Raw genomic sequence first — 48,295 nt, forward strand, 5'->3', positions numbered from 1 at the left:
TATTTGCGTAGGGCGTACTCACCGCGTTAGCGGTAGTACGCCAGTTTAAAGACTGCTAGCTGACTTCGCTGGCGTACTGATATCAAAATTTAGAGAATGGAGTTTCTACTTTCAGAGCGACCTGCGAGACCAAAAAATAGCCGAACACTGGGATATGTCAGAAACAAACCCAGAAATACCACGCCAACACCGAGCTCGCGGCAAAAACCTGTTGTTTTCACATAAGTTGCTAGCTGACTCAGATAATTGCGGGAACTTGGATCGGAAATCAGGTTGTCACAACTATTGGACATGACAGCATCGGCCCCCCAAGTTGCCATACCGATTCCCATACCAAGTATCATGATTGCGTGACCTATCACCTGACCGCTGGCTTTCGCCACGCCCGCACGAAAATATGCCGACCACCAGATGATCAGCAGCGAGATCACACACAGATTAAAAGCGATGCCAGCCATCACTTTGCGCCAGGACCACGGGTCAATGAAGATGGTCTTACCCACGACAGCAAGCAATATCATAAAAGCCAGAAAAAACCATTTCATAGAATGCACACACCTGGAATGTGGCTATAAGTTCGCAGCGATTTAAAGATCAATAGCAACGAGCTGTGGTTGATGGGATGATCGGTATTTTATAGATATGTATGTCTTTGTCACGTTCCTGTTTACCAAACCAAAGTACCGTCATGCACCTCAGCTACGCAAACAGCGGCAAGTCACAGTCTCGCTATTTAACCAGCTCGCCGGTGTCTGAAGTTTTTGCTGCAGTACCTGATCAAGCAGCGATTCGCCGATACTACAGGCCGGGCCGCTGGCGTAGGGGCCACTGTAAATAAGCTGCTTGTTCCGAAGCACAATCATCATCGGGGTTGCCGGAACTGCAATGCCGGCTTGTTGTAATTGCGTTGGGTTGAACGCGAGTTGCCGCAGCTTAGGTAGTTTGGTCAGCGTCGGTTGCAATTGTTGCAGATGATTTTCGGCCAAAGCGGCACAGCGACAATTCGGGTCCAGCACATTTAACAACAGGGTTTCACCGCTGCCGGCACCGCTCAGGCGCAGCAAAGCAGCCAGTTGTTGCGGATGCTGCTGCAGCTGTAATTGCGGGTCAAATTCGCCAACATCAGTCTGCCCCAATCGAAATAACAACACCGAACTTGCCAGCAACCAGAGCAATAACAGCGCCCAGCCAATGCGCAGTGAACTGAGCTTCACTGACTAAACCTGTTCGCTTCTTCTTGCAGCAATTGACTGATATTGCTGACCTGATCGGCACTTTTTAACACCTTTTGCCCTTGTGCGTACTGGCGTTCACTCATCTGGCTAAGCTGTTGTACGCTGCGGTCAATTTGTTGGCTGGACTGGTCTTGTTGCTGCAAAGTGGCGGTCATTTGTTGGGCTGTGCGTTCAACATGGCCCGCTTGCTGGCGGATGGTGTCGAGCACAGTATCACTTTGTCTGGCATAACCGATGGTAGTTTGAATTTGCGTTAGACATTGATCAACCGCCTCGACCGAATCCTGGCTGGCTTGCACCAACCTCGCAATCATCTGTTTGATTTCATTGGTAGAACCATGGGTTCTGGAGGCCAAAGTGCGCACTTCATCGGCGACCACGGCAAAACCCCGGCCTTGTTCACCAGCGCGGGCGGCTTCGATGGCAGCGTTGAGCGCCAGTAAATTGGTTTGTTCGGCGATGCTTTGAATTACTTCCAGCACCGATTTGATTTCGTTGGTGGACACGGCCATCTGATGCACTTTGTCCCTCGAACCTTGCAAAGTGCCGGTCAGGGTGTCAATTGAACCTATAGTGGCAGTGACCGCCGAGCGCCCGGCATCTGCTGAGTGACTGGCCTGACCGACCGTTTCCAGCATTAATTGTGACAACCGCACCGCTTCGGTGATCCCGGCCGACATCTGCTGCGTGGCATCGGCAATTCTATCCACCGCCTGTTGCTTATTCGCCAGATTGTCGGTCAGCTGATGGCCTTCTTCAAGCAGATTAGAACTTTCGAGGCTAAGTTCGCGGACCGAAGATTCAATGGTATTCACCGTTTGCGCCAGGGTACTGAGCACCCGGTTAAACTTGTTGACCAGCTTAGAATTAATATCCTGAGCGCGGCTGGAAATGGCAATTTTTTGGTCCGCGCTCACCAGTTGCTCGGTGACAGCAAACAATGCCTGACCTTCCATGCCCTCCCGCAAGCTACGTTTACAGATGACGATCAGCACCGCCGCTTCAATCACCACATACAAAGCGTGGATGACCACAATACCAAGATTGGCATCGCGCTGTGGTACCAGATACACCGGCGAGCCGTTGAACTGCAAATACATAAACAGCAGATGATGCACCGCAATCACCAGCGCCGCCGCCAGGATCACTTGCCAGTCGCGAAAGGCGATGAGCAGCGCCAGCAGCACAAAAATGCCAAAATGCAGTTCAGTTTTGCCCAGCGATAAATGGATATGCAAAGCGGCAAACAGCATAAAACTGATACCAAAAGCCAGCCGCGACAACAGCTGATCGCCAAAACTGCGATATAAAAACCATGGCAACACTAAAGACGGCAGTCCGACCAACAGCGCCGGTAACCAGCCTGTAAACAAGGCCGCTAACAGCAGGGTCAACAGGAATAACGCAAGATTCACCAGATTGGCGATCAGAAAGGCTTGTTGGCGAAAGGGCAGGATCATTGTGGTCATAAAGGCTCCGGGTGCAGGCATTTTCCATCAGCCATGACGCTCAAATGCGGTTTTTTCTTAAATAGAAATAAAGTGTCGGCTCTACGTTCTTAGTATGGCCTTGGATCGGCAACAGGCCTGGATATTTTGTCGGGGTGAAGGGTGAAGATTGCATGGCTGCCACCTGACTAAGTGACAGCCATGCAATGAGGAGTTATATCCGTTGCTCTATGCAGCTCGCAAATCGCCGCCGCCATCCGCTCACGGCAAGTAATAATAAGGCACTCCAGCCAACGCTGCCTCCACCGGAAGAACCTTGTTCAGCCGGTACCGGTTTGTTCACCAGATTTGAAACCGTGGGATCGGTATTACGGCTAAATTCCTGCAACGCAGTTGCGCCATCGTTATCACGGTCTGACGCCGCATCACCAATGTCCAGCGGGTTTAAGCTGTATTTGACTTCCCAGCCGTCCGGTAAAGTATCGCCGTCAGTGTCCGCTTTGGTTGGATCGGTTTTGGCGCTAAATTCCTGCAGATTGGTCAAACTGTCCTGATCCGGGTCTAATAACGCATCGGATTTGTCGAGTGGCTTGAGCCCGTATTGATGCTCAAAACCATCAGCGATCCCATCAGTGTCGGTATCCGCCTGATGCGGAAAGGTCATCAGTTCAAGCTCCAATATGTTGCTTAAACCGTCGTTATCCAGATCACCTTGCCGGTCATCTTTATACAGATCAAGCCGATAGCGCAATTCATCGATATCGCTGATACCATCGTTATCGTCGTCAGGGTCCTGAGAATCCGGGATACCGTCTTTGTCGTGGTCCAACAATAATGCTGTTTCCGGCTTTGGACCTACGATTGCCGCATTGTGGAATACCGATTCCAGACTGTTACCATTGTTGTTTTTGATGGTATAGCGGATCGAAGCAAGAGCAGCAGTGTCCGGCAAGGCAAATTCACCCCGGAATACCGGCAGCGTCTCCGCATTTGGTGTCGTGAGCTGCATGCTCAGAGGCAACCATTGACCTTGATAGTGAATTTCGGCGCTGACCGCATCAATCTTATAGCCACTTACTTCAAAAAAGCCGGTGCCTTGGCTGATCAGCTGACTTGGTTGGTTGTCATAGCCGAGCCGAACCTGACTTAACAACATGTCGTGATTGTAATTTTTTGCCAACATTATCATGCGACTGGATGATGTGGTCTGTTGATCCAATAATGCGGTTGTATACTGAATTTCAACTTCGTAACGATCGCAGACATTTTCAAAGGTAAACGAAAATTCTGTCGACTGCCGTTTGCTACCGGGCTGATGGTCGCAGCGCAGCAGAGAATAGTACTGTACTGGGTCTTCTGCTGATGTCCGGTGTTCGATAAAACTGCCATAGATATCTCTAAGCGGGTGAACGCGAACCGTAAAATTGGGGACACCACCATAAAGATAACCAAAAAAATTCGCCCAATGCGGCAGGGTCGTCAAATACTGTTGACCTTGTGGATTGACGTCGTAGGTGATTGGTTTATCAAGAGAAAGGCCAAACTGATTCCACTGCGAAAATTTTGAAATGCCGTGTTGACCGCTAAAACGCCAGTTGCTGCCCGACACACTTTTTTTATAATCATTGGCATCGACCCATACCTGAAACAATCCCACGCCATAATAGGGGATCGAAGATGCAGCGGTCCCATAGATACTCAGTGTCGCATTCTGATTTGCAGCAACTAAAGCAAGTCTGCTGCCATAACCGACAGTAGCGGATCTGTCTTCCCTGGCGAGGTTATAGCCGGTTAATTCACGAATAATGATGTAGCTAAAACTAAGACTCTGCGGAAATGGTGCTGCGCCCACCTGTGTCACCAAGCGGTTTTGGTTTTTGGCATCAAGTTGGATGATTTCGCCACTCTTCATACCGGTGTATCGCTGCGACCAGCTATACAGCTGAATATCGTCCGGTTTGGCACGGGTATCTTGCCAATAAGCGGCAACGGCTAACTGAAACTTGTCGGAAAATGGCGAGATCAGCAAAGACTGCCCCTGGGTCAGCTGCGGACCGGAAGTTGTGCCCCAGCTGTTGTCTCCGAGGAAACCATTCATTTGCAAGAAATAAACCGGCTTAGACTGATGCCTGATTTCCAGCGCATGGACACCGCCGATAAGAGATTCCAACGGTACCGGTGAACCGTCACGGTCGCTGATGGACTCTAAATAGATTTCATGAATTGCCGTAGCAGGGTCGATAGTTAGCTTTTGTTGCTGATTAATCTCTTGTTGTTCTTTCACCACAATCCGCTGTTTTGCACCCATCGCATAGCTGGCGATGAAGTCAAAAGTGCCGGTTGGCATCCGCAATCCCATCCCACCCCAGGCGCTGCCGTTAAAATACCTGTTGCCCGCTTCATCATAAATTTGCAGTTGATTGATGTAATCGGTGCTGTCAATTTCAAGCGAATGGTAGGCCAAAAAGGTCAGTGCAAGTCGGTAATTCGTTTGTTCATTGCGGATATTCAGCGACAAATCTTCGACCACATTGCCATTGGCTGGCATTTGATAAATTGCGGGGTCAACAGTCAATTGGATCTGGACTTCCTGACTACCACCGGCTGTCAGTGCGATAGTACTGGCTGGTATCATCGTTAATTTAACGCCTACAGGCAGCGTTGGTTGTTCGATTCGTACAGTGGTACTGGTTGCAGCTGTATTGTGGATGACCAACGCTTGTTGTTGTACCCACAAGGCTTTGCTGCTGTCCAGCTTACCAAATGAAATCGACTGCGGACTGAAGGTCAAAGTCGCATTGGCTGCGGCTAGTGCGTCCAAGCGGCCGCTGCCTTGCGCAGCCAACGGTTGTTGTAAATCTTTGGCGCTGTTGACCAACAACGATTTAATTTGTGCCGGTGTGCGGTTTTTTTGCTGTTGTTTTAATAATGCTGCAGCACCTGCCACATGAGGTGCCGCCATCGAAGTCCCACTTTTATAGGCATGCTGGTTGTTCGGTGTCGTTGAGTTAATGAAGTCACCAGGCGCAGCGACATCAGGTTTAAACACCAGATCACTGGCGCTGGGGCCGCGCGAACTGAAATCTGCCATCTGATCAGCCTGGTTACTGGCACCGACGGTAATTGCCAATTCGGCGTTACCCGGCGAGCCAACTGCATTGGGCTTTTTACCGTCATTACCTGCAGAAATAACCACGACGATACCGGCACGCGAGGCGTTATTCGCGGCAATCGTTGATAAATCATCAAGGTCACCTGGCCCACCCAGACTCAGATTCACCACATCCAGCGCGTCCTGGGTCAGCGGGTTTTGGTCAGGATCAGCGGCGCGTTCTAGTGCCTGAATGATATAGCTGGTAGGGCAATATTGTGCACAAACCCGATAGGCGTATAAAGTTGCTTCTGGTGCCACGCCTTTAACCTTGCCATTGGCCGCGATAATACCGGCGACATGGGTACCATGACTGTCAGTATCTATAGGATCAGCATCGTTATCATAAAAGTCATAACCACCGGCAACTTTACAGCCATCACCAAAACAACCGCCCAGATCCGGATGGGTGTAGTCAATACCGGTATCAAGGACCCCAATCCGGATCCCGGTGCCGAGTAATAATTGGCTTTGAAGATTGGTCTTTTTCCAAACCAGATCAGCGCCAATCAGTGGTACCGATTTATCCAGATGTAGCTGCAGTTCGCGATCCGGATGGACTTTCCTTACACCGGGCACAGCGGCAATTTTGGCGAGATCTTGAGGTTTGGCGGCAACAATCAGAGTGTTGACCAGGGTATGAGTGCTGGCAAACGTCTCGGTAATCAGGTCGTTGTGTTGGAGTTGTCCGACTAGTTGCTGTTGTTCAGCCTGTGCCTGACGATCCAGTTGTAACAACACCGGTGCAGCGATTGCTGCCATAACGGGTGTCGTAGCGACACGGCTGGTGTTATCTATTTGTAATTGTGTTAGCTGTTGCAGTTGTATCTGTTCGACTTGTTGCAGTAACGTCGGTCCTTCGAGTTCGATGATATATCTTTGTTGGCCGTCAGGTAGCACCCTCAGGGGTTCTTGCACCACTTCACCGGCTTTTGTCTTAATAAGTCGAAAATGCTCGGTCGGCTGCTTGGTTTGCTGAAAAATACGGCTATTCGATGGTTGCGCCTGGCATACGAAAACAATGGACAGTAGCGCCAAAATAAAACTACGTTGTAGCAAGTTGTACTCCATTACGGCCACAAGATAGCCTGTTTTGTTAATATGTTTGAGTAAAGTGATTGTAATCTTAACCGAGAGGCAATTTAAGGTAAAATTTTTTCAGGCTCAACAAGGAAATTGTCGCGGTAGTTCAGGGCAATTCAGCGCTTAAGTTCACAGTGTCAGAATTGCCTTAACGCTTTCCAAAGCAATAATTCTTCCTATAAACAATCAATTACAATTGTTTTGGCCCAGATCGCATGACGCAGAATTCTGGCTATGCTTTAATCAGCCATATACCCTATATGCTGGTTTCTGTTGATGTTGAGTCAATTCCCTGATCGCCAACAACATGCTGAAAAAAAGCCTCAGTCGTTGCTAAAAGCTTGTGGTGGGAAGCTGCTGTTAGGGGGCGCTGCATGTTTGTTGTGGCTATCAACTGTTCAGGCACAAGAGCCCATTCAAATCAAAAAACAAACCAGGCAAGTACAGCCTATGTTGTGGCTGACCGATGCTGTAAATAATCAACCGGTGTATAAAACCAGTCAGCCGGTGGATGTCAGTGGCGCGACTTTACAGCTGATGTTACCCAAGTTGGCGCAGTATCAAATACAAACCATGGTGGTAAATAACCAAAGGGCGATGGACTTGTTAAAAGCCCGGCCCAATGCTTGCGCGGGCAACAAAATTATCACTTCAGAGCGGCTGAATAACAGTTATGCCTCGAAGCTGCCGCAGGTGGTGTTTCCGGGGCTGCGGATTTTTAGCAGAGCTGATTCTGTGGCAGCCAAGATCATGGCCGAAATGCTGGATGCACAAGGCCGGATCAGCGTACGAAAGGTGTTGCTGGAGGCGCATAAATTAAGGTTTGTGGTGGTCAGTGGCCGCAATTATGGCGCTGAACTGGATGCGCTGATTGAGGCGCCACAATGGCAAAACCGCTTTTGGCAACGTGAGGCGGACGATATGGCCGCCGGGGTGGTGGATATGGTCAGAACTGGTCGTATTGATCTGATGCTGGAATATCCTAATGTGGCTGCGCATTATCAAGCACAGCAAACGGATGGTACCAAGCTGGTCAGTTATGCCATCGCTGAATCGCCGGCCTTTTTACTGGGGCATATCCTGTGCTCGCGCACTGCCCAAGGCAAGGAAATGCTGCAACAGTTTGATGCCGCGCTGGCCGATGTCACCAAAACCAAAGCTTATCTGGACGCCCATTTACGTTGGTTTGCCCCAGATTATCATGCGGAATTCCGCAAGATTTACAACCAGGTTTATCACACCAGCTTTTGAATACTACCTTGGCTCATACTGCTTCGCCTTCGTCGTTTTAAGGAGGAAGCCGCGTTGGATCCAGCTGGTTGCAATTAACCCACCGCTCGTCCCATCAGTTCCAAAGTTCCCAACATCGCTTCATATACTGCAGGCTGAAATTTCTTAGATGCAGGACAAGGTGATGGATTTAACCCGCGCCAGTTGTAAAAACCCGGCCGCTACCTTAGTGGTGGTGGTGTTGATTGTGTTGTTTGGCGCTTTGGCCTTGCTGAAACTGCCGATCCAGCTATTGCCGGATTTAGATCGGCCGCAAATTTTTATCAATAATGGCTGGCGCTCGGCAGCGCCGCAGGAAATGGAAGCCACCATTATTGAGCCGCAGGAAAATACTTTACGCGCCGTGCCTGGGGTGGTGGAAGTGCAAAGCGAAGTTGGTGCCGGTTTTGGCTTTATCAGTCTGACCTTTGAAGTCGGGCAGGACATGCAGCGGGCGATGTTGGACGTAATCAACGCGCTGAATCAGGCGCCACCCAGGCCACGTGAAGCAGCCGAGCCGGTGATCACGGTGGGCAGTGGTCGCGGCAGTGTGGCTTCGTTACTGATTAAACAAATGAACCCCAATGCGCCGGATGATTTTGGCCCTTATCTGAAGTTTATCCGCGACAACATTGGCCCGAAGTTTCGCGCTATTCCCGGGGTGTCCAATGTCGATTTAGCCTCAGATTTACCGAAAGAGCTACACATCACTTTTGACCCCTACAAAATGGCGGCGCTGGGTATTACCATCGACCAACTGCAATCGAATATCAATCGCAGCAGCAATGTTTCCGGTGGTTTCGCCGATGTTGGCCGCCGTCAGTACACAGTGCGCTTTGAAGGTCAGTTTAACGAGAGTGATTATGGCCGGATGATTGTGTCTTACAATCAGGGACGACCGGTGTATCTGTCGGAAGTTGCTACCATTGAAGTTGGGATGCCGGAGCAAGCCGGTTTTACCAAACGCAATGGTTTTCCGGCTTATTACCTGACGCTGGAGCGCGGTGACAACTCCAATACCGTGGCCATTCTGGATCAGGTGAATCTGGCGATCACCGAATTAAACCGCGATCTGCTGCACCCCAAAGGCCTCGAAATTGAACTCAGTTTTGATGCCTCTATTCACATTCGCCGCGCGCTGGCGCTGGTCAATTCCAATCTGTTAATGGGGGTGCTGCTGAGTCTGATCACGCTGTGGTATTTCCTGCGCGGCTGGAAAGCGACCTTGCTGATTGGCCTGACCATTCCGGTGTCGTTGTTGGTGGCGATTTTGGTGTTGCAAGCGATGGGACGCAGTCTGAATATTGTGTCGCTGGCCGGGTTGGCATTTGCGGTGGGGATGGTGCTGGATGCCGCGATTATTGTGCAGGAAAATATCGTGCGGTTGCAGCAAAGTGGCATGGCGCTGCGTCAGGCGGTGCTCAAAGGCTGCGCTCAGGTGAAAGGGGCTTTGTTCGCTTCCACCGTGACCACTGTGGCAATTTTCTTACCGGTGCTGTTTATGCAAGGGGTGGAAGGGCAGTTGTTTTACGATCTGGCGCTGACGCTGGCCGTGGCGGTGGCAGCGTCGATGTTGGTGGCGTTAACGGTGATCCCGGTTGCCAGTTTACGCTGGTTTCAGCAAGCGCCAGAGCAAGGTGATCCGCTGCAGCAGTTGTGGCGTCGATTAGCGACAGGCGTTAACCGGCTGACCGGAACTTTGCCCAAAGCGCTGGGCTGGGCCGCGCTTTTGGTGCCAGGCGCGGCCTTGTTGGTGATGTTACTGCTACCGAAAGCGGATTTCCTGCCGCAGGCCAACTCGGACGGTATTTTCACCGGCTTTCAGCTGCCGCCTGGTGGCAATATCAAAGTGATGGAGCAGGAAATTGGCCAGTTATTGGTGCAGCGGCTGAAACCTTATTATCAGGATAAAAAGTATCCGGCGATCAAAGGCTATAACCTGTCGATGTTCCCGGCCTTTAATGTGCTGTTTATCTACCCGGAAGATCCGCGGGCGGTTGAGGATATGCTGACCTTGCTGCGCACCGAGATTCTGAAAGATTTACCTGATACCACCTCTTTTAGTTTTCGCGCCTCTTTACTGAATTTTGGCTTTAATTCCGGCCGTGAGATGTTTCTGGATTTTCAGGGGCCAGACACTGATTTACTGATGCAACAAGCCGAACAGGCGATGACGTTGCTGCAACAAAAACTGCCGGAAGCCACCATTCAGGCGCAACCTGGACTTGCCCAAAACCAGCCGGAGCTTCGCATCGTGCCGGATGAGCTGAACATCGCCAAAGCCGGGGTTGATCGCTTTACCGTGGCCAATGCGGTGCGGGCGGTGACCGATGGCATTTATGTCGGTGAGCAGTTTGACGGCAATGAGCGGATGGATATTATTCTGCGTGCCGCGCCCTGGCTGACGCCGGAGCAATTGCAGGCGACACCTTTATATACCGGTCAGGCCGGTGTGCAAACCATTGGTCAACTGACCAGTATGCAACGTTCGGTTGGGCCGACCAATCTGCTGCGGGTGAATGGTTTGCGCACCGTCAGTCTGCAAATCACCCCGCCTGCCACCATGGCGTTGGCCGATGTGATGCAGCTGGTACAGACTGAAGTGGTGCAACCGCTGCGCTTAACTGCCGACGAAAATCTGACCATTGGCTTTCGTGGCAGTGCTGATCGGTTGCAAGCCGCCATCAGCACCATGGCTGCGAATTTTGTGATCGCGGTGTTGATCCTATTTTTACTGATGGCGGCGATGTTTAAGTCGGTGCCAGCCAGTGCGCTGGTGATCCTGACGATGCCGATGTCGTTGCTCGGCGGGGTGATTGCACTGCGCTTGTTAAATCTGGTGACGTTCCAGGCACTGGATTTACTGACGATGATTGGTTTTATCATTCTATTGGGGCTGGTGGTGAACAATGCCATTTTGCTGGTGGAGCAATATCGCAGCAATCTGCAGGATGGCCTGGATCTGAATGCTGCTATCGATGCCGCCATTCAAATCCGTGCCCGCCCCATTTACATGAGTACCCTGACCACCATTGTCGGCATGTTGCCATTGATGTTAGTGCCAGGCGTTGGCACCGAAATTTACCGTGGTCTGGCGACCGTGATTGTCGGTGGTATGACGTTCAGCGCCATCTTCACTTTAGTCCTGATGCCATCTTTGTTGCGGTTAAGCGCCTGGCGTTTAACTGCAGCCCCAACGAACACCGCCGCTACAAAAACCGCAGCTACAAAAAACGGAGTATTCAATTATGAAAACCTTTAATTTGCTGATGCTGGCCATCGCTATTGGCACCTTGTTGCAAAGCCCATTGCTGCTGGCGGCTGAAGACGCTGCTGAAGTGAAACCAGAAGTACCACCAAAAGTAGTCAGTGTGGCGCCGGTGCGTTCGGTCGAAGTCAGCCCGCAAATGATGGTGTCGGGTCAAGTTTACAGCCGTTTTCAGTCGAATTTAAGCGCCGGTGTCGACGGCCGGTTGGACTGGATCGCTGAACCTGGAAGCACAGTTGCTGCCGGTGATGTATTGGCGCGACTGGATGCCAAGCCCTTGCAACTGCGCGCCAACGAATTGCAGGCGCAGTTAAAACGCTCGCAAATTAATGTCACCCGTTTAGGCAAAGAGCTGGCGCGACTTACCACATTGGTCAGCAAACAGCTGATTTCGCAAACCCAGCTGGAACAAATGCAGGCCGATTTTGACTTGGCAAGCGCGGATGTCGAGCTGGCACGGGCATCGTTGGCGCAGTTGCAGGATCAACTGAGCCGTACTGAACTCAAAGCACCGTTTGCCGGGGTGGTCAGTAGCCGCGCGCATCAGGTCGGTGAAGAAGTCAGTCGCAGTGAAACCTTATTGCAGCTGGTGAATTTAACCGATCTGGAAGTGCGGGTATTTGCGCCTTTGGGTTACGCCTCTTTTCTGACGCCGGGCCAAAGTTTACCGGTGTATCGGCAGCAAGGTGAAACCAGTCTGAAATTAACCTCGGTGATCCCGGTGTCGGATGTACGTTCACAAACCTTTGAAGCCAGGCTGCTGATTGACGCCAAAGTAGCCCGTGAATTTCAGGTCGGGCAATTGGTCAGCGTGGCTTTACCCACCGCGGCTGCGGCGGTGAGTCATGTGGTGCATCGCGACGCGCTGGTGCTGGGGAAAAATCAACATGCGGTATTTTTGGTGCAGCAGGATGCGAACAACAATTCAGTTGTGAAGCGGGTTGCAGTGGTGCCGGGTCAGGGCCAGGGTGAATGGTTGCAGGTTGATGCGCCGTTACGCCAAGGCGCCTTATTGGTGGTGCGTGGCGCCGATACGCTCAAAGATGGCGATAAAGTGCGGCTGTTGTCGGATAAAGAGTTTACGCTTGCCGGTAGTCAATAACGGACATTGCGGCGGATGGAGATGGAGACAAATTGTCTTCATCGGCCGCTGCTTCAGCCGCTTCGCCAGGAAAGGCAAGCTGCAAAGCGGAGGTTGCCTGCACGCAGCAGCTCAGTACTTCATCGGCGCCCACACTAAATTCACTGTGCAGCACGTTGCTGCAGCTGCCTTCGATGACTCGCAGGGCACAAGCGCCACAAGAACCGCCGCGACAGTCATAGGGTACTTTCACGCCACTGGCTAGCAGCGCATCCAGCACTGAACTGTGGCCTAAGCTATTAGCTTGCGCCGATCCCAGGGTGATGGCAAAACTTTGGGTACTGTGGGCTGCGCTAAACAGCTCGTGCCGTACCTTGCGACAACCTATATCCGCTAAACCCTGTTCCAGCGTCAGCACCATCTCGGCGCTGGCGCAGATCAGATATTCCGCTTGCTTGCCGCCAAGCTGCGCTAACTCTGCCGCGGTAATCCGACCATGACGACCAGGCCAGTTGCCATCGGGCTGGCTAAGCACCGGCAAATACTGCAACTGAGTTTGGGCGGCGAAACGCCGTAATTTACGATGTTGGAGTAAGTCATGACGCTGGCGCGCCTGATACACCAAAGTGACCGGACGTTGCTGGCGCAGTGCGCTATTGATCATCGGCAACAGCGGCGTAATGCCAATACCACCGGCCACCAGCACCAGGGGTGTTGCTTTGAATGGTTGCCGGGACAGCCGAGCCAATAGATTCCGCAGACTAACCGCCGGTCCAAAATGACCTTTTGGATAACTGCAGCTCAACAATTGCCCCTGGCTTAGGTTCTGGGCTAATAGCGGCGTCAGCTTGCCACCTGCTTCAATTTTGATCGCCAGCATATAATAGTGGCGTTGCTGGCAGTCGCTGACCAGCGAATAGGCCCGGCTTAGCGGCTGTCCTTGTTGATCCTGACTAAATAATTGCAGATGTTGGCCGGCTTTAGCCTTGGGTAATAGCTGGCCACTAGGGTGGCGCAGCCAAAGTTTTAGCACATTACCTTGCCGGCGCAGCCGGTACAATTCCAGCTGCTGTTGTTGTTTTTGCCGGCGCTGACGATAACGGCGACGCCAACCGTCCTGAATGCCATAGGCCAGATACAGGCTTAGCCCGACAATGATCAGCAGTATCATGGCAGTTGACGACATAGCAGTGAACGACATGGTGGCCTCAGCAGGATCCGATCAGCATGCGGATCGGGCATTTATCGGGAACAATCAAGAGCGGCTATTTTAGCAATTTTCTATTTTAGTGCAATTGAGAATTGTTATTATTTGATGTGTGTGAGTGGTTACTACGCTGCTAAGGCTTATTTTTAGGCGATTTTCTGCGATGGCAGCGGTGAATGATCTGCGGATCTGGCGGTTATTGCAGGTTTTTTAGCTTGATTTTGATCATTGCCGTGAATTTACTGCCAGATCGGGATCTTTGCCGTTGATCTACGTCCCAGATCTGTCGTTTTCAGCAACTTATCTGGGTACTCGCCAAGCCGCAGTACGCCATCCACCGAGCCGCAAAAATCCGGCTGCTTGGTTACCCGAGGCGCAGGGTCGTTTTTGCAGCATTCTATTCGTAATCCCAGCCATAAACCCAGGGGCCGTAAGCCAGCAGTGCTTGTGACTTGTAACCCCGTTGACGGTTTTTCCAGATTAGCGCCATTAGCGTATACAAGAAAAATCTAATTAGATCAGTGATCTAAAGATCCTGCTGTCACAAGTTTGCCCGAAGCAGCGTCCATCGCAGTCGCGCGGGATTGATCTTGGGTTATGCGTAACGTTTTTGCGCCAAGCTCGCTTCAAAAATTCTGCAAACAATCCTGGATCACCATTTTTTACCACTTTTTTTAAAGTCACTGCGCTAAGCCGCGTGGTTATTGGCTTTTATTCGATCATTGAAGTGGGGTTTTACCTTGACAAGGCCGAATTCAGCGCCCTAAACTGTATCATTGTGGAGATTCGTGGGTGAAAGTGGATCTTTACCGGATCGATCTTCACTGGATCATCGATTTTTATCGGATCAGTCTTACTGGATCATTCGCACTGGATCGTCAATACAACAAAATGGGATCAACATGTTTCGTGGATCATTTGCTCTAAGCCTGGATGACAAGGGCCGGTTGACGCTTCCAACGCGTTACCGCGATAGCCTGTTGTCTGAAACTGGCGGCGCGCTGATCTGCACCATTGATCACAAAGATCCTTGCCTGTTGTTGTACCCGCTGACCGAGTGGGAAGAAATCGAAGAAAAATTGAAAAGGCTGTCCAGCTTTAACCCGCAGGAACAACGCCTGAAACGGTTGTTATTGGGCCATGCCACCGATTGCGACATGGACAAAAACGGCCGTATTTTATTACCAGCCACCTTGCGCGAGCATGCTCACCTGAGCAAAAGCCTGCGCCTTGTCGGCCAATTGAACAAATTTGAGATCTGGGACGAAGAGACCTGGCATCAACGGGTTGCCGAAGACATGGCCACCGAAAAAGAAATGGCCATCGCCGGCGACGCCGAACTTTCAGAACGACTACAGGATCTTTCATTGTAATGACGCAGCAAGCACACATTTCCGTCTTGCTGAACGAAGCAATCGACGGCCTCAACATTCAGCCCGGCGGAATTTACCTTGATGGTACTTTTGGCAGGGGAGGGCATAGCCGGGTCATTCTGAGCAAGCTCGATACCGCTGGCCGATTGTTCGCCATTGATCGTGATCCACAAGCAATTAAATCTGCGGAAGAATTTGCATCTGACAGCCGTTTTCATATCAGCCACACCGCTTTTGCTGAACTGGGCAATGTTGCAACTGAGCAAGGGATCAGCGGCCAGATCGACGGCATTTTGCTGGATCTTGGCGTGTCGTCACCGCAACTGGATGACGCTGAACGTGGTTTTAGCTTTATGCGTGATGGTCCGTTGGATATGCGGATGGATCCAACCTCTGGTATTTCCGCCGCTGAGTGGCTGGCGAAAGCCGATGTCGAACACATTACTTTTGTGCTGCGCGAATACGGCGAAGAAAAATTCGCCTGGAAAATCGCCAATGCCATCGTTAACACCCGTGCTGAGTCACCGTTGACCCGCACCAGCCAACTTGCAGCACTCATTGCAGCCACGGCACCAAAAAGTTTTAAAGAGAAAAAACACCCGGCGACCCGCAGTTTTCAGGCGATCCGCATTTATATCAACAGCGAACTGGAGCAGGTCAAAACCGCTTTAGACGCTGCGCTCGCGGTATTAAAACCTGGTGGTCGGCTAGCGGTGATCAGCTTTCATTCGCTGGAAGATCGGATGGTGAAACAGTTTATGCGGTTGCACAGCAAACCTCCGGCCGTGCCAAAAGGTTTGCCGCTGACCGAAGCGCAACTGAAACGGCATTTGCCACTGGCGTTGGTGGGCAAAGCCATTATGCCGTCGGATGCTGAGCTGGAGCAAAATCCACGGGCTCGTAGTGCCGTGCTGCGCATCGCACAGAAGAATCCGTTATGAGTAGCATCAAACTCAACAAACTGATTTTACAAGACATTGGCAACCATAAGCTGCTGTTTGTGGTGTTAGTGATGCTGGTGTTGTCGGCGATGGCGGTGGTGGAATTTACCCACCAGAACCGACAGCTGACCATCCAACAAGACAAATTATTCCAACAACGCGACGCTTTAGAAATGGAATGGCGCAATTTACTGGTAGAACAACGGGCTTTGTCTGAACACAGCCGGGTTGAGGAGATTGCCCAGTTGCAACTCCAGATGGTTCGACCAACCGGGCAGCAGGATATAGTGGTGGATGAGCCATGAGCAGACAAGCGAAAAACCGTAAACACCCAACCGTGATCAGCTGGCGCTTTGCCTTTGTGGTGCTGTCGTTGTCGACGGTATTTTTTGGTTTGGTTGCCCGTGCTGCTTATTTACAAGTGGTCGAGCCGGATATGCTGGTGGAACAAGGTGACTTGCGTTCGCTGCGGGTGAAATCGGACGAAGTGCTGCGTGGCATGATTTTAGACCGCAACGGCGAAGAGCTGGCCGTCAGTGTGCCGGTCGAGTCTGTGTATGCCGATTCGAAAGTGGTAATGCAAGCCAATGCCAAAGGGGATAATCGTCGTTGGCATGCGCTGGCAGAAATGTTGCAAATTACCCCGGAGCAACTGACTAAAAAAATCGCCACCGATCCGAAAAAGCGTTATGTCTATTTGCAACGGCACGCCAGTCCGGCGACTGTCGATTACATCCGCAAATTAAAAGTACCCGGCATTTATTTTAAACAGGAATCCCGTCGCTATTATCCGGCCGGTGAAGTGGCAGCGCATATTTTAGGTTTCACCAACGTTGATGATCACGGTGTTGAAGGCGTGGAGCGGCAGTTTGATCAACAGCTAAAAGGTATTGATGGCCGCAAAGTCATCCGCAAAGACGCCAAAGGTCGCGAAATTGAAGTGTTGGAACAAACTGATGCCACTCAATCGCGTAATTTGCAGCTGAGTATCGACCAGCGCATTCAGGCGGTGGCCTATCGTGAACTGAAAAAAGCCGTGCTGACCTATGGCGCAACTTCTGGCTCTATCGTGCTGGTTGATGTGCATACCGGTGAAGTGTTGGCGATGGTCAACAGCCCTTCTTATAACCCGAACAATAAAAAAGGCACTGCGGTGCATCGCTTCCGCAACCGCGCTATTACCGATACTTTTGAGCCAGGCTCTACCATTAAACCTCTGCCAGTTCTGGCGGCACTGGAAAATGGCACTGCGGACTTGAATACCATTATTCCAACCGGACATGGCCCGATCCGGGTCGGCGGTGGTCGTGTAGTGGACGTCACCGGCAATGGCGATCTGGATTTAAAAGGCATTATCCGCCGTTCCAGTAACATCGGTGTGACGCGGTTAGCACTGAATATGCCACACGAAGATTTGCTAAAAATGTATTACGACATGGGTTTGGCTGAAGATACCGGCCTTGGTTTATTAGGCGAAAGTGCTGGTCAGCTGCGTGAACGCGCGCGTTGGTCGGAGCATGAACGTGCCACTTTATCCTTTGGTTATGGTTTATCCGTCACCGCTGTACAGTTGGCGCGGATTTATGCAGCCATTGCTAATGGCGGTACAGTGCGGCCTTTGACCATTTTAAAAACTGACAATCCACCACCGGGTGAGCGTGTTGTTGCCGAACATAATGCCGATGCGATGGTCGAAATGTTAGAAGCGGTCACTGAAAAACGTGGCACCGGCACCCGCGCTAAAGTAGCAGGTTATCGTGTTGGCGGTAAAACAGGTACTGCGCAAAAAGCCATTGCCGGTGGTTATGGCAGTGATTATATCGGATCCTTTGCTGGTATTGGCCCGATTTCTCAGCCACGACTGGCCTGTGTGGTCATTATCAATGAACCTAGCGGCGACTATTACGGTGGCGGTGAGGTAGCCGCGCCGGTGTTCAGCGCAGTGATGGGGGCTGCGATGCAGCTCCTCAACCTGCCCCCTGACGGCAATGACAGCCGCATCTCAAAAGTGACCGGAGGTCCAGATGCAGGTTAACCGACTCGAACCCCGACTCGAAGCATGGTTATCCCCGTTTAAAGCGACTGTCGAAGGACAGTCGCTTTGTGCGTTAGAAAACCGGCCAGAAATTTTACCGGGGGCGCAGCTGTGCATTAACAGCAAGCAGTTGAAAGATGGTGATATTTTTCTAGCGTTACCGGGCATCACCTGTCACGGCAATCAGTTTATCCACGCCGCCTTGCAACAAGGTGCAGCCTTGGTGATCACCGATCAGCTACTGCCAGCGCAAAACGATTTGCAGTACGATCCGCGGGTGTTGTTGTGGCCAGATCTGGCTGCTGTACTGCCGGCTGTGGTCAGCCGCTTTTACCTGGAAGCGGCCAGTCAGTTAAAACTGGTTGGCATTACCGGCACCAATGGTAAATCCAGCACCGCGATTTTTGTGAATCAGCTTAGCCGGTTACTCGGCGAGCGCGCGGCGGTGATCGGCACCTTGGGGTTTGGCGAATTTCCAACTTTCACACCACTACAAAACACCACACCACATCTAGTTGATTTACATAAAATATTCTCCGGGATGCGCGCGGCGGGCTGCCAGTTAGTGGCGATGGAAGTATCGTCGCATGCGCTGGTGCAAGAACGGGTGGCCGGTTTAGATTTTGCGGTGGCGGTGTTTACCAATTTAAGCCACGACCATCTGGATTATCACGGCACCATGCAGGCGTATTTTGAAGCCAAAGCCATGTTATTCCAGCCAGAACTGGCCAAAGCAGCGGTGATTAACGTCTCCGATGAATACGGTAAAAAACTCGCTGCCAGTACGCCGTTGCAAACACTGGCTTACGGCCGATTGGCCGATTGTCAGGGTTTTACCCGTTATCTTGGTTATGACCAGCTACAAACCGATGGCCATGGTTTTCGCTGTCAGTTGCATAGTCATTTAGGTCATTTCCAGCTGCATATTCCGCTGCTGGCCGAATTTAATGTGCAAAACGTGTTGGCAGCGATGGGCGCCCAGTTGCTGCTTGGACATGGTTTGAGCGATATCATCAAAGCGGTATCGCGCCTTGTGGCCGTGCCGGGCCGGATGGAGCAATTGCAATTTCCGGATGAGATCAGTGTGGTGATCGATTACGCCCACACGCCGGATGCGCTGCAACAAAGTTTAGTCGCGCTGCGCCAGCAAAGTCGTGGCCGGCTCTGGTGTGTGTTTGGTTGTGGTGGTGATCGGGATAAAGCAAAACGTCCGGTGATGGGACGCATAGCCGAACAATACGCAGATCATGTTATCATTACCGCCGACAACCCCCGCACTGAAGCTGTGATCGATATCTGCAATGATATTGCCGCTGGTATGGTGACCGGCGCCAACTGCCAAATTGAAACTGACCGAGAGTCTGCCATTAAGCTGGCGCTGATTGAAGCGCATGCCGGCGATATGATTTTGGTCGCCGGTAAAGGTCATGAGTCTTATCAGGTGATTGGTTCCACAGTGCGGGATTACGACGAACGTAAATTTATCAATAGTTTATTGGCGGAGATGTGCCGATGATCAGCCTTCATTTAGCTGAAATTGCTCCTGCGTTAGGCGCCCGTTTACAGGGTGCTGATCTGGCGATTTCAGGTGTCAGTACTGACAGCCGGCAAGTCAGTGCCGGTGATTTGTTTATTGCGTTAAAAGGTCCAAATTTCGATGCGCACCATTTTATCGCTGACGTGGTTGCCAAAGGCGCAATCGCCGTGGTGGTGGAGCACGAAGTGGCTGATTGCACGGTGCCACAACTGCTTGTTGCCGATACTAAATTGGCACTTGGCCAGTTAGGCGCGTTGGTGAAAGCCAGACTGGCGCCAAAAGCGGTGGCAGTGACCGGCAGTGTTGGCAAAACCACCGTCAAAGAAATGATGGCGGCTATTATGTCGCGCATTGGCAACGTGCTGGCCACCGCCGGCAACTTTAATAATGAAATCGGCGTACCGCTGACGTTATTGCGGCTGGAACCAGACCATCAATATGCGGTGATGGAGCTTGGTGCTAACCACCTGGGCGAAATTGCCTATACCACTTCTTTAGTCAAACCTGATGTGGCGATGATCACCAATGTTGCCGCAGCACACCTGGAAGGTTTTGGCGATTTGTTTGGGGTCGCGCGGGCCAAAGGTGAAATTTATACCGGTTTATCATCGAACGGCCTGGCAATAGTGCCGCTGGACAGTGAATTTCATAGTTATTGGTTACAGCGGTTAACCCATCTGAAAGTGCACACTTTTAGCATGGAGCAGCAAAACGCTGATTTTTATGCGGAAAATATTATGCTCGATAGCCAGGGTTGTGCCGGTTTTAATATGCACACGCCTTATGGTCAGCGTTTTATTCAGTTGGTGCTGCCGGGCAAACACAATGTCAGCAATGCGCTGGCGGCGGCGGCCGCAACCCTGGCCCTTGGTGCCAACATGACCGATGTGCAGTTAGGTCTCGCGGCAATGAAGCCGGTGAAAGGCCGGATCAACGTGCATCAACCACGCGAAAATCTGCGGATTATTGATGATACCTACAATGCCAATTCGGAATCGGTGAAAGCCGCGACGGATTTATTGGCGTCTTATACCGGCACCCGCATTTTAGTGCTGGGTGATATGGGCGAATTAGGCCCGGACGCGCGGTTGTACCATGAAGAAGTGGGCATCCATGCCAAACAGGCCGGAATTAATCAGCTGTTCACGCTCGGCGTGTTATCTCAGAACGCCAGCGAGCAATTTCATGCCCAGGGTGCGCATTTTAGTTCGCGTCAGCAGCTGGTGACGAAGTTAACGCCGTTTTTAAATCTCAATACCGAAGTGTCCATTCTGGTGAAAGGCTCACGCAGCGCCAAGATGGAGTTAGTTGTCCAGGACTTGCTAGAAAGATGTCAGCAGGAGACAAGCGCATGTTAGTTTGGTTAGCCGAGTATCTCACTCAATATATCAATGCGTTTAACGTATTTAGTTACTTAACCTTCAGATCCATTTTGGGCATTCTGACAGCGTTATTCTTAAGCCTGTATTTCGGCCCAAAACTGATTGCCGCTTTGCAAAAGCTGCAAATTGGTCAGACCGTGCGTGATGATGGTCCGCAAAGCCATTTCTCTAAAAAAGGCACTCCGACCATGGGCGGGTTGCTAATTTTAGGATCGATTGCCGTCAGTACGCTGCTGTGGGCCGATTTATCCAACAAATACGTCTGGGTGGTGTTGTTTGTGCTGGTCAGCTACGGCTGGATTGGCTTTGTCGACGATTACCGCAAAGTGATCCGCAAAGACCCCAAAGGCCTGATCGCGCGCTGGAAATACTTCTGGCAGTCGGTGTTTGCCATTATCACCGCCTTTTTCCTGTACGCCACTTCGGACCGTCCGGCTGAAACCAGCCTGATTGTGCCTTTTATGAAAGACGTGTTGCCGCAACTGGGCCTGTTTTTCCTGGTCACCACTTATTTTGTAATGGTGGGTTTTAGTAACGCCGTCAACCTGACCGATGGTTTAGATGGTTTGGCAATCGTACCCACCATTATGGTAGCGATGGCGTTTGCCATTATCGCTTACGTCAGTGGTAACGTGGTGTTCGCCAGTTATCTGCATATTCCGCATTTACCGCTCACCTCCGAATTGGTGGTGGTCTGTGCCAGCATTGTCGGCGCCGGGCTGGGCTTTTTATGGTTTAACACCTATCCGGCGCAAGTGTTTATGGGCGATGTTGGCTCGTTAGCGCTGGGCGCCATTCTGGGCGTGATTGCGGTGCTGGTACGCCAGGAAATCGTGCTGATTATTATGGGCGGCATTTTTGTGATCGAAACGCTGTCGGTCATTCTGCAGGTGGGTTCATACAAACTGCGTGGCCAGCGGATCTTCCGGATGGCACCCATTCACCACCACTATGAATTAAAAGGCTGGCCGGAGCCACGGGTCATCGTGCGCTTCTGGATTTTATCGATCATTTTTGTGTTAGTAGGTCTTGCGACCTTAAAACTGCGTTAATCAGGTGCATGGCATGACGAAGTTGTTTCAGGGCAAAAAAGTAGCTGTATTGGGGTTAGGCCTGTCGGGTCTGGCCACGGTGCGCTTTTTGCTGAAACAAGGTGTGAAACCAACGCTGATGGATACCAGGTTAAAAGTCAGTGGCCTAGACGCTGTGCCCGCGGAAAAAGTCGATGGCATTTATTTAGGTGAACTCGATGCCAACCGCTTGGCGAAGATGGATGTGATTTTGGTGAGCCCTGGTCTTGATTTATCGCATCCCGCCATTCGTTTTGCCGCAGCGCAGGGCACGCAACTGATTGGTGATGTTGAATTATTTGCTTTAGTGAATCAAAAACCAGTGCTGGGCATTACCGGCTCCAATGGTAAATCGACCGTCACCACTTTAGCGACTTATATGCTGGAGCAAAGTGGCATCAAAGCGCTGGCGGCCGGTAATATTGGTTTGCCGGTGCTGGACGCGCTGGCCGAAACTGAGACTGAAGTGTATGTGTTGGAGCTGTCGAGTTTTCAGCTGGATACCACCTATAACCTGCGTTTAGTCGCGGCCTGTAATCTGAATGTGACCGAAGATCATCTGGACCGGCATGGCTCGATGGCGGCTTATGCTGCCGCCAAACAACGGATTTTTCAGCATGCGGCGTTGGCGGTTTATAACGCTGACGATGCGCTGACTATACCTCAACATCAGCCTCACTCTCAGCCACGGCAGCTGCAGCAACAACAGGCGCTGAGCTTAACCGGCAGCGATTATGGCGTGGTTGAAGTGAAAGGCGAGCGCTGGTTACAAGTGGCTGGTACGCCGCTATTGCCAGTGGCAGAAATGTCGTTGGTTGGTAAACATAACCAATTTAATGCGTTAGCAGCGGCAGCGTTAGCGCTGGCGGCTGGCGCTAGTCGCGAAGGCGTAGCGTCGGCGCTTCGCACTTATCAAAGTTTGCCACATCGTTGCACTTTGGTCGCCAATCAAAACGGCATCCGTTTTATCAATGATTCTAAAGCCACCAATGTTGGCGCCACTTTAGCGGCGATTGCCGGATTGCGCTCTGATGTTCCCGGTAAACTGATTTTAATTGCCGGCGGTGATGGCAAAGGCGCTGATTTTACTGAACTTGCTGCGGTGTTAAAGGCGCAGGTGGATGTGCTGATCACCCTTGGCAAAGATGGTCCGGCCATTGCTGCATTGGTGCCGGGTTCCATAGAAGTAGCGGATTTAGCGGCGGCGGTGAAAGTTGCTACAGGCTTGGCGAAAACCGGCGATTTAGTGTTGTTATCACCTGCCTGCGCCAGCCTCGACATGTTTAAAAATTACGAAGAGCGGGGCCGGTTATTCGCCGAGCTGGTGCAGAAGGTGCTGGTATGAAGCAACTGGCACTGAATTGGTTGAGCAATATCGGCGATGATATCGCCCATTGGTGGCAAGCCGAAGATGGTATTAGCTACGACCGGTTTTTCTTCACCTTAGTAGTATTGCTGTTGTGCGTTGGTTTTGTGATGGTCACCAGTGCGTCAGTACCGGTGGCGGAACGGTTGTTTGATAACCCACTGCATTTTAGTATTCGTCACGGCATCTACATGTTGATTGGTTTATCGCTGGCTTATGCCGTGCTCAATATTCCAATCCAATGGTGGCATAACACCAATTTATTGCTGCTGGTGGTTGGTTTACTGGGCTTGATTGCAGTGCTGGCGGTCGGTCGAAACGTCAATGGCAGTACCCGTTGGTTGTATCTCGGGCCTATTGGTATTCAAACGGCAGAACCGGCTAAGTTATTCTTTTTTGTCTATTTATCCAGTTATCTGGTGCGTCGCCACGACGAAGTACGGGAAAACTTAAAAGGTTTCTTAAAGCCGCTGTTTATCCTGTTTGCCTTTGCTGTGCTGCTGCTGATGCAACCGGATTTAGGCACAGTGATCGTGATGTTCGGCACCAGCGTGGTGCTGCTATTTTTAGCTGGCGCTAAGCTGTGGCAATTTTTCGGGCTGATTTTTACCGGTTTGATGTCGATTGCAGTGCTGATTATTTACAGCGAATACCGCTGGCGGCGGGTAACGTCTTTTCTCGATCCCTGGGCCGACCCTTTTGGTAGTGGTTATCAGCTGACCCAATCTTTAATGGCGTTTGGCCGCGGTGGTTGGTTTGGCCAAGGCTTAGGCAATTCGGTGCAAAAGCTTGAGTATTTGCCCGAGGCACACACCGACTTTATTTTGGCGGTGATTGCCGAAGAAACCGGGTTGTTTGGCGTGATGATGGTGATGTCGCTGCTGTTTTTGCTGTTTGTCCGCGCCTTGTGGATTGGCAAAAGGGCGCTGCAAAAAGGTTTAAGTTTTCACGGTTTTCTGGCGTATGCGCTGGCGATCTGGATTGGTTGTCAGACGTTCGTGAACGTTGGTGTAGCTACCGGCGTGTTGCCGACCAAAGGTCTGACGCTGCCATTTGTCAGCTCTGGCGGTAGTAGTCTGATTTTAATGCTGATTGCCGCGGCCATTATTCTGCGGATTGATTTTGAAGTGCGCCTCAAAGGCAAACATGCCATTAGCGGAGGTCCGCATGATTAATAGCAATGGACCTACTGCTTTAATTATGGCGGGCGGCACCGGTGGCCATATTTTCCCGGCGCAGGCGGTCGCGAAGTTATTGCATGCACAAGGCTGGACCATTCACTGGCTTGGCACTGCCGATCGGATGGAAGCGAAATTAGTCCCTGGTTTTGGCTGGCATTTTCACGCCATTCAGGTCGGTGGTTTGCGTGGCAAAAGTATCAAAGCACTATGGAGTGCGCCGTTGATGTTATGGCGTTCAATTTGCCAGGCGCGCAAAGTGATTCAGCAGGTACAACCACAATTGGTGCTGGGGTTTGGCGGTTACGCCAGCGGCCCAGGTGGATTTGCCGCCTGGATGAAAGGCATTCCGCTACTTATCCATGAACAAAATGCGGTGGCTGGGACCACCAACAAATTGCTGGCGAAATTGGCGCAGCGGGTGATGGTGGCGTTCCCAACGGCGTTTAGCAGTCTATCGCAGCGGCAAGTGTTGGGAAATCCGGTACGCAGTGAGTTAATTGGGCTAAAAACTGAGATTAATTTCAGTAAAGGCTTAAATATTTTGATCGTCGGTGGTAGTTTAGGCGCTAAACCACTGAATGATATTTTACCGGCGCAGCTGAAGCAGGTCGCGGCTTGTGGGCCTGTTCAGGTCAAGCATCAGACCGGCCAGGCGATGTTAACGCAAGTGCAACAAAGTTACGCGGACGCGCCGGCATCGCTGCAAGTGGAAGTGACTGCTTTTATTGAAAATATGGCGGAATCCTACCGCTGGGCTGATGTTGTGATCTGCCGTGCTGGCGCTTTAACCGTCAGCGAAGTGGCTTGTGTCGGTGTTGCTGCCATCTTTGTGCCACTGCCAAGTGCAATTGACGATCACCAGACGGCGAATGCCAACTGGCTGGTACAACAAGGCGCTGCTATGTTGTGGCCGCAAATAGATTTAAATAATGAGAAGTTAGTGTCGCTGCTGCAAAGCTGGTTGCTTGATAAAACGCCGCTTGCGCACATGGCACAACGGGCACGTTCTTGTGCCATCGACGACGCGGCCGAACAGGTCGTGGCGGTTTGTCGACATGTGATAGGGTTGAAATAATATGAATACAATGACCAGGCCCCAGGAAAAAATCGCCATGCGCCGGGTGGAACGCATCCACTTTGTCGGTATTGGCGGGGCTGGCATGGGCGGTATTGCCGAAGTGCTGCTGAACGAAGGTTACAAAGTCTCTGGATCTGATTTAGGTCTTAATCCGGTGGTTGAACGCCTGACCTCATTAGGTGCTGAAGTCTGTTTTGGCCATGCCGCCGAAAATATCAAAGGCGCCAGCGTCGTCGTAGTTTCCAGCGCGATTAAAGCCGAAAACCCGGAAATCGCGGCTGCACTTGAGCAACGCATTCCTGTAGTTCGCCGGGCGCAAATGCTGGCCGAACTGATGCGGTTTCGCCATGGTATCGCCATCGCAGGTACGCATGGTAAAACCACGACCACTAGCTTGGTAGCGTCTATTTTCGGCGAAGCCAACACCGACCCAACTTTTGTGATCGGTGGTTTACTCAATTCCGCCGGTACCAACGCTAGGCTCGGTGCAGGCCGTTACCTGATTGCCGAAGCTGATGAAAGCGACGCTTCGTTCCTGCATCTGCAACCAATGGCCGCCATCATTACCAATATCGAACCTGATCATATGGAAACCTATCAGGGCGATTTTGAAAAAATGAAAAGCACCTACCTCGAATTCTGCCATAACCTGCCATTTTACGGCGTGGTGGTGGTGTGTATTGACGATCCGGTGGTGCGTGAGCTTATTCCACAAATTGGCCGCACTGTGCTGACCTACGGTTTTAGCGACGATGCCGATTATCGCATCAGTGATTTCAGCCAGGCCGGTACCCAAACCGCTTTTGTAATTACTGACCCAACCGGCCACAGCCGTCAGGTTTCGCTCAATCTGGCCGGTCGGCACAACGCCTTAAACGCCACCGCAGCTTTTGCCATTGCCAGCGATGAAGGTATTGCTGAATCGGCTATTTTAAGTGCTTTTGCCAAATTCGAAGGCATCGGCCGGCGTTTTCAGCAATATGGTGAATTTGACACCGGCCGCGGCAAAGTGCTGCTGGTCGATGATTATGGTCATCATCCAACTGAAGTCGCTGCCACTGTCGCCGCTGCGCGTAACGCCTGGCCAGAGCGCCGGTTAGTGATGGCGTATCAGCCACACCGTTACACCAGAACCCGTGATTTATACGAAGATTTCGCCCAGGTACTGTCCACCGTCGACACCTTGCTGCTGCTGGAAGTATACAGCGCCGGCGAAGCGCCGATTGCCGGAGCGGACAGCCGCAGTTTATGCCGCAGCATTCGCGCCCGTGGTCAGTTGGACCCGATTTATGTAGCGCAACCGGCCGATTTAGCTGCCGCGCTGGCTGACGTATTACAGGACGGTGATGTGCTGTTGACGCAAGGCGCCGGCAATATTGGTGCGCTGGCTAAACAACTGGCGGCACAACAACTTCAGATTTCGTTATTAAAAGCCGGATTAAAGGCTGAGTTAAAGCCTGAATTAAATACAAGGACCCAAAATGAGCAGTAATTTTGGCAAAGTCGCCGTGATGTTCGGTGGTACTTCAGCCGAGCGCGAAGTGTCATTAAAATCAGGCGCGGCGGTACTCAAAGCGTTACAAAATCAAGGCATCGATGCCCACGCTTTTGACCCGAAAGAACAGGATTTAACCCAGCTGAAAGCCCTTGGATTTGAGCGGGTATTTATTGTGTTACACGGTCGTGGTGGTGAAGACGGTACCATGCAAGGCGCGCTGCAACTGGCTGGTTTCCCTTATACCGGTAGCGGTGTGCTGGGGTCGGCGCTTTCGATGGATAAAATCCGGTGTAAGTTTCTGTTCAGCGCCCATGGCTTGCCAACAGCGCCCTTTGTAGTGGCAGTGAAAGGCGAAGCCATCGACCACGATGCTGTGATAACCCAGCTTAATGGCAAAGTGATGGTGAAACCGGCCAACGAAGGTTCCAGCATTGGCATGAGCGTCGCCACCAACGGCGATGAATTAAAAGCCGCGCTGGAACTGGCGTTCCAATATGATGCAGCAGTATTGGTCGAGCAGTGGATCCAGGGCCGGGAATTTACCGTGTCGATGCTCGACGGCCAGGCGTTACCGGTGATTGAAATGCGTACACCACGCGCTTTTTATGACTACGAAGCCAAGTATCAATCGAACAGCACTGAATATCTGTGTCCGGCGCCGTTAAGCGCTGAGCAAACGTTATTGCTGCAACAGGCCGCTGTCGCTGCATTTAAAGCAGTGGACGCTAAAGTTTGGGGCCGGGTGGATGCAATGATGGATGAAGCAGGCAATTTTTACCTGTTAGAAGTGAACACAGTACCGGGCATGACCGAAAAATCGCTGGTGCCGATGGCGGCTAAAGCCGCCGGTTACAGCTTCGAGCAACTGGTTCGTAAAGTGTTAGAGCAAAGCTGATGACGATAGTACGCAGCAAGCAAAAAACACCATTCACCCCGGCTTTTGTCGGTGGGGTGCTGTTTTTTCTGCTGTCGTTATGTTTAGTGATCTGGTTTGTCAGTCGGGTTGTGGTCTGGGTGCAGGATCAACAAAATGCACCAATCCGCCAAGTGAAGCTGTACGGGGACTTTGGGCATATTCAACCAACAAAACTCCATCGTACTTTGCAGCAGGAATTTGTCGGAAATTACTTTAAGGTGAACGTTGATCAGGTGCAGCAGTTCCTGCAGCAACAACCCTGGGTATATCAGGTAGCCGTGCGCAAACAATGGCCTGATACGCTGGTGGTTGTGGTGACGGAGCACAGTCCGGTGGCGATTTGGAATTTAGAATATTTGCTGAACCAAAGAGGTGAGGTGTTTAAAGCACCCATTGCACAGCTGAATGCTAAATTACCGCAACTGGCCGGCCCAAAAGGCAGCGAGCAGGATGCCCTGACCATGTTCAGTCGAGTTCAAAGCCTGTTAACATTGCACCAGTTTGAAGCAGCAAGTTTATCGGTATCTGATCGCTTCGCCTGGCAATTAAAGCTCAGCAATGGCATCGAATTAAAATTGGGGCGTGAAGACACGCTCAAACGGGTACAGCGGTTTATCGATTTGTACCCTTCTATCAGTAAACATAAACCCGAAGCGATCGAGCAGGTCGACTTACGGTATGACACCGGTCTGGCGGTTCGTTTCGCCCCAGCGCCAGTGCAATTAGAAAAGAGAAAAGCATGACCAAGTCGTTAGATCGGGAACTGATCGTTGGTTTAGATATCGGCACTTCGCAGATCAAAGCGCTGGTGGGCGAAATTACTGCAGACAATCAGCTGAGCATTGTTGGCGTTGGTACCCATATCGCCCGTGGCATGGATAAAGGCGGCGTTAATGATTTAAATCTGGTGGTGCAGGCGGTACAACGTGCCATCGATGAAGCCGAGCTGATGGCCGATTGCCGGGTATCGTCGGTGTATTTAGGCATTACCGGTAAGCATATTCGTTGTCAGAACGAAAGTGGCATGGTGCCAATTAACGACACCGAAGTCACCGCCGAAGATGTGGCGAACGTGATCCACGCCGCTAAATCAGTGCCCATTTCGGCTGAACGGCGGTTATTGCATGTGTTGCCACAAGAATTTTCGGTGGATATGCAAGAAGGCATCAAAAGCCCGATTGGCATGTCCGGTGTGCGGATGGAAGCCAAAGCGCATATCATCACCTGCGCCAACGACATGGCGAAAAACATCGAAAAATGTGTTGAACGTTGTGGGCTGCAGGTTGACCAACTGATCTTCAGTTCGTTGGCATCGAGTTATGCGGTGCTGACCGACGACGAAAAAGAGTTGGGCGTCTGTGTGGTGGATATGGGCGGTGGCACCATCGACATTTCTATCTATACCAATGGTGCACTGCGCCACACCGCGGTGATCCCGGTGGCTGGTAATCAGGTCACCAGCGATATCGCCAAAATCTTCCGCACGCCAATTGGCCACGCCGAAGAGATTAAAATTCAGTACGCCTGTGCACTTCGGAGCATGGTCGGTAAAGAAGAAAGTATTGAAGTGCCCAGTGTTGGCGGTCGTCCGGCGCGCAGTATGTCGCGGCACACGCTGGCCGAAGTGGTGGAACCACGTTATCAGGAATTATTTGAACTGGTGCTGGAAGAAGTGCGTGCCAGTGGTCTGGAAGAACAAATCGCCGCTGGTGTGGTGTTGACCGGTGGTACTGCCAAAATGGAAGGTGCCATCGAGTTCGCCGAAGATATTTTCCAGATGCCGGTCCGGTTAGGTTTCCCGACCAAATTAAAAGGTTTAGCAGAATATGTACAGGATCCGGCCTATGCCAGCGTGGTAGGTCTGTTATTGTACGGCAAAGATGTGCGGCAGCAGCAGAAAAAGGCAGGCGCAGCACGGGAATCAGTCGGTGGATTACTGCGAAAAGTCACCAGCTGGTTTAAAGGCGAATTTTAAGAGAGAGAGTCACCCGGAGTTTTGAAAAATCAGTTGGTTAACAGAGCTGAGGTTTCAAGGATAACGGGGATTAGCGTATAAAAACGGAGAGAGAGCTATGTTTGAGTTAATGGAAAACCACAGCGAAGAAGCTGTCATTAAAGTGGTCGGTGTTGGTGGTGGCGGCGGCAACGCTGTTGAATATATGGTGGCCAACAACATCGAAGGCGTCGAGTTTATCGCTGCCAATACCGATGCGCAGGCGCTGCGTAATTCATCGGCCCACGTCACTTTGCAGTTAGGTGCCAACGTCACCAAAGGTTTAGGTGCCGGTGCCAATCCGGAAGTCGGTCGCCGCTCGGCGGAAGAAGACCGCGACACCATCAAAAAGACCATTATGGGTGCTGACATGGTCTTTATCGCTGCCGGTATGGGCGGTGGTACGGGTACCGGTGCGGCGCCAATTGTGGCGCAGGTCGCTCGTGAATTAGGCATTCTGACGGTTGCTGTTGTGACCAAGCCATTTCCTTTTGAAGGCAAAAAACGTTCTAACTACGCCGACGAAGGTATTGCTGAGCTGTCCAAACATGTCGACTCTTTGATCACCATTCCAAACGACAAATTATTAAAAGTATTGGGCAAAGGTACCAGCCTGCTTGATGCGTTCAAAGCAGCCAACAACGTATTGTTAGGCGCAGTGCAGGGTATTGCGGAGCTGATCACCCGCCCTGGTCTGATTAACGTCGACTTCGCCGACGTGCGTACCGTGATGTCAGAAATGGGTACCGCAATGATGGGTACCGGTCGTGCTTCAGGTCCGGATCGCGCGGAAGAAGCTGCTGAACAAGCGATTTCCAGCCCGTTACTGGAAGATATCGATTTATCAGGTGCCAAAGGCATTCTGGTCAACATTACTGCTGGTTTGGATTTAACCATCGAAGAGTTTGAAATCGTTGGTAATGCGGTGAAAGCTTTTGCTTCTGAAAACGCCACCGTTGTTGTAGGTGCGGTGATCGATCCTGAGATGTCAGACGAACTGCGGGTGACAGTCGTTGCCACCGGTATTGGTGCTGAGCGCAAGCCAGACATCAGCCTGGTGCATGGCCATCACCGTGCTGCTGAACCGGTGCGTGCGCAGTACAACAGCCATTCAGCCAGCGTTTATGGCAATGCGGGCACTGTCTATGGCAATGCCGGTAACGCCGCGCGTGAAATGCGTGAAGCGATGCCTGCGATGGCGCCGGTTGAGACGGCACAAAGCAAGCCACAGGCAGATAATAAAGCCAATATCGATATTTTTGATATTCCGGCGTTCCTGCGTAAACAAGCAGACTAGTCTCCATACCGAGACTTTTCTGCCCGCAGGGTTGTGATATCGGGGCTGTGACCCGGGCATTGGCAAGGTTGTTAACATATGCTATGCTTCGCCGCCGTTTGGGTTTGTTCAAATATTGAACAGGACGAGAAAAGATGATTAAACAACGTACTATCAGTAAATCTATCAGCTCTATCGGAGTGGGTTTGCACAAGGGTGAGAAGGTTACGCTAACTCTCCGGCCTGCACCTGACAACACAGGTATTGTGTTTCGTCGTGTTGACCTGGATCCAGTGGTAGATTTTAAAGTATCACCGGAATTGGTAGGTGATACCGTGATGTGTACCTGTTTAATCAACCCAAATGGCGTGCGGTTATCCACCACCGAACATTTAATGGCTGCAGTGGCTGGCCTTGGCATCGACAACCTGTTGGTTGAAGTAGATGCCGCCGAAATCCCAATTATGGATGGCAGTGCCAATCCATTTGTGTACCTGCTGCTGGAAGCAGGCGTCAGCGAACAAAAACTGGCGAAAAAATTCATCAAAATTAAAAAAACAGTGCGGGTTGAAGACGGTGACAAGTGGGCTGAATTTAAGCCGCATCACGGTTTTCGCATTGATTTTGCCATCGACTTTGACCATCCGGTCATTTCAGAGACCAAACAACGGATGAAACTTGATTTCTCTGCTGCCCGGTTTATTAAAGATATCAGCCGTGCCCGTACCTTTGGTTTTCTGCAGGATATTGAATATCTGCGTGCCAATAACCTGGCGTTAGGTGGCAGTTTTGACAACGCCGTGGTGCTGGACGAGTTCCGGGTATTAAATCAGGATGGTCTGCGGTACGACGACGAATTTATCAAACACAAAATTTTGGATGCAATCGGTGACTTATATATGGCCGGTTACAGCATCCTCGGCGAGTTTAAGTCTTACAAAACTGGCCATGCCTTAAATAACCAGCTGTTAAACGCGGTCTTGGCCGACCAGGAAAACTGGGAATTTGTCACCTTTGACAAACCAGCACAGTTGCCAATTTCTTATCTGGCGCCACAGCTTGCTTAGATAATCGCATAAAACGCAAAAGGCCAGAGGTCCGCTACTCTGGCCTTTTTGTTTTTATGAAGATTTGGATTTTGTCACGCGACCATCGGCAGTACGGCTAGGGCTCACTGATATACCCGTCATCCTTGAAGATGCGGGGTTGTTGCCTTCGCTCGCTCGCCCCAGTCACATAGGACAACTATGCTCCTGGGGTCTCACTCACTTGTCGCCTACCCGAATCTTCAATGATTTTGGGTATAAACGAATGAACTATGGCTTTTTGCCCGCCGATGCCGCCAAGCGTTTTAAGCTGGCAGCAAGCTGGGGATCGGCGCCTTCGGCCGCGGCCAGTAAATAAGCGCCGGCTTGCTCTGACATCTGTCGTTGCACCGCGGCTGTGGTTTGATTCTGCGCTTGTTGATAACTCAGATCAGAGTTAGGGGTCAGGTCGATATCCAGACCGGCCAAATCAGGCAAGATTTTTTGGCGGAAATTGTCTAGAATGGCCGCTCTTTGCATTTTAATGCGGGTGGCCCAAGCGGCAGAACCGCACAAAATTTGTACCCGGCCAGCCTGGATGCGGCTGACCTTGCAGAAATATGGTTTTTCCAGTTGCAGGATCCGGATTAATTCGGTATTAAGTTGACGCACTATTTCTGTCTGCTGCATGCCTTGCAACCAACTCTGTGAAGTGTTTTGTTGCAACAACGCAGTGACGTCGACAGGTTTGCGTGTATAGCGGGCCATAACTCACAACAACCAGAAACTGAGGTCCCATGAGTCTACCAGTTTTTTATCGCGAGCAACATCGCAGCCATAGCTTTGGGGCCACTCCCCGGCAATGGGCGGTGACCGCGGTATTGTTGTTCTGTATTGCGATGGGTTTAGGGGCTGCGGCAGGCCGGTTATGGACTGATGCCAGCCAGCAAGTGTTGCCACTTTCAGCAAATCCAACAGTGGATGCGGCGCAAGTCGAAGCCATCCGCTTGCGGGCAGAGCACCAGATTGCCGCGCTCACGGCCAAAGTGGCGTCGTTACAAGCGCAGGTCAACCGCTTAAATATGGTGGGCGAGCGCCTGATTGATGCAGCTAATTTATCGCTGGATGAATTTGATCTACATGCCGCACCGGCCATTGGCGGACCAGCACAAACCCCCACTGAAATTAGTCTGGCTGAGCTGAATCATGTGCTGCTGCAGCTGACTGACCTTGAACAAAATCTGCAATCTGAACAAACCCGCTTTGCCTTACTTGAATCTTTGGATCTGAATCACAATATTGGTAATAACAGTCAGCTGTCTGGTCGGCCGGTAAAAAGTGGTTATCTGTCGTCAGGTTTTGGTGTTCGCAACGACCCGTTCAGCGGCCGTCCTGCGGTGCATAAAGGTGTCGATTTCGCGGGTGATGAAGGCGATCCGGTTTATGCTACCGCCGGTGGCATCGTTACCTGGGCTGGCGAGCGTTTTGGTTATGGCTTAATGGTTGAAATTGAACATGCCGATGGCTACCGTAGCCGGTATGGACATGCCAAAACGGTGAATACCGAGATTGGCAGTCTGGTCAGCAAAGGCCAGCAAATCGCAACTTTGGGGAATACCGGTCGTTCGACCGGACCACATGTGCATTACGAAGTGTTAAAAGATGGTCAGCAAATAGACCCGATGTTGTTTGTGAATCGTCGGACGAAAAACTTATATGGCTCTGCCAGGACTGCGCGCCAGTCTCAACAATAAAGTGGTACTTGGACAATGTTTGGAAAACTTTTTACCAAATTGATTGGTAGTCGCAACGATCGTTACCTGAAAAAACTTCAGAAGACGGTTGACCAGATCAACAGCATGGAAGGTCAGTTTGCTGCACTGTCCGATGAGCAGTTACAAGCGAAGACCGCTGAGTTTAAGCAGCGTTTCACCGATGGCGTGACGCTGGATGATTTGCTGCCAGAAGCCTTTGCCACGGTACGCGAAGCCAGTAAACGGATTTTTGGCATGCGCCATTTTGACGTACAGCTGCTGGGTGGTATCGTGCTGCATCAGGGGAAAATCTCTGAAATGCGCACTGGTGAAGGTAAAACCTTAACCGCGACCTTACCGGCGTACCTCAACGCGCTGAGCGGTAGCTCAGTGCACGTCATTACCGTCAACGACTACCTGGCGAAACGGGATGCCGCGACCAACGAGCCACTGTTCAGCTTTTTAGGTCTGACTGTTGGCGTGAACGTACCTGGGATGCAACATCAGGAAAAGCAGCAGGCGTATGCCGCTGATATTACCTACGGGACCAACAACGAATTCGGTTTTGACTACCTGCGCGACAACATGGCGTTCAGCATGGCCGAACGGGTGCAACGCGATTTAGCCTTTGCCATTATCGATGAAGTGGATTCAATCCTCATCGACGAAGCCCGTACCCCGCTGATCATTTCTGGTCAGGCCGAAGATAGCTCTGAACTGTACCGTCAAATTAATACCGTGGTTCCAATGCTGGAACGTCAGGAAAAAGAAGACGAAGAAGGTCAAATCGGTGATGGTCATTTCACTATCGACGAAAAAGCCAAGCAAATTTACCTGACCGAACTGGGTCAGATCCGGGTGGAAGAAATTCTGCTGGAGCGTGGCATGATGGCTGAGGGCGAGTCGTTATTCTCGGCCAGCAACATCACCTTGTTGCACCACACTTATGCTGCTCTGCGCGCGCACAACCTGTTTAAGAAAGACGTGGATTACGTGATCAAGGATGGCCAGGTGGTCATTGTTGATGAACACACCGGCCGGACGATGGAAGGCCGTCGTTGGTCTGACGGTCTGCACCAGGCGATTGAAGCCAAAGAAGGTGTGCGTATTCAGAACGAAAACCAGACGCTGGCATCGATTACCTTCCAGAACTACTTCCGTTTGTACCAGAAGTTGTCAGGTATGACCGGTACCGCCGATACTGAAGCATTTGAATTCCAACAAATTTATGGCCTGGAAACCATAGTGGTTCCAACCAACCGGCCGATGGTCCGTAAAGATATGCCAGATTTGGTGTACTTAACTGCGGAAGAAAAATATCAGGCCATCATTAAAGATATTCTAGAGACCCGCGATGCCGCGCGTCCGGTGCTGGTGGGTACTGCTTCGATTGAAAGCTCGGAATATCTGTCGACTTTGCTGCACAAAGCGAAAATTCAGCACCAGGTACTGAACGCCAAATTCCACGCCAACGAAGCACAAATTATTGCTGAAGCTGGCCGGCCCGGCGCTGTGACGATCGCCACCAACATGGCCGGTCGTGGTACCGATATCGTGCTGGGTGGTAACTGGCAGTCTGAAGTTGCTAAATTAACTGCTCCAACCGACGAGGAAATCAGCGAGATTAAAGCGCAGTGGCAGTTACGTCATGACGCGGTGATTGCTTCCGGCGGCTTGCATATTATTGGTACTGAACGCCATGAATCACGCCGTATTGACAACCAGTTGCGTGGTCGTGCTGGTCGGCAGGGTGATGCGGGTTCCAGCCGTTTTTATCTGGCGCTGGATGATGCGTTAATGCGTATTTTCGCCTCTGACCGCATGGCGGGCATGATGCGTAAACTCGGCATGGAAAATGGCGAAGCGATTGAACATCCGCTGGTGAGCCGCGCAATTGAAAACGCCCAGCGTAAAGTGGAAGCGCGCAACTTTGATATCCGTAAACAACTGCTTGAATTTGATGATGTTGCCAACGATCAGCGTAAAGTGGTGTATGAGCAGCGGAACGAATTGTTAGTCACTGACGACATTACCGAAACTGTGGCTGCTATCCGCCATGATGTGGTGCAATCGGTGCTTGAGCAATATATTCCACCGCAGTCGCTGGACGAAATGTGGGATATCCCAGGCTTGGAAAACCGCTTCCGTTCAGATTTCGCGCTGGATATGCCAATTGCCAAATGGCTGGCTGACGACAACAAGTTGTTTGAAGAGCAATTAAAAGAACGTATTCACGAAGTGGTGGAAAAATCTTACCAACTCAAAGAGGAGATGGTAGGTGCGCCGGTGCTGCGTCAGTTCGAAAAAGCAGTGATGTTGCAAAGTCTGGACACGCACTGGAAAGAGCATTTGGCGGCAATGGACCATTTGCGTCAGGGCATCAACCTGCGTGGTTATGCACAGAAAAACCCGAAACAAGAATACAAGCGTGAAGCCTTTGAACTGTTTTCAACCATGTTGGATCAGTTAAAACTGGACGTGATCGGTGTATTGAGCCGCGTGCAGATCCGCGCCCCAGAAGATGTTGAAGCAGTCGAAGAGCAACGTCGTAAAGCCGATGCGATCCCGATGGAGTTTCAGCATGCAGAAGCTGAGCATATCGGTGGTGAAGTACCGGCAACGCCAGCTGGCCCGGTATTTCGCGAAGCAGAAAAAATTGGCCGCAACGACGTATGTCCATGTGGCTCAGGCAAAAAGTATAAACAGTGTCACGGTAAATTAAGCTAAGCATTATTGACCGGGTAATATTAAAAGCAGTAAAAAGGCAGAGTTTTCTCTGCCTTTTTTAATTCTGGAACAACTTGATGGGACAAATCATGCAATCCACCAAAAAACTGATCCATGTGGCTGTTGGCGTGATCCAGCGTGACGAGCAGATTTTTATTAGTAAAAGACCTGATCAGCTGCATCAGGGCGGGCGCTGGGAATTTCCGGGCGGTAAAGTTGAGCAAGGCGAAACCGTGGTCGCTGCATTGACCAGGGAGTTAATGGAAGAAGTAGGATTGCAGGTGCTTGATGCAACACCACTGATGCAACTGGAATACGCTTATCCAGAGAAAACCGTGTTACTCGATGTCTGGTTGGTCAGTCAGACCGAAGGCCTTGGCGAGGGCTTAGAGGGCCAGCAAGTGGCGTGGGTGCATTTTTCCGAACTTAGCAATTATCAGTTCCCGGACGCCAATCAGCCAATTTTGGATAAAGTGTTAGCGTTGTATCAGGCTCAGTAGGGCGGACTCAGCGCAGCTAGTCCGCCATTGAGCTGTGAAATTGCATATGATCATTCGGCGCACTACCGCTGTCGCGGTGAGTGACGCCCTACGCAAATATCTGAATTAATGCGAAAAAGTAGGGCGGACTCAGCGCAGCTAGTCCGCCAATGACATGACTAATCTTTAAAAAATCCATTCTCTTGTGCCATTAACGCATCATCGAGCGCTAATAAATCAACATCGCCAAGCCCTGCTTCAATCGGACTGGTATCGGGAATACGGCGGCTGTCGCTGGCCCATTCCCCTAAGTCAATGAGCCGGCAGCGATCGCTGCAAAAAGGTCTGAAGGCGGCGTCTGGCCCCCAAATGACGGTGGTTTGACAGGTCGGGCATTTCACGGTGATTTGGCTCATAGCGGACTTCTGGTAGCAACACATATGCCCGGCATTATACCTGAACTTGCAGCAGGATGGCCGATGTCTTCAAAGTGGATGACCGGTGCTGTATTAACAACAAGCCAGCTTGAAGTGAATGTTTTTGTCGGAAGTTGCACGTCCCTGGGTGTCACACAGCTGCATAAAGCGAATGGCGTAGCGGTATTTATTGCCACTAATCGTCGGGTAACAACCATATTCCAGTGGGTAATTTAAGCGTAGTAATTCAAACTGTTCGGTATTGCTTTGGTAATAGCCATTGTCGGCAACCACGCTTTGAAACTGGCCACGTTCGCGAATAAAGGTCAGTACAAAACTAATGGCGCGCTCGACCAGTTGCAGCTGACCAATCCAGTCTTGTGCCGATTTTTGCCGGACTTCCAGCGGTTGGGTGTACCAAAAATGCAATTGTGGTAAATCGAAATAGCAGGTGCCGCCAGGAATAAAAAACCGCTGTCGCAGCGGTCCTAAAAACTTGTCATCTTTTAACACGTTGGCGAATTTTGATCCGCGGATCAATTCACTTTGCAGTCGAACCGCTTGTTGTAGCATGGTTTGCAGGCTGTCGTCGGAAATCGATGGATGGCGGGACCAGCCGACTAAGGCACTTTCACAGCGTTCGACGTCTTTGATTAAATCAGGGCGGATATCATTGCGGTCTAAAACTTCAATCAGTGCGAACAATGAGGTGAAAAAACCAAGCTGCTGCGATTCATTGCCAAGTGCTAACTGATGATTGACCTGCGCAAACAAATACTCAACCCGCAAATAGGTTCGGACTTTTTCATTCAGCGGATGTTCGTAGAGCAGTTCAGTCATAGTTGCAGTTCACCAGAATAACGCAACGGGCCGCGTTTCGGCCCATCAGTTAACATAACCTTAAGTCAGCGATTTAGCTAGTTTTTCTGCCGCCAATGCCAAATAAACTTGGTGCAGTTGCCGAACTTTTTCCGGTAAAGCCGCAGCATCCTGATCATTGTTGATAATCTGGTCGGCCAGTTGTAGTCGCTGTTGGCGGTCACATTGGGACGCCATAATGGCCGCAACTTGTTGTTGGCTGACTTTGTCACGCAAACTGGTGCGTAAAATCTGTGTTTCCGGTTGAATATCAACCACCAGCAGCTGGTCAACCACGCGGGTTAACCCATTTTCAATCAGCAGCGGCGCCACCAACAAGGCATAAGGCGAGCCGGCGTTTTGCAACTGCAATAGCATTTGTTGTCGGATCAGCGGGTGCAGCAGTTGATCAAGCCAGCTTTTAGCTGCGCCATCGCTGAAAATCCGCTCGCGCAATAACGGCCGGTTTAAGCTGCCGTCCGCTTGCAACATCTGAAGCCCAAAATGCGTTGCAATCTCGGTTAAAGCCGGTTGTCCGGGTTCAACCACTTGCCGGGCCACCACATCGGCATCCACCAGTACGATACCCAAATCAGCAAACAGATTGGCAACAGTGGTTTTACCACTGCCAATACCGCCGGTTAACCCCACAATAAACTTGCTCATCTGCTGCTTATATACCGATAGTTCCCTGGCGTTTACAGGCCAAGGGTTGCCAGATAAGCGGCGGTGATTTGCTCGCCCCATAACATGGCGATAAAGCCGGCGGCGGCGATATAAGGGCCAAACGGAATGGCGTTATTTTTGTCTTTCCCTTGCATCGTTAACAGCAGAGTGCCAATCACCGCACCCACTAACGACGATAACAAAATAATCAGCGGTAATTGTTGCCAGCCTAGCAAAGCACCAAACACCGCTAAGAGTTTAAAGTCGCCAAACCCCATGCCTTCTTTGCCGGTCAGCAATTTAAACAGCCAATACACTGACCATAACGACAGGTAACCAAAAGCAGCGCCGGTAATGGCGGTCGTGGCATCGACGGTGCTGATGCCGGCTGCAGCCGCCACCAGCGCCAGCCACAACAACGGCAATGTCAGTTGATCCGGCAACAGCATTTTGTCGATATCGATAAAGATCAGCGCGACTAACATCCAGGTCACCACGAGATACAACAAACCAAGACCGGTGGCGCCGGTTTGTGTCGCCACAGCCACCGATACCAGAGCAGTAAAGAGTTCGACCAAGGGGTAACGTTTTGGGATGGCGGCCTGGCAATACCGGCAACGGCCTTTGAGTATCAGCCAGCTGAGCAATGGAATATTATCCAGCGCGCTGAGCTGATGCTGACAGACCGGGCAACGCGAGCGGGGCATCGCCAGATTAAACACCGGTTGTTTCGGGTGTTCTTTTTCCGGTTCGAAGTATTCTTGATACTCCTCCTGCCAGCTTTGCTCCATCATTTTCGGCAGGCGGTAAATCACCACATTGAGGAAACTGCCGACACAGAGGCTGAATATAAACACCAGTACAGCATACCAAAACGGCGACGCCTGGAAAAATGCGCATAACAGTTCAAAACTTTGTCCGAAACTTTGCATCATTTGATAACCGAACCCAGTTGGAAGATTGGTAAGTACATCGCAACTATCAAACCGCCGATAACCACGCCTAATACCGCCATAATCAGTGGCTCTAACAACGCCGTTAACCCGTCCACCGCGTCATCGACTTCCTGTTCGTAAATATTGGCCACCCTTGCCAGCATATCGTCCAGGGAGCCTGATTCTTCGCCAATCGACACCATTTGAATGACCATTTCCGGAAAGCGGTTGGTGGTTTTCATTGAGCTATACATTTGGCCACCGGCAGAAACGTCGGCCCGTACTTCCATAATGGCATTTTTATAAATTTCATTGCCAGCGGCGCCGGCAGCTGATTCCAAGGCTTCAATTAATGGCACACCGGCGGCAAAAGTGGTGGATAAAGTTCGGGCGTAACGGGCGACAGCCGCTTTGTTGATAATCATCCCCATCACCGGCATTTTCAGCGCCATGGCGTCGACAGCGGTTTTGAACTGCAGATTGTTGTTATAGGCTTTTTTAAACAAAAACAAACCGCCCATGATAGCCGCAAGGACGACCCACCAGTAATCCTGCATCCATTCAGATAAGCCAAGTACGAACAAGGTAAATGGCGGTAATTCTGCGCCAAAGCCGGCGAAAATTTCCGCAAATGAGGGCACCACAAAAATCAACAAAATCGCCGTCACAATCAAAGCAACGACCGTTACCGCTATCGGGTAAAACATCGCTTTTTTAATTTTTGATTTTAGCGCTTCAGCTTTTTCTTTGTAGGTGGCGACCCGGTCGAAAATGCGATCCAAAGCACCGGATTGTTCACCCGACTTCACTAGGTCACAATACAGTTCGTCAAAATACTTCGGGTGTTCACGTAGTACTTCTGACAATGGGATACCGCTTTGTACTTTGACCGACACTTTTTGCATCAGATTGCGCAGAGATTTTTTTTCAGCGCCGGAGCTAATTAAATCAATGGATTGTACCAAAGGCACACCAGCAGCCAGCATAGTTGCTATCTGACGGGTCAACACTGCAACGTCTGCAGCGGTGATTTTTGCATCGCCACCAAATAAACTTTTTGCTTTACGCTTCACCAGCGAAGGCGTTACACCCTGCTGGCGTAGCATCGCTTTGGCTTCATTAATCGAGTTCGCGCGCAGTTCACCTTCGGTTTTTTTCCCGCGCCGGTTTACACCTTTCCATTCGTAGGTATCTTGCTCTTTTATTTTTACTTGTGGAGCCATGACAAAATCCTTCAGTCAGCCAGTGTACTATTTCAGGCTGCGGTTTAATTAAACGTTAGTCACCCGGTTGATTTCGGCCAGGCTGGTTAACCCAGCCGCTGCTTTTAACAAACCCGATTGCCGTAAATTATTGACTCCTTCCAGTTGTGCTTGTTTGGCAATTTCCAGTGAGTTGTCACCTTGCATAATTTTCTCAGCGATAATAGCCGAAATGGGCATCACTTCATAAATACCGACCCGGCCTTTGTAACCGCCAGTGCAGGAATCACAACCCACCGGTTTACATAGTTTCATCGTTGGCAATTGTGCCGGGGTAAAACCTTGTTTTAACAGTTCCGCTTCGGGCAAAATTTCCGGGGTTTTACATTTTGAGCAAAGCCGCCGCGCCAGCCGCTGCGCAATAATCAGACTGACCGAACTCGCCACGTTATACGCCGGCACCCCCATATTCAGCAAACGGGTCAGGGTTTCGGGTGCTGAGTTGGTGTGCAGAGTGCTCATCACTAAGTGACCAGTCTGCGCCGCTTTAATCGCAATCTCCGCAGTTTCCAAATCTCGGATTTCACCGACCATAATCACATCAGGGTCTTGCCGTAAAAATGATTTTAGCGCTGACGGAAAAGTTAAACCGGCTTTAGGGTTCACCTGTACCTGATTGATCCCAGGTAAGTTAATTTCCACTGGATCTTCAGCAGTGGAAATATTAGTTTCTTCAGTATTTAATATGTTCAACCCAGTATACAAAGAGACCGTTTTACCGCTACCGGTTGGCCCCGTCACCAAAATCATCCCTTGCGGTTGTTCCAGTGCGGTTAAATACAGCTTCTTTTGTTGTTCTTCATAACCCAGAATATCAATCCCCAGCATGGCGCTGTCGGAGTCTAAAATCCGCATCACGATCTTTTCGCCCCACAGCGTGGGTAAGCTGCTGACCCGAAAATCGATCGATTTTTTCTGCGATAATTTGAGTTTAATCCGGCCATCCTGTGGCACCCGTTTTTCGGCGATATCCAGGCGCGACATGACTTTGAGCCGGGCCGATAAGCGGGTGGAAAGCGCCACCGGCGGCGAGGCGACTTCATGCAAAATACCGTCAATTCGAAACCGAATGCGGTAACTTTTTTCATAAGGCTCAAAGTGTAAGTCCGAGGCGCCTTTGCGGATGGCGTCATGTAGCATTTTATTGATAAAGGTAATAATTGGGCCGTCTTCGGCTTCGTTGCTGTCGTCGTCATCACTGGCTTCCGACAACCCCATCGAACCTAAGTCCCAATCGGTATTGGAAAAACTGTCACTGGACTTTTGGTCAAACACCCGGTCAATCAGTTTATGCAGCTTGTCGTATTCAACCACCACCAGTTCTGCGTGTAAGCCAGTGCTAAATTCAAAATCTTCTACCGGTTGCATATCGGTCGGGTCAACCACCGCCAGAAATAGCGTGCGATTGCGTTTAAACACCGGCAACACCTGATGTTTACGGATCAGCTTTTCGTTACGTTCTTGTTCCGGCACATAGTCCAGATCGTAATAATCTAAATCCAGCAGGCTATGCATGGTAAAGCCTGCCGCTGCCGTAGCGAGCGCTTGGGGGGTTAACAATTTTTCAGTGATCAGAAAGTCGGCGACGGTTGAGTATTGATGGTTTTTTTCTGCCGCCAGCTTGGTGCAATGCCCGGCATCAATCAGGCCAGCCTGACCTAAACGACGAAGAAGAATTGATTGCAGATTAAAAGCCATAACGCCAATACATCCATCTTTCAGATATCAATAAGGAAAAACACATAGACTTGATTATGACAGCGAAGCTTTAGAATTCAATAGTTTGTTGAAATAGGCTTTAGCAGATAACAAAAAGGGCCCGCAGGCCCTTCATTCACTTAAATCAAGACTTAGCCTTGGCAAGTTTTTGGTGCGTATTTAACTTTGTCAGCAGCAGCTAAATCTGTGCTACACGCCCAAACACCAGTAGTTGCATCACGAGCCCAAGTAATAATATTACCGTCAACCTGAGTTGGTGCATTTAAAATGGTGCAAGTAATTGTTGATGCAGTAGTACCGATAGTACAGTTACCAGTAGTAACTTGCAGACCAATATCAGTAGGGCCAGTCACATTGCCACCACTATTTAATAATGTTTCAAACGCAGTTTTACCCGCAGAAATTTCAGATAAACCAGCAGTGACTTTCGAGCTTGCCTGGTAGCTCGAGTAAGCTGGCAGTGCTACAGCAGCCAGGATACCGATGATCGCCACAACGATCATTAATTCAATTAAAGTAAAACCTTGATTACGTTTCATAGTACTTCTCCAATTTCCAATTTGAGTGTGTAGAACCCGGGGGGCTGTTTTCTATTCTGGCCATTTTTGAGCGTTACGCAAGAAAAAAATGCACATTTGTAAATATTTATTTTTCATTCATGTAAGTCAATGAAATAAAACATTATTTTTGCTGTTTTTAGTGCGTTTAAAGAGCCGTGGTTGCAAACTGGTTTGAACTTTGTATATATAGCAATAACCTTGCCACTAGATATTAAGCTATTGAATAATATGAATTATTAAAATTACCCATAATAGGTGCTGTTTTTTGATGAAAAAGCCATAAACCTTATTTTTAACAAGGTTGGCATTAAATTTGATATTTGGCTGACTTATCCGATGAGCTGCCTGGTACAACTTCTATAAATGCAGCCATCTGGATGGGTGAAGCTGATGTTTAGCAAGGGCGGATTCACCGATTCCGCCATCGCGTCAGTGTCACGATTGAGTCGTTATGGCAGTCCAGCGATTGTAGGGTGGGTCAGCGCAGCGCCACCCACCAGAGAAAGATGAAGGGTACAATGAATCGGCAGATGGCGCTTTGCTTATCTGCCCTAGGTTCGGTAACTACCCATCCGGCTATAAACTACGTAACCGCATCGACAGGTCAATGGCTCTGATGTTTTTGGTTAATGCACCACTGGAAATGTAATCCACGCCGGTACTGCTTAATGCCTTTAGTGCTTCGCTGGTGATATTGCCGGACACTTCCAGTTTGGCTTGCCCTTTGTTCATTGCTACGGCTTGCTGAATATCGGCGATATAAAAGTTATCCAACATAATAATGTCGGCACCGGCCTGCAGCGCTTGCTGCAATTCGGTGAGATCTTCCACTTCTACTTCCACTGGTTTGCCTGGGAAGTTCTGCCGGGCCGTGGTGACAGCCGCTTTTATCGAACCTGCCGCAGCGATATGATTCTCTTTAATTAAAAAAGCGTCATACAACCCAATCCGATGGTTTTTGCCACCACCACAGCTAACCGCATATTTTTGTGCCAACCTAAGGCCTGGCAAGGTTTTGCGGGTGTCTAACAGTTTGGTTTTGCTATCGCCCAATAACGCTACATATTGCGCAGTGGTGGTGGCGGTGCCGCTTAAGGTTTGCAGGAAGTTCAAAGCAGTACGCTCACCGGTTAACAACATTCGCGCCGGGCCGCTGATTTCACATAATAAGGTGTTGCTGCTGACAGCATCGCCATCTTTGACATGCCATTGAATGACCACCTGATCGGACAGTTGCTGAAACACTTCATCCACCCAGGCCACTCCACAAACCACACAATCTTCGCGGGTGATAATGGTCGCAGTGGCTTGTTGCTCGCCGGGGATCAAGGACGCGGTGATATCCCCTTGTTGCAATGGCAAATAACCCAAATCTTCGGCTAACGCATGACTGACGCCACGGCGAATTTCCTGTGCCAGCCGTTCGTTGTGGCTTAAATCGGGGCTATTTTTCTGAGTATATTGGTCAGTCATCATCAGTTTCTTTGAATTAGTTGCAATTGATTTGCTTGTTGCGCGAATTCTAAATGCTTTAAGGCGCTCATTCCTAGCAAAATCTCGGATCCGGTTAAATTCGGCACTATGCTGGCGCTAAGGTTTGTCAGCACAATATCCCCCAACTGTAGTTGATCAATCTGACTTTGATAAACAGTTGTGATGCCGTTAGCGGTCGCCGTCTGGTAAGCCCGGCCTTGTTGCATCCCGGTACGGCGCGCCACTTCGCTGGAAACCGCTACCATGGTAGCGCCGGTATCCAGCAGAAAATCAACGTCCTGACCATTCAGTTTTAAGGTGCCGACATAATGCCCCTGGCGGTTGGCCGTCAGCAACACAGTGCGTTCACCGCCTGCGCCAATAGCAGATGTGAGTTGTTGATTTGGGTTGAGTTGTTCTGCCAGATAGTCGTCAAAAAACAAATAAATAACGCCAAGCAGCATCAGCCAGGCGATTAAGGCAAAGCCTTTACCGAGTTTAGTTGTAGGATCAGGCGCTTGCATTCACTTCACTCTGCACTGACAATAGAAGCACAGCATAAACAGCGTGACGCACAATTGCAAAAGCTACCCACCATTACTATGCGGCCCTGTACCCATTGGGACGAACGACCGGACGGCACTGCGATCAGTTTGCTGGTCATTCATAACATCAGTCTGCCACCAGGCCAGTTTGCGACGCCGCATCCGGATAGACCTTATATAGATGATTTTTTTGGCGGGCGGCTCGACTGCAGCGCGCACCCTTATTTTGCCCATTTACAAGGGGTGCGGGTGTCGGCGCATTGCGTGATCTACCGCGATGGCCGCGTTTGGCAATACGTTCCTTTTGAAAAACGCGCCTGGCATGCCGGAGTCAGTCAGTATCAGGGGCGCGAAAAATGTAATGATTTTTCGATTGGTATTGAACTGGAAGGCTCCGATGACGAGCCTTTCACGCCGTTACAATATCAAGCCTTAATAAAGCTGTGTGATGCTTTAATTCAACAATATCCGTTATTGTCAGTGCAGACGATAGTGGGGCATAGTGACATCGCGCCGGGCCGTAAAACGGATCCGGGTCCGGCATTTAACTGGTCAGACTTTCTGGCTGATTTAACGGCTTTGCAGCATGCTGGCCGCACTCAACTGGAATAGGGAGCAAAAATTATGACCTTAATCAGCATGTTAATCGCACTTATTATTGAAAGGCTGGCCGTTCGTACCAAAGCCTGGCAGTGGGTCAGTTATGTACAACCTTATTTGCAGGTGTCGCGGCAAGGGCCGTTGGCCGGGTTGCTCAATAGCCAGTTTGGCATGGTGTTGTGGTGGTTGTTGCCAGCCATTGCCGTGGCGGTGGTGTTGTTGGTGGTTGATTTCTGGTTACTGACTTTGTTGGTCAATACAGTGGTGTTGCTCCTTTGTATTGGCTGTTGGCATTATCGGCAACTGTATAAACAGTATCTGAATGCGGCCGAGCGCCAGGATCAGGAAGCGGCGTATCTGGTGATGCTGCAAATTAATCAGCATGCCGGCATCATTTCGGACGAACTGAGCCACGGCCAACGGCTGATTTGGTTGAATTTTAAATATTATGCGGCGGTATTATTCTGGTTTGCTTTGCTGGGGGCTTTTGGCGCCATTGCTTATGCCATGTTACGTCAGTTGGCAGAGCCTGTGACTTATCTTGACCTTGCTGCTGTGAAAACTTCGACTGAAACCGCCAATGCTACTGACAATGAAGTTGCTGCTGATGCTGCTTTGGAAACCGCTTCTGATTTAGATAGTGCAGAGCAAACTGCTTCGACAGGAACTGCTTTTGAACAATCAACAGCCCAGTCTGCTTTCACCACATCCAACGCCAGCAACCTCGACCAGCAACAGCGGATCCAAGGGTTTGCCGCCGACCTCAGTCATTGGGCAGACTGGCTGCCGGTACGATTGTTTGGTTTAGGTTTTGCGCTGGTCGGGCATTTCTCCAAAGCTTCAGCAGCGCTGATTGCTTATCTGGTCGACAGCAGCACTCCGGCTGAAATTGTGCTGGCAGATATCGCCAAAGCGGCCGAGCCATTGCCAGATGAGCTGCGTAACTGCAACAGCGAAGTTTGTTCGTTAGTGCAGCTGTCAAAACGCAATATTCTGTTTTTCCTGGCTTTAGTGGCGGTATTAACCTTAAGTGGGTTGTTGTCGTAGCTTCAATTGGACCAAGGCGTACTACCGCTGACGCGGTGAGTACGCCCTACTTTTTCCGTATAAATTCATATCTTTACCGTAGGGCGTACTCGCGGAAGGCAGTACGCCGGGATAAAAAAACGCCCATCAACATATACTTCACATTTAATTACTTCTACGCACTGGCGGATCAGCGCAAGCACTTCATACTTGTTGCTTCGAACCTGAACTCACGGATGAATTCAAATGGACTATCGCAGGCAATGGCGACCCGGTGGTTGTTATTTTTTTACCCATACCTTGTTAGATCGCACTCAAACTTTACTCTCGGATCAAATTGAAATTTTGCGAACGGCTTTTCGGCTGGTGAAAAAACGTTATCCATTTTTCATTCATGCCGTGGTGGTATTGCCAGATCATTTCCATTGTTTGCTCGAGTTACCGCAAGGGGAGCATGACTTTGCTATCCGTTTTCGATTGATAAAAATGTATTTTTCCAGAGCATTGGCTATTCAGGAACCCCGTAATACATGCCGCATACGGCGACGTGAGCGTGGCATTTGGCAACGCCGGTATTGGGAGCATCTGATCCGCGACCAACAGGATTTTCTTAATCACATCAATTACATTCATTGGAATCCAGTTAAACATCAGCTGGTGAAATTGGTCTTAGAATGGCCTTATTCCAGTTTCCATAGTTATGTGGCATTAGGCTGGTATCCGTTAAATTGGTGTGGTGACACTCAAAACAGCGGTTTTATAAACATTGGCGGCGATGATGGCTAGAATGCTGGAGTTGTTGTGAGAGCGCATTTAGTCACGGTGTACTGCCGCTGCCGCGGCGAGTAGCGCCCTACGCAAG

At 50.5% G+C, this 48,295-nt stretch carries 40 protein-coding genes; 25 read left to right on the forward strand and 15 right to left on the reverse strand.

The genetic code is table 11. The annotated features are described in order from the left end of the window. Positions 1–89 precede the first annotated feature (89 nt). From EOE67_RS18190 to EOE67_RS18205, 4 genes are all read right to left on the reverse strand, one after another. On the reverse strand, positions 90–545 hold the full coding sequence (locus tag EOE67_RS18190) for a hypothetical protein (RefSeq protein WP_127700755.1): 456 nt from the start codon (positions 543–545) through the stop codon (positions 90–92). 150 nt (positions 546–695) lie between these two features. Further along, positions 696–1,214 carry a DUF6436 domain-containing protein gene (locus EOE67_RS18195; RefSeq protein WP_127700756.1) on the reverse strand — a complete coding sequence of 173 codons (519 nt, stop codon included), beginning with the start codon at positions 1,212–1,214 and terminating at the stop codon, positions 696–698. Further along, a complete protein-coding gene (locus tag EOE67_RS18200) occupies positions 1,211–2,704 on the reverse strand; it encodes a methyl-accepting chemotaxis protein (protein WP_127700757.1) in 1,494 nt (497 codons plus the stop codon). The genes EOE67_RS18195 and EOE67_RS18200 overlap by 4 nt, the downstream gene beginning before the upstream one ends. Positions 2,705–2,897: 193 nt before the next feature. After that, positions 2,898–6,752 (reverse strand): S8 family peptidase, encoded by a 3,855-nt coding sequence (locus EOE67_RS18205; protein WP_164852433.1) that lies wholly within the window; start codon positions 6,750–6,752, stop codon positions 2,898–2,900. A gap of 441 nt (positions 6,753–7,193) precedes the next feature. Between EOE67_RS18205 and EOE67_RS18210 the strand changes: the two genes are divergently transcribed. From EOE67_RS18210 to EOE67_RS18220, 3 genes are all read left to right on the forward strand, one after another. Then, positions 7,194–8,168, forward strand: coding sequence for a transporter substrate-binding domain-containing protein (locus EOE67_RS18210; protein WP_127700758.1), 975 nt, complete (start codon positions 7,194–7,196; stop codon positions 8,166–8,168). A 163-nt stretch (positions 8,169–8,331) separates the two neighbouring features. Beyond that, the gene (locus EOE67_RS18215; protein WP_127700759.1) at positions 8,332–11,448 is read left to right on the forward strand and encodes an efflux RND transporter permease subunit; all 3,117 of its coding nucleotides are present in this window, start codon (positions 8,332–8,334) and stop codon (positions 11,446–11,448) included. After that, on the forward strand, positions 11,435–12,556 hold the full coding sequence (locus tag EOE67_RS18220) for an efflux RND transporter periplasmic adaptor subunit (protein WP_127700760.1): 1,122 nt from the start codon (positions 11,435–11,437) through the stop codon (positions 12,554–12,556). Before EOE67_RS18215 ends, EOE67_RS18220 begins: the two co-directional genes overlap by 14 nt. On the opposite strand, the gene EOE67_RS18225 is transcribed toward EOE67_RS18220, so the two are convergent. Next, positions 12,534–13,736 carry an iron-sulfur cluster-binding domain-containing protein gene (locus EOE67_RS18225; protein ID WP_127700761.1) on the reverse strand — a complete coding sequence of 401 codons (1,203 nt, stop codon included), beginning with the start codon at positions 13,734–13,736 and terminating at the stop codon, positions 12,534–12,536. The two genes, EOE67_RS18220 and EOE67_RS18225, sit on opposite strands and share 23 nt — an antisense overlap. 908 nt (positions 13,737–14,644) lie before the next feature. Between EOE67_RS18225 and mraZ the strand changes: the two genes are divergently transcribed. The 16 genes from mraZ (at position 14,645) to lpxC (ending at position 32,455) form a co-directional block, all read left to right on the forward strand. Beyond that, positions 14,645–15,115 (forward strand): division/cell wall cluster transcriptional repressor MraZ, encoded by a 471-nt coding sequence (gene mraZ / locus EOE67_RS18230; protein WP_068062147.1) that lies wholly within the window; start codon positions 14,645–14,647, stop codon positions 15,113–15,115. After that, on the forward strand, positions 15,115–16,056 hold the full coding sequence (gene rsmH / locus EOE67_RS18235; RefSeq protein ID WP_127700762.1) for a 16S rRNA (cytosine(1402)-N(4))-methyltransferase RsmH: 942 nt from the start codon (positions 15,115–15,117) through the stop codon (positions 16,054–16,056). Before mraZ ends, rsmH begins: the two co-directional genes overlap by 1 nt. After that, positions 16,053–16,361, forward strand: a complete 309-nt coding sequence (ftsL, locus tag EOE67_RS18240; RefSeq protein ID WP_068062141.1) for a cell division protein FtsL — start codon at positions 16,053–16,055, stop codon at positions 16,359–16,361. Before rsmH ends, ftsL begins: the two co-directional genes overlap by 4 nt. Then, the gene (locus EOE67_RS18245; RefSeq protein WP_127700763.1) at positions 16,358–18,091 is read left to right on the forward strand and encodes a penicillin-binding transpeptidase domain-containing protein; all 1,734 of its coding nucleotides are present in this window, start codon (positions 16,358–16,360) and stop codon (positions 18,089–18,091) included. The genes ftsL and EOE67_RS18245 overlap by 4 nt, the downstream gene beginning before the upstream one ends. Continuing rightward, entirely contained in the window at positions 18,081–19,607 is a 1,527-nt protein-coding gene (locus tag EOE67_RS18250) for a UDP-N-acetylmuramoyl-L-alanyl-D-glutamate--2,6-diaminopimelate ligase (RefSeq protein WP_127700764.1), read from the forward strand. The genes EOE67_RS18245 and EOE67_RS18250 overlap by 11 nt, the downstream gene beginning before the upstream one ends. Further along, a complete protein-coding gene (locus EOE67_RS18255) occupies positions 19,604–20,986 on the forward strand; it encodes a UDP-N-acetylmuramoyl-tripeptide--D-alanyl-D-alanine ligase (RefSeq protein ID WP_127700765.1) in 1,383 nt (460 codons plus the stop codon). Before EOE67_RS18250 ends, EOE67_RS18255 begins: the two co-directional genes overlap by 4 nt. After that, complete coding sequence (gene mraY, locus EOE67_RS18260; RefSeq protein ID WP_127700766.1) at positions 20,980–22,062, forward strand: phospho-N-acetylmuramoyl-pentapeptide-transferase; 1,083 nt, start codon at positions 20,980–20,982, stop codon at positions 22,060–22,062. The genes EOE67_RS18255 and mraY overlap by 7 nt, the downstream gene beginning before the upstream one ends. Positions 22,063–22,075: 13 nt before the next feature. After that, the gene (murD, locus tag EOE67_RS18265) at positions 22,076–23,425 is read left to right on the forward strand and encodes a UDP-N-acetylmuramoyl-L-alanine--D-glutamate ligase (RefSeq protein WP_127700767.1); all 1,350 of its coding nucleotides are present in this window, start codon (positions 22,076–22,078) and stop codon (positions 23,423–23,425) included. Then, a complete protein-coding gene (gene ftsW, locus EOE67_RS18270) occupies positions 23,422–24,621 on the forward strand; it encodes a putative lipid II flippase FtsW (protein WP_127700768.1) in 1,200 nt (399 codons plus the stop codon). The genes murD and ftsW overlap by 4 nt, the downstream gene beginning before the upstream one ends. Then, a complete protein-coding gene (gene murG, locus EOE67_RS18275; RefSeq protein WP_127700769.1) occupies positions 24,614–25,702 on the forward strand; it encodes an undecaprenyldiphospho-muramoylpentapeptide beta-N-acetylglucosaminyltransferase in 1,089 nt (362 codons plus the stop codon). The genes ftsW and murG overlap by 8 nt, the downstream gene beginning before the upstream one ends. Positions 25,703–25,712: 10 nt before the next feature. Then, entirely contained in the window at positions 25,713–27,197 is a 1,485-nt protein-coding gene (murC, locus tag EOE67_RS18280) for a UDP-N-acetylmuramate--L-alanine ligase (protein ID WP_127700770.1), read from the forward strand. Next, on the forward strand, positions 27,187–28,098 hold the full coding sequence (locus tag EOE67_RS18285; protein WP_127700771.1) for a D-alanine--D-alanine ligase: 912 nt from the start codon (positions 27,187–27,189) through the stop codon (positions 28,096–28,098). The genes murC and EOE67_RS18285 overlap by 11 nt, the downstream gene beginning before the upstream one ends. After that, on the forward strand, positions 28,098–28,862 hold the full coding sequence (locus tag EOE67_RS18290) for a cell division protein FtsQ/DivIB (protein ID WP_127700772.1): 765 nt from the start codon (positions 28,098–28,100) through the stop codon (positions 28,860–28,862). The genes EOE67_RS18285 and EOE67_RS18290 overlap by 1 nt, the downstream gene beginning before the upstream one ends. Next, the gene (ftsA, locus tag EOE67_RS18295; protein ID WP_127700773.1) at positions 28,859–30,094 is read left to right on the forward strand and encodes a cell division protein FtsA; all 1,236 of its coding nucleotides are present in this window, start codon (positions 28,859–28,861) and stop codon (positions 30,092–30,094) included. Before EOE67_RS18290 ends, ftsA begins: the two co-directional genes overlap by 4 nt. 97 nt (positions 30,095–30,191) lie before the next feature. Beyond that, a complete protein-coding gene (gene ftsZ / locus EOE67_RS18300; protein ID WP_127700774.1) occupies positions 30,192–31,409 on the forward strand; it encodes a cell division protein FtsZ in 1,218 nt (405 codons plus the stop codon). Between the two features lie 134 nt (positions 31,410–31,543). After that, the gene (gene lpxC / locus EOE67_RS18305; protein WP_127700775.1) at positions 31,544–32,455 is read left to right on the forward strand and encodes a UDP-3-O-acyl-N-acetylglucosamine deacetylase; all 912 of its coding nucleotides are present in this window, start codon (positions 31,544–31,546) and stop codon (positions 32,453–32,455) included. 249 nt (positions 32,456–32,704) lie between these two features. Here lpxC and EOE67_RS18310 read toward each other — a convergent pair whose 3' ends face one another. Next, positions 32,705–33,181: a DciA family protein gene (locus EOE67_RS18310; RefSeq protein WP_127700776.1), complete on the reverse strand. Its 477-nt coding sequence runs from the start codon at positions 33,179–33,181 to the stop codon at positions 32,705–32,707. A gap of 29 nt (positions 33,182–33,210) precedes the next feature. On the opposite strand from EOE67_RS18310, the gene EOE67_RS18315 reads away from it, so the two are divergent. The 3 genes from EOE67_RS18315 to mutT all read left to right on the forward strand — a co-directional run bounded on the left by EOE67_RS18315 (position 33,211) and on the right by mutT (position 37,394). Continuing rightward, positions 33,211–34,167, forward strand: coding sequence for a M23 family metallopeptidase (locus tag EOE67_RS18315; RefSeq protein WP_127700777.1), 957 nt, complete (start codon positions 33,211–33,213; stop codon positions 34,165–34,167). Between the two features lie 15 nt (positions 34,168–34,182). Beyond that, positions 34,183–36,894 (forward strand): preprotein translocase subunit SecA, encoded by a 2,712-nt coding sequence (gene secA / locus EOE67_RS18320; RefSeq protein ID WP_127700778.1) that lies wholly within the window; start codon positions 34,183–34,185, stop codon positions 36,892–36,894. A gap of 77 nt (positions 36,895–36,971) precedes the next feature. Beyond that, entirely contained in the window at positions 36,972–37,394 is a 423-nt protein-coding gene (mutT, locus tag EOE67_RS18325) for an 8-oxo-dGTP diphosphatase MutT (RefSeq protein ID WP_276317452.1), read from the forward strand. A gap of 158 nt (positions 37,395–37,552) precedes the next feature. Here the strand turns inward: mutT and yacG are convergent, their stop codons facing one another. From yacG to EOE67_RS18370, 9 genes are all read right to left on the reverse strand, one after another. Further along, positions 37,553–37,789, reverse strand: coding sequence for a DNA gyrase inhibitor YacG (gene yacG / locus EOE67_RS18330; protein ID WP_127700779.1), 237 nt, complete (start codon positions 37,787–37,789; stop codon positions 37,553–37,555). Positions 37,790–37,882: 93 nt separating this feature from the next. Further along, on the reverse strand, positions 37,883–38,629 hold the full coding sequence (gene zapD / locus EOE67_RS18335) for a cell division protein ZapD (RefSeq protein ID WP_127700780.1): 747 nt from the start codon (positions 38,627–38,629) through the stop codon (positions 37,883–37,885). 60 nt (positions 38,630–38,689) lie between these two features. Next, positions 38,690–39,313: a dephospho-CoA kinase gene (gene coaE, locus EOE67_RS18340; protein WP_127700781.1), complete on the reverse strand. Its 624-nt coding sequence runs from the start codon at positions 39,311–39,313 to the stop codon at positions 38,690–38,692. 32 nt (positions 39,314–39,345) lie between these two features. Next, entirely contained in the window at positions 39,346–40,248 is a 903-nt protein-coding gene (locus tag EOE67_RS18345; protein WP_276317453.1) for a prepilin peptidase, read from the reverse strand. Continuing rightward, the gene (locus tag EOE67_RS18350; RefSeq protein WP_127700782.1) at positions 40,245–41,471 is read right to left on the reverse strand and encodes a type II secretion system F family protein; all 1,227 of its coding nucleotides are present in this window, start codon (positions 41,469–41,471) and stop codon (positions 40,245–40,247) included. The genes EOE67_RS18345 and EOE67_RS18350 overlap by 4 nt, the downstream gene beginning before the upstream one ends. Before the next feature lie 48 nt (positions 41,472–41,519). After that, positions 41,520–43,208 carry a type IV-A pilus assembly ATPase PilB gene (gene pilB, locus EOE67_RS18355; RefSeq protein WP_127700783.1) on the reverse strand — a complete coding sequence of 563 codons (1,689 nt, stop codon included), beginning with the start codon at positions 43,206–43,208 and terminating at the stop codon, positions 41,520–41,522. 152 nt (positions 43,209–43,360) lie between these two features. After that, the gene (locus EOE67_RS18360; RefSeq protein ID WP_127700784.1) at positions 43,361–43,768 is read right to left on the reverse strand and encodes a pilin; all 408 of its coding nucleotides are present in this window, start codon (positions 43,766–43,768) and stop codon (positions 43,361–43,363) included. A 597-nt stretch (positions 43,769–44,365) separates the two neighbouring features. Beyond that, positions 44,366–45,262 carry a carboxylating nicotinate-nucleotide diphosphorylase gene (nadC, locus tag EOE67_RS18365; protein WP_127700785.1) on the reverse strand — a complete coding sequence of 299 codons (897 nt, stop codon included), beginning with the start codon at positions 45,260–45,262 and terminating at the stop codon, positions 44,366–44,368. A gap of 2 nt (positions 45,263–45,264) precedes the next feature. Next, positions 45,265–45,786, reverse strand: a complete 522-nt coding sequence (locus EOE67_RS18370) for a retropepsin-like aspartic protease family protein (RefSeq protein ID WP_127700786.1) — start codon at positions 45,784–45,786, stop codon at positions 45,265–45,267. A gap of 54 nt (positions 45,787–45,840) precedes the next feature. Between EOE67_RS18370 and ampD the strand changes: the two genes are divergently transcribed. The 3 genes from ampD (at position 45,841) to EOE67_RS18385 (ending at position 48,219) form a co-directional block, all read left to right on the forward strand. After that, positions 45,841–46,419, forward strand: a complete 579-nt coding sequence (gene ampD / locus EOE67_RS18375; protein WP_276317454.1) for a 1,6-anhydro-N-acetylmuramyl-L-alanine amidase AmpD — start codon at positions 45,841–45,843, stop codon at positions 46,417–46,419. A gap of 12 nt (positions 46,420–46,431) precedes the next feature. Beyond that, the gene (gene ampE, locus EOE67_RS18380) at positions 46,432–47,454 is read left to right on the forward strand and encodes a regulatory signaling modulator protein AmpE (protein WP_127700787.1); all 1,023 of its coding nucleotides are present in this window, start codon (positions 46,432–46,434) and stop codon (positions 47,452–47,454) included. Between the two features lie 225 nt (positions 47,455–47,679). Further along, positions 47,680–48,219 (forward strand): REP-associated tyrosine transposase, encoded by a 540-nt coding sequence (locus EOE67_RS18385; RefSeq protein ID WP_127700788.1) that lies wholly within the window; start codon positions 47,680–47,682, stop codon positions 48,217–48,219. Positions 48,220–48,295: the final 76 nt, after the last annotated feature.

It is taken from the genome of Rheinheimera riviphila, from assembly GCF_004005945.1.
Lineage (GTDB): Bacteria > Pseudomonadota > Gammaproteobacteria > Enterobacterales > Alteromonadaceae > Pararheinheimera > Pararheinheimera riviphila.

Bases quoted from the DNA above. Each gene is read 5' to 3' on its own strand.
- yacG (WP_127700779.1), bottom strand. From the start codon at position 37,789: ATGAGCCAAATCACCGTGAAATGCCCGACCTGTCAAACCACCGTCATT.
- nadC (WP_127700785.1), bottom strand. From the start codon at position 45,262: ATGACTGACCAATATACTCAGAAAAATAGCCCCGATTTAAGCCACAAC.
- EOE67_RS18370 (WP_127700786.1), bottom strand. From the start codon at position 45,786: ATGCAAGCGCCTGATCCTACAACTAAACTCGGTAAAGGCTTTGCCTTA.
- EOE67_RS18310 (WP_127700776.1), bottom strand. From the start codon at position 33,181: ATGGCCCGCTATACACGCAAACCTGTCGACGTCACTGCGTTGTTGCAA.
- zapD (WP_127700780.1), bottom strand. From the start codon at position 38,629: ATGACTGAACTGCTCTACGAACATCCGCTGAATGAAAAAGTCCGAACC.
- coaE (WP_127700781.1), bottom strand. From the start codon at position 39,313: ATGAGCAAGTTTATTGTGGGGTTAACCGGCGGTATTGGCAGTGGTAAA.
- mraY (WP_127700766.1), top strand. From the start codon at position 20,980: ATGTTAGTTTGGTTAGCCGAGTATCTCACTCAATATATCAATGCGTTT.
- EOE67_RS18350 (WP_127700782.1), bottom strand. From the start codon at position 41,471: ATGGCTCCACAAGTAAAAATAAAAGAGCAAGATACCTACGAATGGAAA.
- ampE (WP_127700787.1), top strand. From the start codon at position 46,432: ATGACCTTAATCAGCATGTTAATCGCACTTATTATTGAAAGGCTGGCC.
- ftsZ (WP_127700774.1), top strand. From the start codon at position 30,192: ATGTTTGAGTTAATGGAAAACCACAGCGAAGAAGCTGTCATTAAAGTG.
- EOE67_RS18225 (WP_127700761.1), bottom strand. From the start codon at position 13,736: ATGTCGTTCACTGCTATGTCGTCAACTGCCATGATACTGCTGATCATT.
- murG (WP_127700769.1), top strand. From the start codon at position 24,614: ATGATTAATAGCAATGGACCTACTGCTTTAATTATGGCGGGCGGCACC.
- EOE67_RS18315 (WP_127700777.1), top strand. From the start codon at position 33,211: ATGAGTCTACCAGTTTTTTATCGCGAGCAACATCGCAGCCATAGCTTT.
- EOE67_RS18190 (WP_127700755.1), bottom strand. From the start codon at position 545: ATGAAATGGTTTTTTCTGGCTTTTATGATATTGCTTGCTGTCGTGGGT.
- murC (WP_127700770.1), top strand. From the start codon at position 25,713: ATGACCAGGCCCCAGGAAAAAATCGCCATGCGCCGGGTGGAACGCATC.
- EOE67_RS18285 (WP_127700771.1), top strand. From the start codon at position 27,187: ATGAGCAGTAATTTTGGCAAAGTCGCCGTGATGTTCGGTGGTACTTCA.
- EOE67_RS18385 (WP_127700788.1), top strand. From the start codon at position 47,680: ATGGACTATCGCAGGCAATGGCGACCCGGTGGTTGTTATTTTTTTACC.
- ftsA (WP_127700773.1), top strand. From the start codon at position 28,859: ATGACCAAGTCGTTAGATCGGGAACTGATCGTTGGTTTAGATATCGGC.
- EOE67_RS18245 (WP_127700763.1), top strand. From the start codon at position 16,358: ATGAGCAGACAAGCGAAAAACCGTAAACACCCAACCGTGATCAGCTGG.
- pilB (WP_127700783.1), bottom strand. From the start codon at position 43,208: ATGGCTTTTAATCTGCAATCAATTCTTCTTCGTCGTTTAGGTCAGGCT.
- ftsL (WP_068062141.1), top strand. From the start codon at position 16,053: ATGAGTAGCATCAAACTCAACAAACTGATTTTACAAGACATTGGCAAC.
- EOE67_RS18290 (WP_127700772.1), top strand. From the start codon at position 28,098: ATGACGATAGTACGCAGCAAGCAAAAAACACCATTCACCCCGGCTTTT.
- EOE67_RS18255 (WP_127700765.1), top strand. From the start codon at position 19,604: ATGATCAGCCTTCATTTAGCTGAAATTGCTCCTGCGTTAGGCGCCCGT.
- ftsW (WP_127700768.1), top strand. From the start codon at position 23,422: ATGAAGCAACTGGCACTGAATTGGTTGAGCAATATCGGCGATGATATC.
- lpxC (WP_127700775.1), top strand. From the start codon at position 31,544: ATGATTAAACAACGTACTATCAGTAAATCTATCAGCTCTATCGGAGTG.
- EOE67_RS18215 (WP_127700759.1), top strand. From the start codon at position 8,332: ATGGATTTAACCCGCGCCAGTTGTAAAAACCCGGCCGCTACCTTAGTG.
- EOE67_RS18250 (WP_127700764.1), top strand. From the start codon at position 18,081: ATGCAGGTTAACCGACTCGAACCCCGACTCGAAGCATGGTTATCCCCG.
- murD (WP_127700767.1), top strand. From the start codon at position 22,076: ATGACGAAGTTGTTTCAGGGCAAAAAAGTAGCTGTATTGGGGTTAGGC.
- mraZ (WP_068062147.1), top strand. From the start codon at position 14,645: ATGTTTCGTGGATCATTTGCTCTAAGCCTGGATGACAAGGGCCGGTTG.
- mutT (WP_276317452.1), top strand. From the start codon at position 36,972: ATGGGACAAATCATGCAATCCACCAAAAAACTGATCCATGTGGCTGTT.
- EOE67_RS18345 (WP_276317453.1), bottom strand. From the start codon at position 40,248: ATGATGCAAAGTTTCGGACAAAGTTTTGAACTGTTATGCGCATTTTTC.
- EOE67_RS18200 (WP_127700757.1), bottom strand. From the start codon at position 2,704: ATGACCACAATGATCCTGCCCTTTCGCCAACAAGCCTTTCTGATCGCC.
- EOE67_RS18220 (WP_127700760.1), top strand. From the start codon at position 11,435: ATGAAAACCTTTAATTTGCTGATGCTGGCCATCGCTATTGGCACCTTG.
- EOE67_RS18360 (WP_127700784.1), bottom strand. From the start codon at position 43,768: ATGAAACGTAATCAAGGTTTTACTTTAATTGAATTAATGATCGTTGTG.
- secA (WP_127700778.1), top strand. From the start codon at position 34,183: ATGTTTGGAAAACTTTTTACCAAATTGATTGGTAGTCGCAACGATCGT.
- EOE67_RS18210 (WP_127700758.1), top strand. From the start codon at position 7,194: ATGTTGAGTCAATTCCCTGATCGCCAACAACATGCTGAAAAAAAGCCT.
- rsmH (WP_127700762.1), top strand. From the start codon at position 15,115: ATGACGCAGCAAGCACACATTTCCGTCTTGCTGAACGAAGCAATCGAC.